The organism is Streptomyces sp. NPDC087787 (assembly GCF_044743035.1).
Lineage (GTDB): Bacteria > Actinomycetota > Actinomycetes > Streptomycetales > Streptomycetaceae > Streptomyces.
In genome coordinates this window covers 55989-112635 of the sequence record NZ_JBIUVQ010000021.1, presented here as the reverse complement: position 1 = coordinate 112635, position 56647 = coordinate 55989, and the positions used below count along the sequence as shown (strand labels likewise).

53 protein-coding genes (1 of these 53 running past the window's edge) are annotated in these 56647 nt (G+C 70.8%); 32 read left to right on the top strand and 21 right to left on the bottom strand.

Annotated elements, in window-relative coordinates:
* Window positions 1-3 precede the first annotated feature (3 nt).
* Complete coding sequence (locus ACIOWN_RS28770; RefSeq protein ID WP_401983712.1) at window positions 4-1506, bottom strand: DUF2079 domain-containing protein; 1503 nt, start codon at window positions 1504-1506, stop codon at window positions 4-6.
* Window positions 1507-1798: 292 nt separating this feature from the next.
* Here ACIOWN_RS28770 and ACIOWN_RS28765 point away from each other — a divergent pair, with 292 nt between their 5' ends.
* Window positions 1799-2644, top strand: a complete 846-nt coding sequence (locus tag ACIOWN_RS28765; protein WP_362346276.1) for a serine protease — start codon at window positions 1799-1801, stop codon at window positions 2642-2644.
* Window positions 2645-2690: 46 nt separating this feature from the next.
* Here ACIOWN_RS28765 and ACIOWN_RS28760 read toward each other — a convergent pair whose 3' ends face one another.
* A complete protein-coding gene (locus ACIOWN_RS28760; protein ID WP_401983710.1) occupies window positions 2691-4334 on the bottom strand; it encodes an amidohydrolase family protein in 1644 nt (547 codons plus the stop codon).
* 20 nt (window positions 4335-4354) lie between these two features.
* Window positions 4355-5620 carry an amino acid deaminase gene (locus ACIOWN_RS28755; RefSeq protein WP_401983708.1) on the bottom strand — a complete coding sequence of 422 codons (1266 nt, stop codon included), beginning with the start codon at window positions 5618-5620 and terminating at the stop codon, window positions 4355-4357.
* Window positions 5621-5811: 191 nt separating this feature from the next.
* Between ACIOWN_RS28755 and ACIOWN_RS28750 the strand changes: the two genes are divergently transcribed.
* The 3 genes from ACIOWN_RS28750 to ACIOWN_RS28740 all read left to right on the top strand — a co-directional run bounded on the left by ACIOWN_RS28750 (window position 5812) and on the right by ACIOWN_RS28740 (window position 7796).
* Window positions 5812-6573: an IclR family transcriptional regulator gene (locus tag ACIOWN_RS28750; protein ID WP_362346270.1), complete on the top strand. Its 762-nt coding sequence runs from the start codon at window positions 5812-5814 to the stop codon at window positions 6571-6573.
* A 33-nt stretch (window positions 6574-6606) separates the two neighbouring features.
* Window positions 6607-7026, top strand: coding sequence for a RidA family protein (locus ACIOWN_RS28745; RefSeq protein WP_362346268.1), 420 nt, complete (start codon window positions 6607-6609; stop codon window positions 7024-7026).
* A 77-nt stretch (window positions 7027-7103) separates the two neighbouring features.
* Window positions 7104-7796, top strand: a complete 693-nt coding sequence (locus ACIOWN_RS28740; protein WP_362346266.1) for a hypothetical protein — start codon at window positions 7104-7106, stop codon at window positions 7794-7796.
* Window positions 7797-7862: 66 nt separating this feature from the next.
* On the opposite strand, the gene ACIOWN_RS28735 is transcribed toward ACIOWN_RS28740, so the two are convergent.
* From ACIOWN_RS28735 to ACIOWN_RS28710, 6 genes are all read right to left on the bottom strand, one after another.
* Entirely contained in the window at window positions 7863-9131 is a 1269-nt protein-coding gene (locus ACIOWN_RS28735) for a hypothetical protein (protein WP_362346264.1), read from the bottom strand.
* 54 nt (window positions 9132-9185) lie between these two features.
* Window positions 9186-9710: a SigE family RNA polymerase sigma factor gene (locus ACIOWN_RS28730; protein ID WP_362346262.1), complete on the bottom strand. Its 525-nt coding sequence runs from the start codon at window positions 9708-9710 to the stop codon at window positions 9186-9188.
* A gap of 179 nt (window positions 9711-9889) precedes the next feature.
* Window positions 9890-11584 (bottom strand): glycosyl hydrolase family 18 protein, encoded by a 1695-nt coding sequence (locus ACIOWN_RS28725; RefSeq protein WP_362346260.1) that lies wholly within the window; start codon window positions 11582-11584, stop codon window positions 9890-9892.
* 169 nt (window positions 11585-11753) lie between these two features.
* Entirely contained in the window at window positions 11754-12143 is a 390-nt protein-coding gene (locus tag ACIOWN_RS28720; RefSeq protein ID WP_362346650.1) for a hypothetical protein, read from the bottom strand.
* Window positions 12144-12172: 29 nt separating this feature from the next.
* Complete coding sequence (locus ACIOWN_RS28715) at window positions 12173-12736, bottom strand: hypothetical protein (protein WP_401983705.1); 564 nt, start codon at window positions 12734-12736, stop codon at window positions 12173-12175.
* Between the two features lie 28 nt (window positions 12737-12764).
* Window positions 12765-14324, bottom strand: a complete 1560-nt coding sequence (locus tag ACIOWN_RS28710) for a hypothetical protein (RefSeq protein ID WP_401983703.1) — start codon at window positions 14322-14324, stop codon at window positions 12765-12767.
* Between the two features lie 360 nt (window positions 14325-14684).
* Between ACIOWN_RS28710 and ACIOWN_RS28705 the strand changes: the two genes are divergently transcribed.
* The 14 genes from ACIOWN_RS28705 (at window position 14685) to ACIOWN_RS28640 (ending at window position 26310) form a co-directional block, all read left to right on the top strand.
* Window positions 14685-15494, top strand: a complete 810-nt coding sequence (locus tag ACIOWN_RS28705) for a hypothetical protein (protein ID WP_401983719.1) — start codon at window positions 14685-14687, stop codon at window positions 15492-15494.
* Window positions 15495-15579: 85 nt separating this feature from the next.
* Window positions 15580-16287, top strand: a complete 708-nt coding sequence (gene cpaB, locus ACIOWN_RS28700; RefSeq protein ID WP_326803871.1) for a Flp pilus assembly protein CpaB — start codon at window positions 15580-15582, stop codon at window positions 16285-16287.
* A gap of 13 nt (window positions 16288-16300) precedes the next feature.
* The gene (locus ACIOWN_RS28695; RefSeq protein ID WP_326803872.1) at window positions 16301-17554 is read left to right on the top strand and encodes an AAA family ATPase; all 1254 of its coding nucleotides are present in this window, start codon (window positions 16301-16303) and stop codon (window positions 17552-17554) included.
* The gene (locus ACIOWN_RS28690; RefSeq protein ID WP_401983702.1) at window positions 17551-17967 is read left to right on the top strand and encodes a TadE/TadG family type IV pilus assembly protein; all 417 of its coding nucleotides are present in this window, start codon (window positions 17551-17553) and stop codon (window positions 17965-17967) included. Before ACIOWN_RS28695 ends, ACIOWN_RS28690 begins: the two co-directional genes overlap by 4 nt.
* 1 nt (window position 17968) lies before the next feature.
* Window positions 17969-18340 (top strand): TadE family protein, encoded by a 372-nt coding sequence (locus ACIOWN_RS28685; RefSeq protein WP_326803874.1) that lies wholly within the window; start codon window positions 17969-17971, stop codon window positions 18338-18340.
* A gap of 66 nt (window positions 18341-18406) precedes the next feature.
* Entirely contained in the window at window positions 18407-19744 is a 1338-nt protein-coding gene (locus ACIOWN_RS28680) for a CpaF family protein (protein ID WP_326803875.1), read from the top strand.
* A 19-nt stretch (window positions 19745-19763) separates the two neighbouring features.
* A complete protein-coding gene (locus ACIOWN_RS28675; protein ID WP_401790025.1) occupies window positions 19764-20705 on the top strand; it encodes a type II secretion system F family protein in 942 nt (313 codons plus the stop codon).
* A gap of 27 nt (window positions 20706-20732) precedes the next feature.
* On the top strand, window positions 20733-21626 hold the full coding sequence (locus ACIOWN_RS28670; protein WP_326803877.1) for a DUF5936 domain-containing protein: 894 nt from the start codon (window positions 20733-20735) through the stop codon (window positions 21624-21626).
* Window positions 21627-21641: 15 nt separating this feature from the next.
* On the top strand, window positions 21642-23201 hold the full coding sequence (locus tag ACIOWN_RS28665; RefSeq protein WP_401983700.1) for a histidine kinase: 1560 nt from the start codon (window positions 21642-21644) through the stop codon (window positions 23199-23201).
* Window positions 23202-23251: 50 nt separating this feature from the next.
* Entirely contained in the window at window positions 23252-24091 is an 840-nt protein-coding gene (locus ACIOWN_RS28660) for a response regulator transcription factor (RefSeq protein WP_362346240.1), read from the top strand.
* 148 nt (window positions 24092-24239) lie between these two features.
* Entirely contained in the window at window positions 24240-24476 is a 237-nt protein-coding gene (locus tag ACIOWN_RS28655; RefSeq protein WP_234375832.1) for a Flp family type IVb pilin, read from the top strand.
* Window positions 24473-25069 carry a pilus assembly protein TadG-related protein gene (locus ACIOWN_RS28650; protein ID WP_362346238.1) on the top strand — a complete coding sequence of 199 codons (597 nt, stop codon included), beginning with the start codon at window positions 24473-24475 and terminating at the stop codon, window positions 25067-25069. The genes ACIOWN_RS28655 and ACIOWN_RS28650 overlap by 4 nt, the downstream gene beginning before the upstream one ends.
* Window positions 25070-25103: 34 nt before the next feature.
* Window positions 25104-25676: a hypothetical protein gene (locus ACIOWN_RS28645; protein ID WP_362346236.1), complete on the top strand. Its 573-nt coding sequence runs from the start codon at window positions 25104-25106 to the stop codon at window positions 25674-25676.
* 7 nt (window positions 25677-25683) lie between these two features.
* Complete coding sequence (locus ACIOWN_RS28640; protein WP_362346234.1) at window positions 25684-26310, top strand: OmpA family protein; 627 nt, start codon at window positions 25684-25686, stop codon at window positions 26308-26310.
* Window positions 26311-26412: 102 nt separating this feature from the next.
* Here ACIOWN_RS28640 and ACIOWN_RS28635 read toward each other — a convergent pair whose 3' ends face one another.
* Together ACIOWN_RS28635 and ACIOWN_RS28630 are read right to left on the bottom strand one after the other, a co-directional pair.
* Window positions 26413-26604: a hypothetical protein gene (locus ACIOWN_RS28635; protein WP_362346232.1), complete on the bottom strand. Its 192-nt coding sequence runs from the start codon at window positions 26602-26604 to the stop codon at window positions 26413-26415.
* A gap of 12 nt (window positions 26605-26616) precedes the next feature.
* Window positions 26617-27468 carry a helix-turn-helix transcriptional regulator gene (locus ACIOWN_RS28630; protein ID WP_362346230.1) on the bottom strand — a complete coding sequence of 284 codons (852 nt, stop codon included), beginning with the start codon at window positions 27466-27468 and terminating at the stop codon, window positions 26617-26619.
* Window positions 27469-27709: 241 nt separating this feature from the next.
* On the opposite strand from ACIOWN_RS28630, the gene ACIOWN_RS28625 reads away from it, so the two are divergent.
* From ACIOWN_RS28625 to ACIOWN_RS28600, 6 genes are all read left to right on the top strand, one after another.
* Window positions 27710-28222: an ATP-binding protein gene (locus ACIOWN_RS28625; protein WP_362346228.1), complete on the top strand. Its 513-nt coding sequence runs from the start codon at window positions 27710-27712 to the stop codon at window positions 28220-28222.
* Window positions 28223-28274: 52 nt separating this feature from the next.
* Complete coding sequence (locus ACIOWN_RS28620; protein WP_362346226.1) at window positions 28275-28649, top strand: type II toxin-antitoxin system RelE/ParE family toxin; 375 nt, start codon at window positions 28275-28277, stop codon at window positions 28647-28649.
* Window positions 28646-28984 (top strand): helix-turn-helix domain-containing protein, encoded by a 339-nt coding sequence (locus ACIOWN_RS28615; RefSeq protein ID WP_362346224.1) that lies wholly within the window; start codon window positions 28646-28648, stop codon window positions 28982-28984. The genes ACIOWN_RS28620 and ACIOWN_RS28615 overlap by 4 nt, the downstream gene beginning before the upstream one ends.
* Before the next feature lie 91 nt (window positions 28985-29075).
* Window positions 29076-29357: a hypothetical protein gene (locus ACIOWN_RS28610; RefSeq protein WP_362346222.1), complete on the top strand. Its 282-nt coding sequence runs from the start codon at window positions 29076-29078 to the stop codon at window positions 29355-29357.
* Window positions 29358-29704: 347 nt separating this feature from the next.
* Window positions 29705-32230 carry a hypothetical protein gene (locus ACIOWN_RS28605; RefSeq protein ID WP_362346220.1) on the top strand — a complete coding sequence of 842 codons (2526 nt, stop codon included), beginning with the start codon at window positions 29705-29707 and terminating at the stop codon, window positions 32228-32230.
* On the top strand, window positions 32220-33521 hold the full coding sequence (locus ACIOWN_RS28600; RefSeq protein ID WP_362346218.1) for a hypothetical protein: 1302 nt from the start codon (window positions 32220-32222) through the stop codon (window positions 33519-33521). Before ACIOWN_RS28605 ends, ACIOWN_RS28600 begins: the two co-directional genes overlap by 11 nt.
* A 30-nt stretch (window positions 33522-33551) precedes the next feature.
* On the opposite strand, the gene ACIOWN_RS28595 is transcribed toward ACIOWN_RS28600, so the two are convergent.
* A complete protein-coding gene (locus tag ACIOWN_RS28595; protein WP_362346216.1) occupies window positions 33552-33935 on the bottom strand; it encodes a DUF192 domain-containing protein in 384 nt (127 codons plus the stop codon).
* Window positions 33936-34072: 137 nt separating this feature from the next.
* On the opposite strand from ACIOWN_RS28595, the gene ACIOWN_RS28590 reads away from it, so the two are divergent.
* The 6 genes from ACIOWN_RS28590 (at window position 34073) to ACIOWN_RS28565 (ending at window position 41464) form a co-directional block, all read left to right on the top strand.
* Window positions 34073-34819, top strand: a complete 747-nt coding sequence (locus ACIOWN_RS28590) for an A24 family peptidase (RefSeq protein ID WP_362346214.1) — start codon at window positions 34073-34075, stop codon at window positions 34817-34819.
* A gap of 93 nt (window positions 34820-34912) precedes the next feature.
* Window positions 34913-35707 carry a methyltransferase domain-containing protein gene (locus tag ACIOWN_RS28585; protein WP_362346212.1) on the top strand — a complete coding sequence of 265 codons (795 nt, stop codon included), beginning with the start codon at window positions 34913-34915 and terminating at the stop codon, window positions 35705-35707.
* Between the two features lie 689 nt (window positions 35708-36396).
* A complete protein-coding gene (locus ACIOWN_RS28580) occupies window positions 36397-37170 on the top strand; it encodes an isoprenyl transferase (RefSeq protein ID WP_362346210.1) in 774 nt (257 codons plus the stop codon).
* Window positions 37171-37510: 340 nt separating this feature from the next.
* Window positions 37511-38836, top strand: a complete 1326-nt coding sequence (locus ACIOWN_RS28575; protein WP_362346209.1) for a PhoH family protein — start codon at window positions 37511-37513, stop codon at window positions 38834-38836.
* A gap of 402 nt (window positions 38837-39238) precedes the next feature.
* Window positions 39239-39952: a transglycosylase SLT domain-containing protein gene (locus ACIOWN_RS28570; protein WP_362346207.1), complete on the top strand. Its 714-nt coding sequence runs from the start codon at window positions 39239-39241 to the stop codon at window positions 39950-39952.
* A gap of 132 nt (window positions 39953-40084) precedes the next feature.
* On the top strand, window positions 40085-41464 hold the full coding sequence (locus ACIOWN_RS28565) for an AI-2E family transporter (RefSeq protein WP_362346205.1): 1380 nt from the start codon (window positions 40085-40087) through the stop codon (window positions 41462-41464).
* A 57-nt stretch (window positions 41465-41521) separates the two neighbouring features.
* Here ACIOWN_RS28565 and ACIOWN_RS28560 read toward each other — a convergent pair whose 3' ends face one another.
* Both ACIOWN_RS28560 and ACIOWN_RS28555 read right to left on the bottom strand, forming a co-directional pair.
* The gene (locus tag ACIOWN_RS28560; RefSeq protein ID WP_100571946.1) at window positions 41522-42055 is read right to left on the bottom strand and encodes an alkyl hydroperoxide reductase; all 534 of its coding nucleotides are present in this window, start codon (window positions 42053-42055) and stop codon (window positions 41522-41524) included.
* Between the two features lie 4 nt (window positions 42056-42059).
* The gene (locus ACIOWN_RS28555; RefSeq protein ID WP_225075362.1) at window positions 42060-42614 is read right to left on the bottom strand and encodes a peroxiredoxin; all 555 of its coding nucleotides are present in this window, start codon (window positions 42612-42614) and stop codon (window positions 42060-42062) included.
* 133 nt (window positions 42615-42747) lie between these two features.
* Between ACIOWN_RS28555 and ACIOWN_RS28550 the strand changes: the two genes are divergently transcribed.
* Complete coding sequence (locus tag ACIOWN_RS28550) at window positions 42748-43707, top strand: LysR substrate-binding domain-containing protein (protein ID WP_362346203.1); 960 nt, start codon at window positions 42748-42750, stop codon at window positions 43705-43707.
* Window positions 43708-43762: 55 nt separating this feature from the next.
* Here ACIOWN_RS28550 and ACIOWN_RS28545 read toward each other — a convergent pair whose 3' ends face one another.
* The 3 genes from ACIOWN_RS28545 to ACIOWN_RS28535 all read right to left on the bottom strand — a co-directional run bounded on the left by ACIOWN_RS28545 (window position 43763) and on the right by ACIOWN_RS28535 (window position 47348).
* The gene (locus tag ACIOWN_RS28545; RefSeq protein ID WP_362346201.1) at window positions 43763-46069 is read right to left on the bottom strand and encodes an FtsX-like permease family protein; all 2307 of its coding nucleotides are present in this window, start codon (window positions 46067-46069) and stop codon (window positions 43763-43765) included.
* Between the two features lie 68 nt (window positions 46070-46137).
* Entirely contained in the window at window positions 46138-46827 is a 690-nt protein-coding gene (locus ACIOWN_RS28540; RefSeq protein ID WP_362346199.1) for an ABC transporter ATP-binding protein, read from the bottom strand.
* Window positions 46824-47348, bottom strand: a complete 525-nt coding sequence (locus ACIOWN_RS28535; RefSeq protein ID WP_362346197.1) for a PadR family transcriptional regulator — start codon at window positions 47346-47348, stop codon at window positions 46824-46826. Before ACIOWN_RS28535 ends, ACIOWN_RS28540 begins: the two co-directional genes overlap by 4 nt.
* Before the next feature lie 379 nt (window positions 47349-47727).
* Between ACIOWN_RS28535 and ACIOWN_RS28530 the strand changes: the two genes are divergently transcribed.
* Complete coding sequence (locus ACIOWN_RS28530) at window positions 47728-50070, top strand: transglycosylase domain-containing protein (protein ID WP_362346195.1); 2343 nt, start codon at window positions 47728-47730, stop codon at window positions 50068-50070.
* Window positions 50071-50281: 211 nt separating this feature from the next.
* On the opposite strand, the gene ACIOWN_RS28525 is transcribed toward ACIOWN_RS28530, so the two are convergent.
* The 4 genes from ACIOWN_RS28525 to ACIOWN_RS28510 form a co-directional block, all read right to left on the bottom strand.
* Window positions 50282-52447: a SpoIIE family protein phosphatase gene (locus tag ACIOWN_RS28525; RefSeq protein WP_401983694.1), complete on the bottom strand. Its 2166-nt coding sequence runs from the start codon at window positions 52445-52447 to the stop codon at window positions 50282-50284.
* Window positions 52448-52732: 285 nt separating this feature from the next.
* Window positions 52733-53425: a DUF402 domain-containing protein gene (locus ACIOWN_RS28520; RefSeq protein WP_362346191.1), complete on the bottom strand. Its 693-nt coding sequence runs from the start codon at window positions 53423-53425 to the stop codon at window positions 52733-52735.
* 72 nt (window positions 53426-53497) lie between these two features.
* On the bottom strand, window positions 53498-54883 hold the full coding sequence (locus tag ACIOWN_RS28515; protein ID WP_398142689.1) for a class II fumarate hydratase: 1386 nt from the start codon (window positions 54881-54883) through the stop codon (window positions 53498-53500).
* Window positions 54884-54985: 102 nt separating this feature from the next.
* Window positions 54986-56647 carry the 3' portion of a fumarate hydratase gene (locus tag ACIOWN_RS28510; protein WP_362346187.1) on the bottom strand. 15 nt of this gene lie beyond the right edge of the window, so only the last 1662 of its 1677 coding nucleotides appear in the window; the start codon falls outside the window, past its right edge; the stop codon is at window positions 54986-54988.

The following is a 56647-nucleotide window of genomic DNA, read 5'->3' as shown; positions in this document are numbered from 1 at the left end:
CGGTCACTTGTGGTGGCGCAGCAGTACGTAGCCGTCCTGGACCGCCACCAGGTCGTATCCGTTGCCGCGTTCCGCTGTCAGACGCTGCTGTTCGGCCTCGACGCTCAGCGGGGCGCCCACCCATCCTCGCGCACCGTCCGGAACCCAGGTGTCCACCATGATCCACTGGGGGTTGGGGCGGTTGCCCTCGGCGCCGTAGACGCCGACGCTCGTGCGGTCGGTCAGTTGGGGCACCAGATGGTCGGACGCCTGGACCGTGGCACCGTCGGGGATGGAGTCCATCAGGCGACGGGCGACGGCGACCCGCGGATCGGTCCGCCAGGTGTCCGGCCGGAACAGCTGGAACAGCGGGAAGGCGGGGAGGACGGCGACGGTGATCGCGGCGGAGCCCGCGAGGTAGCGGCGCAGGCTGGGCCCGCTCGTCCCGCGCCGCACCAGGGCGTCGACGAACGCCGCGAACACGACCGGCATCAGCACGAGCGAGTAGTGGTTTCCGGTCCCCCAGTGGAGGCCGTTGTTGGACGCGAAGCGCCACACCAGGGTCGGCACGGCGACCCACGCCAGGGGCGACCGCAACGCCAGGAACAGGGTGGGGGCGAGCACCAGGAGGAGTGTCGTCACCTTCGTCTGCGGGATGACGAGGCCGATCGTGCCCCGGTGGAGCAGGTCCAGCAGGCCGCCGCCGGCACCGCTTCCGGCCGTTCCGGGGGCGCCGGGGGAGTCCTGCACCAGGGACCAGTAGGCGAAGGACCCGCTCGGGCTGAACGCCGGCAGAATCACGAAGAGCGCGAGTGCCGCCCCGGCGAGACCGACCGCGGCAGCGAACAGTCCGAGCCTGCGGTTGCCGCGCCGGGCGATGACGAGACCGATGGCGAGAACCGTGAACCCGAGGTCCTCCTTCACCATCAGGAGCGGCAGGGCCCAGCACGCCGCGGCGACGAGCCGGTCGTTGCCCAGGGCGGTGAGCGAGAGGGTCAGGAGCGGTGCGGCGAAGGCGACTTCGTGGAAGTCGTAGCCGACCGCGCCGGCGACTCCCCAGGACAGTCCGTAGCAGGCACCGATCACCGCGGCGGCCTGAACGCCGAGGGTGCGACGCACCCAGAGGGCGAGCGGGACCACGCTCACGGCGATCAGAGCGGCCTGCACGACGAGGAGTGTTTCCGCTCCCTGCCACACCCAGTAGAAGGGCGCCACCAGCGCCAGGACGGGCGAGAAGTGGTCGCCCAGGGCGGGGAAGCCCGGCCCCTTCACCTCCGAGACCGGCAGGTGCCCTTCCGCGTAGGAGCGGACGACCTGCTCGAAGACTCCTAGGTCGTAGCTGCTGGTGATCATCCGATGGTGGAGGCGCAGTGACAGCGCCGCGTACATCACGAACAGCGTTCCCGCCATCGCCCAGATCCACCAGGTGCCGGCGAAGTGGCCTGAGTGCGGCGATTCGGCCGCCGCCCGCTTCCTGGACGGCGACTGCGTGGGGACCGCTGCGCTTTCGGTGGACTGCGCCTGCATCGAGAGCCCTTCGGAGAGCCGGGAATGGCAGCCATCAAGATGCCAGCCGTATGCGCAATTCGACTGTGACGCGGCGTCGGCCAAACTCCCGCGTGTTCAGAATCCGCCGAACGGCCGCACGGCAGGGCGGTGCGGCCCCTTCGCCGACCCCGCCGACGCTCGGCGCGCCCCGTCTTCCGCCGACCGCAACCGGCTTCTTGTGGCCGCGCCCTCGCAACCTCACAATGCACATGACAAGACAGGCGACCGGAAGATCTCCGGTCGCTCATGTCTGAAGAGGGGACCCCCACAAATGAACAAGCCTCTCCTTGCCGCGCTCGCGACCCTGGTGATCACCGGGGCGGGCATGGCACCCGCGGCCGCCACCACGCAGACCCCCGGCGCGGCGTCGGCCCCCGCGCTGGCGGCCGTCGACTTCGCCGGCACCGTCGCGCTGAGCAACTGCTCCGGTTCGGTCGTGCGCCTCCCCGCCTCCGCGGACAGCGACCCGGCGCTCGTGCTGAGCAACGGCCACTGCCTGGAGACCGGCTTCCCGGCGCCCGGCAAGGTCGTCGTGGGCCAGTCGTCCAGCCGCACCTTCGGCCTGCTGAACTCGGCCGGCACCCAGGTCGCGACGCTCCGGGCGAACAAGGTCGTCTACTCGACCATGACCGACACGGACGTCACGATCTACCAGCTCACCAGCACCTACGCGCAGATCAAGAACTCCTACGGCATCAACGCGCTGACCCTGAGCGACACCCACCCGGTCGCCGGCACCGCCATCAAGGTGGTCTCCGGCTACTGGAAGCGGATCTACAGCTGCAACATCGACGGCTTCGTCTACCGCCTGAAGGAGGGCGACTGGACCTGGAAGGACTCGGTCCGCTACACCTCCGCCTGCAACACGATCGGCGGCACGTCCGGTTCGCCCGTCGTCGACACCGCCACCGGCAAGGTCGTCGCCGTCAACAACACCGGCAACGAGAGCGGCGGCCGCTGCACCGTGAACAACCCGTGCGAGGTCGACGCGAACGGCACCGTCACCGTACGGCAGGGCATCAACTACGCCGAGCAGACCTACCAGATCCCCGCCTGCTTCGGCGCCGGCAACCAGCTCGACCTGAACAGGAGCGGCTGCGTCCTGCCCAAGCCCTGACCGGGAAAGCACCGGGAAGGCACAGCGCGGGGCGGGCGGTCGTGGCTCAGGTCCGGCGTACCGCCCGTCCCGCCAGCACGTCCGTGCGCCGTCCGTCCTCGATCACGAACCGGCCGTCGATCAGGACGTAAGGAATCCCCGCCGGCAGCGCGCGAGGCCGGTCGAAGGTGGCGCCCGGGGCGACCGTGGCCGGGTCGAACAGGACCAGGTCGGCCCGGTACCCCTCGCGGACCACGCCCCGGTCCGGCAGCCGCAGCCGGGCCGCAGGGCGCCCGGTGAGGTGCGCGACGCACTCCTCCAGCGACAGCACGCCCAACTCCCTCACGTACCGGCCGAGATACCGCGGGAAGGTGCCGTAGGCCCGCGGATGCGGCTTGGTGCCCCGCAGGATCCCGTCGGAGCCGCCGGTGTGCACGCGGTGGCGCATGATCGCCCGGACGTTCTCCTCGTGGCCGACGTGCTGCAGGACCGTCGTGCCCAGCCGGTCCTCCAGCAGCAGCCGCCGGGCGGTGGTCCAGGGCTCCTCGCCGCGCCGGGCCGCCGCATCCCGGACCGTCAGGCCGGTGTACTCGGTGAGCTCCGGGACGGTGACCCCGGAGATCTCGACCGTCTCCCACTCCACCGGGACCCCGTGGCAGCCGTCCGAGCCCGTCACCTCCAGGTCGTGGCGTATCCGCTCCGCGGTGCCCTCGTCGGACAGCCGGCCGAGGACCGCCTCCGGACCGCCCTCGCCCGCCCAGCTCGGCAGCAGGGCCACCAGGGTGGTGCAGCCGGGGGTGTAGGGGTAGGTGTCCAGGGTGATGTCGGCGCCGGCGTCGAGCGCCTCGTCCAGGAGGGCCAGCAGTGCGCCGGCGCGGCCCTCGTTCGGGCCGAAGTTCATCGTGGCGTGCGCCAGGTGCAGCGGGCAGTCCGCCTCGCGCGCGACCCGCACCGTCTCCGCGTACGCGTCGAGGGCTCCGGCGCCGTAACTGCGGTGGTGCGGGCAGTAGTAGCCGCCGTGCGCCGCCACCACCCGGCACAGCTGGGTCAGTTCGGCGTCGTCCGCGTACATCCCGGGGGTGTAGGTCAGCCCGGAGGACATGCCGACCGCGCCCTGCCGCAGGCCGTCGGCGACCAACCGCCGCATACGGTCCAGCTCCCCGGGCGTGGCCGCGCGGTCCTCCCAGCCGACGGCGAGCGCGCGGACCGTGCCCTGCGGAACCAGATAGGCGGCGTTGACGGCGATGCCCTCGCCGCCGAAGCCGTGGTCGAGCCGGTCCAGGTACTCGCCCACCGAACGCCAGGTGAAGTCGATGTCGTCGCCGTCGCCGTTCCAGCCGATGATCGCCCGGCGCACCTCGGCGAGGGTGCGGTCGTCGACCGGCGCGTAGGACAGCCCGTCCTGCCCGAGCACCTCCAGCGTGACGCCCTGCGCGGCCTTCGCGCTGTGGTCGGGGTCGCGCAGGAGGGCGAGGTCGCTGTGGGCGTGCATGTCGATGAAGCCCGGGGCGAGCACCAGGCCCTCCGCGTCCAGCTCCCGCCGCGCCCGCGGCCGCTGGCAGCCGGCCGCCGCGGCCTCCTTCACGACCGAGACGATCCTGCCGTCCTTGACGGCCACGTCGGCGCGGTAGGAAGGGGCCCCGGTGCCGTCGGCGACGTCCGCGTCCCGGATGGCCAGATCGGCGTAGTCGGCGAGCTCCACCGGATCCATGGCGGCGCCTTTCGCAGCTCCTAGAAGAACGTACGGACGTAGTCGACGACGGTACCGTCCGCCTCGGCCACCGGGATGAGCGGCCACTTGTCGAAGGACGTGCACGGGTGCGAGAGCCCCAGGCCGACCCAGTCGCCGACCTCCAGCTCCGCGCCGGGGGCGGTGCTCAGCCAGGCATGCTGGTCGGACAGGCGGGTGACCTCGATCCCCGTCGCCGGGCGTTCGACGCCGTCCCGGCGCACCACCTGGGCGGAGGGCAGGTCGAGGTCGTGGGCCGCGTCCCGCTTGCCCGCGTTGACGAAGGCCTGTTCCGGGGTGGGGCGGGAGACCACCTGCGCCCAGAGGCGGAAGGCGGGCTCCAGGGCGCCCTCCTCGGGAACGCGGTTGAAAGGCGTGACCTTGCGGTAGTGCCCGTCGTCGTGCGAGACGTACGCGCCGGAGCGCAGCAACTTCAGTACCGGCATGGAGAGTTCGGGGATGCCGGCGAACACCTCGGCCACCGAGTCGAACCAGGCGCTGCCGCCCGCGCTCACCACGATCTCCTCGGCCTGCCCGAACCGCCCCGCCTTGTCGAGGTCCACGGCCAGGGCGACGAGCCGGGTCAGCCACGCCCGCACCCGCTCCGGGTCCGCCTGCGGCACCTCGCCCTCGTAACCGGCGACCCCGACCAGACGCAGGGTGTCCGTGGCCGCCACCGCGTCGGCGACCGCCAGGCACTCGGCCTCCGTGCGCACGCCGGTCCGCGCGCCCTCACCGGCTCCCAGTTCGACGACCACGTCCACCGGGCGGGTGGCCCCCTCCAGGGCCGCGTCCATCAGCTCCACGCCGCGCACGGAGTCGGCGTAGCAGATGAAACGGAAGGACGGATCGGCGGCAAGCTCGGTGGCGACCCAGCGCAGGGCCGCCGGGTCCACCAGCTCGTTGGCGAGGAAGACCCGGCGGATGCCGAACGCCCGGGCCACGCGCACCTGGTGCGGCACGGCCAGCGTGATGCCCCAGGCACCGTGCTCCAGCTGGCGGTGGAAGAGCTGCGGCGCCATGGAGGTCTTGCCGTGCGGGGCGAAGGCGAGGCCGTGGCGGGTCGCGTAGGTCTCCATCAGCCTCAGGTTGTGCTCCAGGCGCTCGGCGGAGAGGGCGAGCACGGGCGTGGCGAAGCCGTCGGTGAAGAGGTTGCGGCGCTGGGCGGTCAGCTCGCCGACGGTCAGACCGTCCGCGTCCGGCGGGAGGCCCTTGAAACGGTGGTCGACCCGTTCCTCGGCCAGCCGGGCGAGGGCTTCCGTGCTCATCGAGCCTCCTTCGAGACCGTTGCAAAATGTGCAATGGTCATTGCGTACAGTGCTCACCGGTGTCTAGCATCCCGCCGGAGCCGGGTCAACGCCAGAGCCGCGGAACCGATGAGGGACCGGGAGCCGCCCCTTCCGGCCGGACGACGGGCACCGGGCAGGGCCCAGGAGGCCGAGGAGGAGGTACGCACGCCGTGAGCCAGACCGTCGACCGGGCACTGAGCATCCTGCCGCTGCTCGCCGAGGGCCCCGCCGACCTCGGGCGGGTCGCCGACCGCCTCGGCGTCCACAAGTCCACCGCGCTGCGGCTGCTGCGCACCCTCCATCAGCACGGGCTCGTCCACCGCCAGTCCGACCAGCGCTACCGCCTCGGCGCCCGGCTCTTCGCCCTCGCCCAGGAGGCGATGGAGAGCCTCGACGTGCGCGAGATCGCCCATCCCCACCTGCTGCGCCTGAACGAGCAGTGCGGGCACACCGTGCACCTCGCCGTCCTCGAGGACGGAGAGGTGCTCTACATCGACAAGGTGGACAGCCGCTACCCGGTGCGCATGTACTCCCGGATCGGCAGACCCGTCGCCATCACCGTCGCGGCCGTGGCCAAGCTGCTGCTCGCAGACCTGCCCGGGGCCGAGCGGCGCGCGGTCGCCCAGAGACTCGAATACCCGCTGTACACGGCCCGTTCGACACCGAACGCCGCCGCCTTCCTGACGGAGCTGGCGACGGTGCGCGAACAGGGCTGGGCCGCCGACCTCGGCGGCCACGAGGAGTCCATCAACTGCGTCGCGGCTCCCATCCGCGGCGCCGACGGCCGGGTGGCCGCCGCGATGTCGGTCTCCGCGCCGAACGTCGTCGTCACCGCCGACGAACTCCTCGCCCTGCTCCCGCTGGTGCGCCGTGCCGCGGACGCCGTCAGCGACGAGTTCTCCGGCAGGAACCCGGTGAAGGACCCCGTATGAAGGACCCCGTATGAAGGACATGAAGGACCTCGTATGAGCGACACGACGGCCAAGACCGCCCTCACCCCCGCGACCCACACCACCCCGCCCGCGAAGTTCTCCCACGGGGTGCGCAAGGGCAACATCCTCCAGGTCGCCGGCCAGGTCGGCTTCCTGCCCGCCGAGGAGGGCAAGGCGCCCGCACCGGCCGGCCCGACCCTGCGCGAGCAGACCCTGCAGACCCTCGCCAACGTCAAGGCGATCCTGGAGGAGGGCGGCGCGACCTGGGACGACGTGATGATGATCCGCGTCTACCTCACGGACGTGGACCACTTCGCCGAGATGAACGACCTGTACAACGCGTACTTCGAGGAGCAGGGCCTCACCCAGCCGCCCGCCGCCCGCACCACCGTCTACGTCGGCCTGCCCGCGGGCCTGCTCATCGAGATCGACGCGCTCGCCGTGCTCGGCTGACGCGTCTTGGCCATCTTCGTATAACGAAGTCGGGGCTGGCTGTGTCCGGCACAGGTTCGTCGACCATACTGCCCGCTGTGGAGCAGCGCATAGGTTCGAGCAGCCAGCCCCTGAAGGCCGAGCCCGTGAAGGGTGCCGGGTTCGACCCGGCCCACATCCCCGGGCTCACCGCACCCGTGACGGCGGAACCGGAGGACGCCCCGCCGCCGCAGGCCGGGCAGCCGCCGGCCGCGGAGACGGTCGCGGACGACGCCGGGACCGCCGGGGAGGCGGAACGGCCGGAGGAGAAGCATCCGGAGGAGAAGAGTCCGGAGGAGAAGCGTCCGAAGGAGAAGCGTCCGGAGGAGAAGCGGGAGGAGGTCGTCGACGGTCCCGTCTTCGAGGCCGCCGACCGCCGGGCCCGCATCGTCGCCGATCACAACGGCGTGCGCCTTCATCTGGACGACCAGGAGTGCGAGTTCCGCTGGGACGAGATCGGCGCCGTCGAGACGGAGACCTCCCGTTTCGGCAAGCTGTTCACCATCACCGTGCACACCCCCGAACGGCGCTGGTACCCCATCGAGATCGAGGCCCCGGCCAGGGCGAGCTTCACCGAGTGGGAGACGCGGCTGGACGCGGTCCTGGACACGTACTTCGACGACGGCGCGGCGGACGAGGACGCCGCCGCCGCGGACGCCGCCGAGGACGACGCCGACAAGGGCGCCGTCCCTGAGAAGGACACCGCCGTCGGGAAGGCCACGGCGGACGAGCCGCCCGCCGACGACGCCTGATCCCGTCCCCGGCGGTACCGGGCCCAGTGGTACCAAGCAGCACCGGGCCCGGTACCCAGCCGGTGATCAGTCCTGCGGATGCCACTTCGGGTCGGTGGCGATCGCCTCCAGTTGCTTCATGGTGAGCACGGGGGTCTTGCGGGTCGCCGGGGATTCCTGCGTCCCGGAGTTGAAGGCGCTGATCACCACGCGCCGTCCGTCGGGCCGGATGGTGTCCACGCTCCACCAGACGATCCCGGGAACGCCCTTCTCGCCGGGCTGCTGGTGTGTGGCGACCTTGGTGCCGTCCGGCAGGACCTTGGCGTCCGGACCGAACAGCTGCTTCTCCACGTCCCGCATGTCCGGCTGGACGTTGACCTGCACCAGGCTCGCGCCCCTGCCGTCGTCCAGGACGACGTAACCGAAGTCGTCGTCGTGCGGACCGCTCTTGCGGACGATCTTGATCCCGTGCGGTACAAGTCGGCTGAGAGTCGCCGAGACCGAGCCGCCGGGGGTGACCGGCCCAGTGTCCGGCTCGGCCGCCGAACGGGCGTCGACGGGCATAGCGTCGGCGGCCGCGCGCAACTCGGGTGCGGTGGCGAGTGCCTTCAACCGGTCGAGGTCGAGGGGCGGTTGTGCCCGGGTGGCGGGCGAGCTCGGTTCACCGGTGCTGTTCCACTCCTGCACGCCGACGTACCCGCCCGCCGGGGTCATGAGTTCGGCGCTCCACAGCTTCCTGTCGCTGTGGCTCTTCGGAGACTCGTACCGCTTCAGGAGCATGAGGACGGAGCCGTCGGAGAGCTTCGTGGAGGTGCAGGTGTCGTAGACGATGAACATCGTGTCGGGGCACTGGGCTGCCTGGCGGGCCTCCACGCTCCCGGGCTTCACACGGTTGAGGGTCACGGCGACGGCGGCCTTGCCTCCGCCGTCGTCGTACACGACCCGGGCCCGGGGCCTGTCATCCGTGCCGTCCTCCCTGTTGTCGCTGATCCGCCCCTCGGGCAGCAGCTTTTCGAGAGTGCGGAGGAGTTCTTCGCCGGACATGACGTGCGCGGCGGTCCCGGCGGGGGTGTGGGTGGGGCCGGGGGTGGCCCGCGCCACCGGGGCGGCGGCCGCGGACCGCTGTCGTACGGCGTCCTGCTGGCCGGCGGGAAGGAGCAGGGTCCCGCCCAGTCCGACGAGCGCCACCGCGGCGGCACCGCCCACGACGGCGGCCCGTCGTCGCGAGCGCAGCCGCCGCCCGTGTGTTTCGCCGCGGGCGGCCAGCATCTGCTGGTCCGTTCCGAACTCGGTGCCGGTGTCCCGCAGGACGTCGGCGAGCCGCTTTTCGAAGGGGTCGTGGTCTGCATCAGGCATGGCGAACCGCCGTTTCCGCAAGGGTGGTTGTTGGTCCGGTCGGGGTGGGGCAGGTCAGTGGCTCGCGTACTCGGCGAGCGAGTCGCCGAGCAGCACGCGCAGCCGGGCCAGCGCGCGGACGCAGCGGGTCCGGACGGCGGCCGAGCTGGCGTTCAACGCGGTCGCCGTCTCCTCGACGCTGCGGTCCTCCCAGTAGCGCAGTACGACCACCGCCCGGTCCTTGGGCGGCAGTTGTCCGAGCGCCTCCAGGAGGGTGAGCCGCAGCGGTGCGTCGCCGCCCGTCCGCGGCTCGGGCATCTCGGGGAGGACATCGGTGGCGCGTTCCCTGCGGCTGCTGTGGCGGCGCCGGTGGGCGAGGAACACGCGGGTGAGGACGGTCTGGGCGTACGCGGCCGGGTTGTCGGCGCGGGAGATCCGGCCCCAGCGGAGGTAGACCCGGCCGAGCGTCTCCTGGACGAGGTCCTCGGCGAGATGGGTGTCACCTCCGGCGAGGAGACAGGCCGACCGGTACAGATGCCCGGCGCGTGTCACCGCGAACTCCTGGTACTCCTCAGTCCAGTTGCTCCGGCCCTGCCTCATGTGCCCTCCTTGTGTCCCCGTGCGCTCCGTGGTCCCCCGGTCGCGCCCCCACCTCATTGATGCGGTGGACCCACCGGAATGTTTCACGGGACTTCCGCCGCAGGGCGAAAACGCCGAACGGCTGCCGCCGCGCCCCCGGTGAGGGCGTGGCGACAGCCGTGGACGGGGTCCGCCGGGTGTCAGGGCAGGGCGTGGACGTGCGGGCCCACGGTGTTCGACCAGGCGTTGCCCGCCGTCGCGTCCCAGTTGGTGGACCAGGTCATGGCGCCGCGCAGGGCCGGGTAGGTCTTCGAGGGCTTGAAGGAACCGCAGTTGGTGCCCTTGGCCAGGCAGTCCAGGGCGTTGTTCACCACCGTCGGCGAGACATAGCCGCTGCCGGCGCCCCTCGTGGAGGCCGGGACGCCCAGGCCGACCTGGGACGGGGCGAGGCCGCTCTCCAGCTGGATGCAGGCGAGGGCGGTGAGGAAGTCCACCGAGCCCTGGCTGTAGACCTTGCCGTCGCAGCCCAGCATCGAACCGCTGTTGTAGTACTGGGTGTTGACGACCGTGAGGATGTCCTTGACGTTCAGCGCGGTCTGGAAGTAACCGGCCGACGTGGACTGCATGTCGATGGTCTGCGGGGCCATCGTGAGGATCAGCGACGAGCCCGCCTTGCCGGACAGGGCGCGCAGGGCCTGGGTCATGTAGGTGGCGTTCAGGCCGTTCTCCAGGTCGATGTCGACGCCGTCGAAGCCGTACGTCTGCATCAGGGAGTACACCGAGTTGGCGAAGTTCGTCGCGGAGGCCGAGTCGCTCACCGAGACCGTGCCCGTCTCACCGCCGACCGAGATGACGACCTTCTTGCCGGCGGCCTGCTTGGCCTTGATGTCCGCCTTGAACTGGTCGACGGTGTAGCCGTTCAGTCCGGCCGAGTCGAGGGTGAAGCTCACCGCGCCCCGGGTGGCCGTGGCGTCGGCGAAGGCGACCGCGATGATGTCGTACTGCGACGGCACGTCCGAGATCCTCTGGACCGTGGCGCCGTTGTTGAAGTTCTGCCAGTAGCCGGTCACCGCGTGCTTCGCGAGGGTGCCGCCCCCGCCTCCGCCGGTGGACGCCGTCTTGCCCGTCACGGTGGCCGACCTCGCGGACTCGCCCGCCGTGTTCGTCGCCGTCACCTGGAAGGAGTAGGAGGTGGCGGCCGCAAGGCCGGTCACCGTCGCCGAGGTGCCGCTCACCGCGGTCACCTTCGAGCCGTCGCGGTAGACGTTGTAGCCCGTCGCGCCCGAGACCGCGTTCCAGGACAGCGACACCGACGACGACGTCGTGCCCGTCACCGCCAGGCCGCCCGGCGCGGACGGCACCTTCGGGGCCGGGTCACCGCCGCCGCCACCGTCGGGGCCGAAGACCGAGACGTCGTCGGCGTAGTACGCCGCCTGCCCGTACCAGCCGTGCAGGTACACCGACACGGAGGTCGTCGAGGAGCCGGTGGTGAAGGTGGTCGAGAGCTGCTTCCAGCCCGCCGAGTCCGGCGTCCAGGTGGAGACGTCGGTGGTGCCCGTGCCGGTCGCGCCCAGGTAGGTGTACCCGCCCTGCACCCAGGCGCTCAGCGTGTACGTCGAGTTGGGCTTGACCGCGACCGTCTGGGTGCACTGGGCGTTGTCCAGCCCGGCCGGGGTGCCCTTCAGCGCGGCGGAGCCGCCGTGCACGGGGGAGGAGACGGTCGTACCGCTGCCTGCCGAGCAGGTCCAGTTGCTCAGACCCGACTCGAAGCCGGCGTTCATGGCGTTGTTGACGTCCGCCGCCGATGCCTGGCCGGCGCCGGCGAAGGAGAGGGCGAGAGCGGCGGTGACGGCTCCCGACCACAGGCGCAGCCGTCGTCCTGCGGGTCTGGGCATGCCTGGTACGCGGTCCACTGGGGCCTCCGGTGGGGGAGAGGGGGAGACGGGAGGGCAGGACAAGCGGTGGCCACCGCCCTGGTCGTACAAGTTGGTCCAGACCATTTGGCTTGTCAAGAGGTCCAGACCAAAGTCGTCCCCGGCTCAACACCCCTGTACGGCACTCCCGTTACGCCTGCATCTCCTCCCGCCACCGCTCGAGGAGCAGGCCCAGCGCGCACCCCGCCAGCAGCACGCCCGTCGACATCCACAGTGCCGGAGACGACAGCCCGGCCCGCTCCCAGCGCAGCGACAGCGTCAGCAGCTGCGCCGCCGCCGGCACCGCGCACGCCGCCACCACGTGCCGCGCCGGGATCTCCCGCCCGGGGGCCGGATGGGCCCGCGCGGCCGCCCAGGTCGCCAGCACGACGCACACCAGGTTCGGCAGATGGACCAGGGCCAGCGCCGCGCCGAAGGAGCCCACGCCCCGCGGGCCGACCAGATTCCCGTACAGCAGCGTCATCTGCACGTACTCGGTGGCGACGAGCACCACCACGCCCACCGCCCAGGCCCGGACCATCGGCAGCACGGGAGCCGTACCCCCCACCGCTAGCGCACCCGCACCGAGTCGATGATCCCGCGTAGGTCCGCGGCCGACAGCACGCCCCGCGCCGCGTCGATCCGGACCGCGAAGGTCCGGCCGGCCGAGTCCAGGCCCGTCAGGATCACGCCACGGACCGGCGTGCCCTTGGGCGGGTCGCCGTCCTCGCCGGTCGAGTCGAAGGAGAAGTCGATCCGCCTGGCCCGGTCCGTGCCCGCCAGCTTCACGTCCTTCTCGCCCTCCACCTTCGCGCCCATCCGGATCCCGGCCTCCGCGGCGATGGCGGCCTGCTCTGCGGAGTCGGCACGGGTGAAGTCCAGTTGCACGGTGATGACCGAGACCGTCCGCCCGGACTCCTCGCGCACGGCCGCCGCCGCGTTGTACTTGCCGCGCTCGGCGGCGCTCTGCTCGACGTACCCGTCGGGGCCCGCGGGATACGACACCGAGACACCCTTCGTGTTCAGCGTCTTCCAGCCGTCCGGCACGGAGGCGGAGTCCGCGTCGCCCCTGCCGCAGCCCGTGAGGGCGGCCGCGGCGGCGAGCAGGCCCGCGATCAGCAGTCGTGTCCTCATCGGCGAACCAGCCCTCCAGTCGGCGAGATCACTTGGCACAGTAGCTGTAGGGGACGTAGGAGCGGCGGTCTCCGTCCGGAGCACCGAGGAACCGGGCGTCCGTGAGCGTCTCCGACTTCTGCTCGGTGCCGACCGACAGGCCGAGGCTGAGTCCGAGGTTCAGCTCGAAGCCGTACTCGGCGGCGTCCACCTGGCCCGTGTACGTCATCCTGCTGGAGCGGCCCTTGTCGAAGACCAGTCGGCCGAAGGGGTCGTCGGCGCCCGGCCGCCGGGTCGGCGCGTGGTCGTCGAACATGTACTGGAACGGCGTCACCAGCTGCTCGTTGGTGCTGCTGAGCCACTGCTCGGCGACGGCCCGGTCCTGGTCCCCGGCGGGACCGGGGTCGAAACTCAGGGCGGTCGTGACGATCTCGATGCCGGTGGAGCTGTCGGTGCCCTTCCCGCTCACCCCGCCACTGCGCTCGTCCTTGCCCGACTTGCCGTTGCCCGTGCCGAGCCTCGCGCCGTCCTTCCGGCCGCCCCGCTCGACGGTGCGGGTCATGTTGACGCCGATCAGCTTGCCGGTGGACTTGTCGTAGGTGACGGTGATGGTGCCGGTCCGGGTGGTGGAGGCCGAGGCGTCCCCCTTGAGCGGGCCCGCCTCGTAGCCCGCCCTGGCGCCGTACTCGATCGACGAGGAGTACGTGTACGACTTGGTGTTCTTGTAGGCGTTGTCGGTCCAGGTGACCTCGGGGGCGTACCGGAAGCTGCCGCCGAGCGCCGCGCTGAGCTTCTTCTCGTCGCCCGCCGAGATCTTCAGGCCCGCCGCCGCGGAGGCCTCGAGGCCCACCTTCCCGTAGGTGATCCTCCGGTTGTCGCCCAGCGCCTTCCTCACCCGGTTCTCCGTGTCCTCCTCGTCCTTGAGGGGGCCGGTGCCGAACAGGTAGAGGACGCTGTCGCCGAGGCTCGCGTCCGCGCCGCCCGGCGACTGGCGCCGCATCCGGTACATCTGGAGCTTCTCGACGTCGTCGCGGAACCGGCGCGCCTCCTCGGGGCTCTCGAACAGCCAGGTGTCGCCGTTGGTCACCTTGATCCCGGCGCCGAGCTCCACCTTGTCGGTGCCGGCCTTCCCCACCTCCAGCCCGGGCTTGAAGTCCTTCTTGGCGCTGACGGAGGCCGCGTCCGTGAAGGTCAGGTGGACCAGCTCGTCCTGCTCGTCGACCTTGCCGTCGTGGTTGACGTCCGTGTGCGCCTTGAGGTGCTGCTCCTGGAAGCCGTACTCCTTGCCGATCTCCCAGAACAGGATCTTCGCCTTGGAGCCCGCCTTGTCGCTGACCGTCGAGACCTGGCACAGCGCCGGCTCGAAGTCCGCGTCGGTCAGGGCCCGGTCGCCTTCCGGCGTGCTCGCGCCGCAGTCCGAGCCGCCGGTGACCTTGCAGATCTCGGCGGCGATCCGGTCGTGGACGGTCCGGCCGACGCCGGTGGCACCGATGCCGAGCACGACGGCGACGACGACCACGACCATGCCGAGGTACTCGGTGGCGGTCGCGCCCGAGTCGTCGTACCCGTACGTCCTGCGGCACGTCCGTCTGCCACCCCCGCGAGCCATGCGGCACCCCTCCTCGCACACCGGCAAGCGCCGTTCCGGGCGGCGAGCGTAGGTGCGGGCGATGCCGGGCGGCGTGGGTCCGCGGACCCAAACCAGGGCCCACAGTCAACGAGTTGTGTCCGGCCCATGCTTTCGGGTCGGTTCAGGATGCTCACCCTGCCCCGGTTTGAAATGACTTGTGCGAGGAGAGTTGCCGGCCAGGTACGAAATCGCTGTTCTCCGGCCACAGAGGCGTGGATACAGTGCTGAGGTAGTCACGCAGTGAGGTCAACTCGGCGTGCCGGACGACCACCGGCGGGCCGACAGGCGTCTAACGGGGAGCTGCGCGTGTCAACTGCCATTGCTGTGACAAGCGCCGACATGGCGCTGCCCGCGCAGGACGAGCGGACCGTGCCCGCCGTCGTCCTGAAGGACCTGGACCGGCAGCCGCTGGAGCAGACGCTCGACGCGATGAAGGCCTTGGTCGACCACCACGGGCACGTCGTCGTGGTGTGCTCGCACGCCGTGCCGAGCGGTGTGGAACGGCGGCTGCACACCGTCCGGTCGCTGCTGGAGAGCGACCGCATCGCCCTGTTCCGGCCCGACCTGCCGCCGCTCGGACTCCCCGTCCTCGCACGCCAGTTGCGTCAGCTCGCCTCCTGCGACCTCAGCCCCGGCGTGCTCGCCTCGGCCGGCCGGCTGCTGACCCACTACATCCACGCGGGCGCCGTCCTGTCCTCCGTCGCCCGACTCGACCGCGTACCCGTCGGTCTCAGGGCGCACGCCAAGTCCTGGGTCCCTGGCAGCCAGTTCGGCGTGATCGCCCACCCCGAACCCCAGCTCGTCCGGATCGGGCCCGAAGCCACCCTGGACGGGCCGGACTTCGGCAGCTGGATGCTGCTCGCCAAGGGCCAGCTCCAGTCCGACTGGGTCGGCTCCACCCTCGCCCCCGCGTGGAACGCGCTCGGGCTGCGCGAGGCCGGCCTGCCGGCCGAGTCCGCCACCTGGTGGGGCACCGGCAAGCTGATCGAGTTCTGCACCTACCTGCCCGACCTGTCGGTGCTCTACCAGCTGGTCACCTCGGTCCGCCAGGGTGTGTGCCACTGGTGCGGCATCGACGTCATCGGAGACCGCTGCGTCTTCTGCTCGGCCACCCCGCCCGTCCCCGAGAACCGGACACCGACCGGATGAGTCCCTGAACCTGAACCACCGGCACCACCGTCATTCGATTCCGCTCGACTTCGCCGACCGATATCCCAATGAGGTTGCACGGTTCATGAACTCCCGTCAGCGCCGCGGCGTGATACTCCTGATCCTGTCCGTCATCTGCGCCCTCGCCGCGTTCGCGGGCGTGCTCTCCGTCATCAGCGACGTCAAGTCCAAGGTCGGCCCCGAGGTCGCCGCCTACCAGCTGCGCACGGACGTCGCGCCGTACACGACGCTGAGCACGGGTCAGTTCGAGAAGGTCAAGATGCCCAAACGGTGGCTGTCGCCGAACGCCGTCACCGACCTCGCGCAGATCCAGGGCAAGATCGCGGTCACCACCCTGCGCAAGGGTTCCCTGCTGCAGAGCGACATGATCGTGAACCAGCCCGCCCTGCAACCGGGCCAGCAGGAGGTCGCCATCATGATCGACGCGGCGACCGGCGTGGCCGGCAAGATCACACCGGGCTCCACGGTCAACGTCTACGCCACCTTCGGCGGACAGCGGCAGGGCGACCCCGCCCAGTCGAAGATCATCGTGACCAACGCCAAGGTCCTCGACGTCGGGCGGATCACCGCGCTCCAGCCGAACGCCGACAACCGGGCCCAGCAGCCCACCGACGCCGTCCCGATCACCTTCGCGCTCTCCACCATCGACGCCCAGCGCATCACCTACGCCGAGTCGTTCGCCCAGCGGGTCAGGCTCGCGCTGGTCGCCCCCGGCAGCGACACCAGCGTCCCGGCCAAGGACCGGACCTACGAACTCGCGAACGACAAGTGAGAGGCCGGCAGGCATGACCACCAGGATCCTTCCGGCCGTCGGCGACGCCGACGCGGCCCGGTCCATCACCACCCTGCTCAGCCAGCTCCCCGACGCCGAGCCGGTGGCCCCGGTCGCCGACTCCACCCAGCTCATCGACACCCTGGCACGCCTGGCCGCCGAGTCCGTCGACGAACTGCCCGAGATCGTGGTGGTGCACGAGCGGATCGGCCCGGTACCGGCCCTGGAATTGATCCGTGAAGTGGCCCTGCGCTTCCCGGCGGTCGGTGTCATCCTCGTCACCTCCGACGCCAGTCCCGGCCTGTTCTCGGCCGCGATGGACTCGGGCGCGCGGGGACTGGTGGCCCTCCCGCTGAGCTACGAGGAACTGGTCAGCCGGGTACAGGCGGTGGCCCAGTGGTCGGTGGGCGTACGGCGCCATCTGGGCCACGGCGGCGAGGTGTTCACCGGGGCCGGCGGCCGGGTGGTGACGGTGAGCGGGGCCAAGGGCGGGGTGGGCGCCACCCTCACGGCGATACAACTCGCCCTCGCCGCACAGGCGTCCGGGCGCGCCACGGCCCTGGTCGACATGGACCTCCAGTCCGGTGACGTCGCCTCCTTCCTGGACGTCCAGTTCCGCCGCTCCGTCGTCGACCTCGCGGCCATCACCGACATCTCCCCGCGCGTCCTGGCCGACGCGATCTTCCGCCACGACAGCGGGCTCGCGCTGCTGCTCGCCCCAGGCGAGGGCGAGCGCGGCGAGGAGGTCACCGACCGGGCCGCCCGCCAGATCGTCAGCGCGCTGCGCTCCCGCTACGAGATCGTCGTCCTGGACTGCGGCGCCCAGATGAGCGGGGCGAGCGCGGCGGCCGTCGAGATGGCGGACACCGCGCTGCTCCTGACCACTCCGGACGTGGTCGCGGTGCGCGCGGCCAAGCGGACCGTACGGATGTGGGACCGGTTGCAGATCCGCAAGGCCGAGGAGACGACGGTCGTCGTCAACCGCCACACCCGGGCGACCGAGATCCAGCCGCCGCTCATCCAGAAGATCACCGGCACGCCGGTGGCGGGCACGGCGGTCCCCGCCGGCTTCAAGGAGCTCCAGGGCTCGGTGGACGCCGGCCGCATCCACGAACTGGACAGCAAGAGCACGGTCAAGCAGGCGCTGTGGGGACTCGCCGGCGAACTCGGGATCGTCAAGGCGCCCGAGGCCGACCGCAAGGGCGGACGGCTGCGGGGCGACCGGGGGTCGGTGAGTTTCCGGCGGCGCAGGGAGGCAGGTGGATGAACATGCGGGCAGGCACAGGGAAGAGGCTGTCGGCCGGCCGGCTGCACTCGGACAGCGGGCAGGTCGCCGTCGAGTTGCTGGGCATGACGCCCACGATCCTCATCACGCTGGTGCTGCTGTGGCAGTGCGTGCTGCTGGGGTACACGTACACGCTTGCGGGGAATGCTGCCGACGAGGCGGTACGGGCGGGCACGGCGGCCGATCGCGGTGCCAGGAACGCCGCCTGCAGCCAGGCCGGGCTCGACAAGCTGTCGGCGGCGTGGCGAAGGGGGGCCCAGGTGGGCTGCGAGACGAGCAACGGCTATGTACGGGCGCAGGTGGACCTCAAGGTGCCCGTCCTCTTCCCCGGCGCGATCGGCTTCCCCTTCACGGTCACGGGCCAGGCCGGCGCCGTAGAGGAGGCGACGAACTGACATGCCGTACCAGCGCGTACGCCGCGACCGCCGCCGCCGCGACCGGGGCCAGGCCGCCATCGAGTACCTGGGATTCATCCCGATCCTCATGCTGCTCGCCATGGCCGTCATCCAGATCGGCCTCATCGCCTACACCGCCCAGCAGGCCGGCACGGCGGCCCGCGCCGGGGCGCGCGCGGCCTCGCTCCGGCAGGGAGCCGGGCAGGCCTGTGCGAACGCGGTCAGCGACTGGCTGACGGGCCGCACCAGTTGCCTGCCCTCGTACGGCGGCAAGGAGGTCACCGTCACCGCGGCCGTCGACATCCCCTCGATCGTGCCCGGCTGGCACTTCGGCAAGGCCCACAAGACCGCGACGATGCCGCTCGACCACTGAGACCGCTCGACCACTGACCAGGACCGTCCACGACACCGCCGACCAGGAGCGAGGAGCACCGGACCGATGAGCCTCCGCGCACGCATCAACTCCCCCGAGGAGAAGGGCAACCGGGGCGAGGACGGCCACCTCGTCGCCTCGTACCGGGCCAAGCTCCTGGAGGAGATCGACCTCGCGGAGATGAGCTCGCTGGCCGCCGCCGAGCGCCGGGTACGCCTTGAGCGGGTGCTCGGGCACATCATCAGCCGGGAGGGCCCGGTCCTTTCGACCGTGGAGCGCTCGCAGCTGATCCGCCGGGTCGTCGACGAGGCCCTGGGCCTCGGCATCCTCGAACCCCTCCTGGAGGACGCCTCCATCACCGAGATCATGGTGAACGGACCCGACGCGATCTTCGTCGAGCGCGGCGGCCGGGTCGAGCAACTGCCCCTCCGCTTCGCCTCCGACGACCAGCTGATGCAGACGATCGAGCGGATCGTCTCCACGGTCAACCGCCGCGTGGACGAGTCCAACCCGATGGTCGACGCCCGTCTGCCCTCCGGCGAGCGCGTCAACGTCATCATCCCGCCGCTGTCGCTGACCGGTCCCACCCTCACCATCCGCCGCTTCCCCCGCTCCTTCACCCTCCAGGAGCTGATCGGCTTCGGCTCGCTCGACGAGCACATGCTGTACCTGCTGGCCGGACTGGTGCAGGCGAAGTTCAACGTCATCGTCTCCGGAGCCACCGGCACCGGGAAGACGACCCTCCTCAACGCCCTGTCCGGGCTGATCCCCCAGGACGAGCGCATCATCACCATCGAGGACTCCGCCGAACTCCAGCTCCAGCAGGCGCATGTGATCCGGCTGGAGTCCAGGCCGCCGAACGTGGAGGGCCGCGGCCACGTCACCATCCGCGACCTGGTGCGCAACTCCCTGCGTATGCGCCCCGACCGCATCGTCGTCGGTGAGGTCCGCGGCGGTGAGTCGCTCGACATGCTCCAGGCGATGTCGACCGGCCACGACGGCTCGCTCGCCACCGTGCACGCCAACAGCGCCGAGGACGCGCTGACACGCCTGCAGACCCTCGCCTCCATGTCCGACGTGGAGATCCCCTTCGTCGCCCTGCACGACCAGATCAACAGCGCCGTCGACGTGATCGTCCAGCTCACCCGGTTCGCCGACGGCGCCCGCCGCATCACCGAGATCGCCGTGCTCGACAGCCACGGCGGCGAGCCGTACCGGCTGGCCACCGTGGCCCGCTTCGCCGCCCGGCCCATGGCGGCCGACGGCCGGATCTACGGCGCCTTCGAGTACCACCCGCTGCCACGCCGCACCGCCGACCGCCTCTACATGGCGAGCCAGCCCATCCCCCAGGCCTTCGGCGTCGCCCAGTCCGCAGACCAACTGGCCACCCGAGAAGCCAGGTAGGCAGGTAGGAACCGTCCCCATGGATCTGAGCACCCTCGTCACCCTCACCACCGGAGTCACCCTGCTGACCTGCGTGCTGGCCGTCGCGGGCCTGCACGCCTACAGCTCCGGCAAGGCCCAGCGGGCGGCCCTCGTCGACCGGCTCTCCCAGACAGGCCAGACCCCCGTCGGCCGCCGGCGCCGCTTCCCCACCCTCGACCGCCGCCTGCGCCGCACGAAACTCGGCCGCGGGCTGGAGCTGAGGCTCGCCGCGACCGGCCTGGACGTCACCCCGGGCGAGTTCCTCGTCTACATGCTCGCCACCGTGGCCGCCCTCTGGCTGATCGGCCAGGCCGCCCTGGCCCCCTTCTTCGGACCGCTGGCCGGCCTGCTCGGCATCTGGGCGGCGATGCAGTTCCTCAACTGGCAGCGCCAGAAGCGGATCGAGAAGTTCATCAACCAACTCCCCGAACTGGCCCGCATCCTGGCCAACGCCACCCAGGCGGGCCTCGCCCTGCGCACCGCGATCGGCATGGCGGCTGAGGAGCTGGAGGCCCCGGCGGGCGAGGAACTGGCCAAGGTCGCCCATCAGCTGGCGCTCGGCGCGTCGATGGACGACGCGCTGGCGGAGCTCGCGGAGCGGCTGCCCTCACGGGAACTGGTCGTCCTCGTCACCACGCTGGTCCTGTCCAACCGGGCCGGCGGCCAGGTGGTGAGCGCCCTGCGCAACCTCACCGAGACCCTGGAGGAGCGCAAGGAGACCCGCCGCGAGATCCGCACCCAGCTCTCCCAGGTCAACATGACCTCCTACGCGGTCCCGGTACTGGGTATCGGCGCGCTGTTCCTCATGAACGGCGTCAAGGCCGGCGCCCTGGACCGCATGACCGCCTCCCCGATCGGCCAGGGCGCGGTGATCATCGCCTTCGCGCTCTACGCCGTCGGCTTCGTCCTCATCCGCCGCATGTCCCGCATCGACGTCTAGCCGGGTTCCCGGAAGGAGGGAAGAGGGATGGCACTGCTGCTCGCACTCGTGATGGGCCTCGGCGTATGGGGCGTCTTCGCCGGCATCCGCATGTACCGCGCAGAGGCCCGGCTGCCCGGCGACCTGGCGCTGGCCCTGGAGGTGGGCTCCACCCGCACAGGCGCGGTCGACTCCCTCGTCGACCGCCTCGGCATGCGCTACGCCCCCGCCGTGCTGCGTCTGATGGGCCCCAAGAGGGTGGCGAAGTACCGACGCAGGATCGACCTGGCGGGTAACCCCGGCGGCCTCACGATCGACCGCTACGCGGCCCGGCGCGCGGTCTACGGGTTCCTGGGGGGCCTCGGCGGACTCGTGTTCCTCCTGCGGGGCCAGCTCTTCATGGCCCTGCTCCTGTTCGCCTTCGGCGCCTTCTGGACCGAGGTCGGCATCTGGTCGGCGATCCGCATCCGCAAGGACGTGATCGAGCGGACGCTGCCGGACTTCCTCGACGTGCTCGCGGTCGTGGTGAGCGCGGGCCTCGGCTTCCGCCAGGCCCTGGACCGCGTCGCCGACAAGTACGCGGGCCCCTGGGCGGACGAACTGCGCATCACCCTGCGCCAGATGGACCTCGGCATGAGCCGCCGCCAGGCCTTCGCGGAGCTGCGGCGCAGGAACGACTCCGAACAGGTCGCCATGTTCGTCACCGCCCTCCAGCAGGGCGAGGAACTGGGCGCGCCCATCGTCGACACGCTGGTGGCCCTGGCCAAGGACATGCGCCGCACCGACGCGCAGAACGCCCGCCGCAAGGCCGCCCGCGCGGTGCCCAAGGCCACCATGATGATCACCACGTTCATGGTCCCGGCCACGATGATCCTCCTCGGCGCGGGTCTGATCCTCGGCTCGGGCGTGGACTTCGGCTCCCTCACGGGTACGGGCAAGTAGGGGGCGGGCGAGGACATGGCGACGACGGAGGAACGCACCGGGCTGCTGCGCCGCCGCCCGAGAATCCCCGAGATCACCACCCCTCCGGCGGGCACGGTCCTGCCGGCCCACGTCCGCACGGGCGCGCCGGACATCCCGGTGACGTCGGTGACGCCGGAGCTGCCGCCGGGGTGGGAGCCGGTGGAGCCGTCGCAGGGACCTTCTGCCGCCGACGGCGAACGGTCCCCGCAGGGGCCACCCGCAACCGGCGACGACGGCCGCACGAGTGGCGTGGGCGGGAACCCGGACCCGCCCGAGGACCGGGTGCCCACCACGCAACCCGCACCCGCGGAGCCATCGGCACCCGAGGCAGAAAAACTGCAGATCAGCGCGTTGCAGGCGATGTGCCGCCACGTCTTCGCCTTCCGCCTCGCGATGATCGCGCTCGCCGCCCCCGTCGCCCTGGTGAACGCGGCCCCCGGACTGGCCACCCGCCTGGTCAGCGCCGCGGTGGTCGTCACCTTCATGGGCTCCTACGTTCTGTTCAGGGACTGGGAACGCTTCGGCCCCCTGCTCCTGCGGCACCCCACGCTCCTCGCCCTGGACACCCTCTTCGGCGCCCTCCTCCTGATCGCGGCGGGCCCGGACAGCACGCTGGCCTACGTCAGTGTCTGCACCCCGCTGCTCGCCGGACTCGTGTACGGCTGGCGCGGCGCGGCCCTGTTCGCCTCGCTCCAGTCGCTGATCCTGCTCGTCGTCTCCACCAGCTCCAAGGAACTGTCCCCGGACCTGGCCCAGGCCGCCCTCCTCCCCGGCCTGTGCGTCATCGCGGGCGCGGCCGGAGTCACCGTGCGCAACCTGCTCCTCCGCTTCGGCGAGGCCACCCGGGCGCTGACCACGGTCCAGGCCCGTCTCGCCGTCACCGAGGCGGTCGGTGCCGAACGGGCCCGCCTGGCCCGCGAGATGCACGACTCGGTGGCGAAGACCCTGCACGGCGTGGCCATGGCCGCCGACGGTCTTGCGGGCTCGGCGGGCGCCGACCGCATGGACGCGGCTCTGGTGAAGCAGCAGGCGGAACTGGTGGCCCGCTCGGCCCGCCGGGCGGCCGCCGAGGCGCGCGAGCTGCTGACCGACCTGCGCCGCGAGAACGACCCGGACCACGGCACCGACGTACTCGCCGAACTCGTCGCCCGCACCCGCGACTTCGCCTCCCGAACCGGACTGAGCGCCGCGTACCGCCCGATCGGCGAGCCGGGTGTGCCGCCGGTGCCGCCGGCCGTGGCCCGTCAGCTCCTGACCATCGCGTCGGAGGCGATGGAGAACGCCCACCGGCACGCGGCGCCCACGCACGTGGAGGTGAGCGCGGGAGTCCACGGCGACCTGCTGCGGATCAGCGTGTACGACGACGGCCGCGGCCTGCCGCCCGGCACCAGCCTCGAACAGCTCCGCCGGGCGGGCCACTTCGGCCTGGTCGGCATGGTCGAGCGGGCGGCCTCGGTCGGCGCCCGCATCCGTATCGGCCGCGGCGCCCACCCCAAGGGAACGGAGGTCCGCCTCGAACTGCCCCTGGGAGCCCTGACGACACCGACCGTATGACCGCCCGACGAACCATCCCTGCTCCACGACCCAGAGAGGAGGCCGCCGCCGTGCCGGACCGGACGACTCCCAACCCCTTCGAGGGCTTTCCACAACCCGCGCAGGCCGTGCCCCTGCGCGTCGTCGTGGCCGACGACAACCCCGTGGTCCGCGCCGGCCTGACGGCGCTGCTCTCCGGCCGCGCGGACATCACGGTGGTCGCGGAGGCCGCCGACGGCCGCGCCGCCTGGGAGGCCGCCCAGCAGCACCGTCCCGACGTCGTCCTGCTCGACGTCCGCATGCCCGGCGTGGACGGCCTCTCCGCCCTGCCGTACCTGGTCCGGATCGCCCCGGTGATGATGCTGACCTACAGCAGCGAGTCGGAAATCGTCCAGGAGGCCCTGCGCCTGGGTGCGGGCGGCTACCTGGTCCACGGCGAGTTCACGGCCGGCCAACTCGTCACCGCCGTACGTGACGTCAAGGAGGGCAGGGCCCACTTCACCCCTACGGCGGCGGGCGCGCTGGTGGCCCGACTACGCCGCGACCAGCCGCCGGCAGATGCGATTGCACACGATCACACCTTCCCAACGTCGCAAGAAACAGGACCTACCGCCAAAACCCTTTCGCATCTGCAACCATCTGTGGGACAGTCTTCGTCTGGATGGACAGGTGGCCGTCCGGCTGCCGTCGACAGGTCGAGGTTCCAACTCAGCGCGAGGGAGGCGGAGATCATGGACCTCATCGCGTCCGGCATGACCAACCAGCAGATCGCCGCCACCTGCTTCATCAGCGAGAAGACCGTCAAGAACCACATCAACCGCATCTTCGCCAAGCTCCACAGCACCAGCCGCTCCGAGGCCGCCGCCAAGTGGCTCGGCACGGCACCGGGTTCGTCACGAGGGCTGGGGTGAGGCGTGATGGCGACGGTGCGGGGGAGGCGGGCCCGGGTCTTGCTTTGGGCCCGGGATTGGGTCCGGGGACCCTCTGGCGAGCGGGGTGTTCCGGCATACGTTTCCGGTGTCGCAAGCGGCACCGAGACCGAACCCGGAGGGGAACACCATGACCGACCTGATGCTGAAGACCGCGGTCGCGACCAAGGTCCGCGTGAACGGCTGGAAGAACACCACGGCCGAGTCGCTGCGCCGCCGCGCCGACGACCGGGGGCAGACCGCGGTCGAGTACCTGGGCATCATCGCGGTGGTGGTGGCGATCGTGCTGGCGATCACGGGGACGGACATCGGGAAGTCCATCTTCGACGCGATTACGACCAAGATCTCCGAGGTCACCGGCGGGTGACGCGCCCGCGCAGGTACGGCGACGCAGGGCAGGCCTTTCCCATCTACATCACGGTGGTGGGGGGCCTGCTCTTTCTCGCGTTCGCATACCTGGCGGTCGGCCAGGCGGCGGCCAACCGAAACGGCGCGCAGACGGCAGCGGATGCGGCTGCCCTGGCGGCGGCGCAGGACACCCGGGACCAGCTCGCGGGCAAGTGGGTCGCCACCGTGCTCGATCCGACCAAGTGGCAGGACCTCCTGGACGGCAGGGCGGCTGAGATGAACGGCTGCTGGCGCGCGTACCAACTCGCGCAGCGGAACGAAGCCCACGTCGACGGCTGCCAGCCGTCCTTCTTGAGGTACACGGTGTACGTCCAGACCGACAAGCCGGTCGGGAAGTCCATCGTTCCCGGCACCGAGGACAAGCACTCCAAGGCGCATGCCAGCGCTGTCATCAAGCCGCTGTGCGCATTCGACCCTCCCCTCGAGGATTCCGAGCCCAAGGATGTACTCCCTCGACTCATCTGCAAGAACAGGTACTGGGACCTCGATCCGCACCATCTCACGGGTCTGCCACGCCCCGAGGACCTCTTCGACGTCCACCTGGCCGACTGACAAGCGAACGACGAGTGACGAAGGAAGCAGCGTGATGAGCATTCGGTTCACTGCGAAGGCCCGTAGGGGGTTGGTCGCTTTGACCGTGGCGGCCGGCTTGGCCCTCGGTGCGGCCGGTTGCGGCGGCGACGACAAGAAGCCGGATGCGTCGGCATCCGCCACCAAAGGTGGTGGATCCAAGCCGAGTACTCAGGAAGGACAGGACGACGGGCCCCTTGCCGAACTCAGGGGACCGAGCGGCCTGATCCTGAAAATCACAGCTGCCAAACGTGACTCTGGGGGGTTCGTCACGATCAACGCCGATCTCAAGAACGACGGGAGCAAGACGGCGGTGCTCTCATCCCAGCTCACGGGCAATGAGACCGAGATTATGAAGAACGGTAGGTCCTTCGGCGGTGCCACTCTCGTGGACTCCAAGGAGAAGAAGCGCTACTACGTGCTGCGGGACACCGATGGGCGACCGCTCACCACGACCGGTGTACAGACGATCAAGTCTGGCGACACCATCCCCATCTTCCTGCAGTTCCCGGCGCCACCAGCCAGCACGGACGAGGTCAGCTTCCAGCTCCCGACGTTCGCCGAAGCCACCATCAAGATCTCCGGGTGAGGCCCCGATGACCCCCACCCGTCTCACCCTGGCCCTCACCGCCGCCGGTGTCATGGTTGCCGCGAACCTCTACGGTGCCGTGGTCGCCCGTGCCGACAGTGGTCCCAGCGTGCCCCCGGGCACCGAGCCGTCCGCCTCCGCCCCCGTGAAGGTCGACCCGAGCGATCCCGACCTCAAGCTGCCCGAGGGGGCCACCCTCGCCGAGCCCAAGGTGCTGGACATCAAGTCGGTGGTCGAGGAGCAGGGCGGTGAGGAACGCCGTGAGGACACCAACACGGACGTGACGTTCGCCCTCCAGGCCGAGGTGCTGTTCGCCAAGGACAGCGCGAAACTGAGCAGTCAGGCGAAGGCCCGGATCGACACGATCGCGCAGGAGATCAAGAAGCAGAAGCCGAGCCAGGTCCGCGTCTTCGGCTTCACTGACAACCTCGGCACACACGCGCACGGCGTGGTCCTGTCCAAGCAGCGCGCCAACGCCGTCCAGGACATCCTCTCCCAGGAGCTGAACGACTCGAACATCACCTTCGACGTGCGCGGCTACGCCGAGCAGTACCCCATCGCGGACAACTCCACGGAGGACGGCCGCAAGAAGAACCGCCGAGTGGAGGTCACGTTCCCCCGCATCCAGAGCTGACTTGCGACCGGGCACGGGGCCCGTTCCGTGCCACGGCCGGCAAGGCCGGATCGGAGCCCGGAAAGTCACACGGCCACGGCGCAGACCTTCTCACCGCCTGCTCTACAGCAGGTGATCGGCCCTTCCCGCCTTGATCTCCCGGATGAGGGCGCGGAGGGCTTCGCGGCTGTCGGTCAGGGGGCGGTCCTCCTGCCCGGTAACGGCGATGTAGGCGTTGCCTTCGGTGTCGGTTCCTATGCGGAAGCAGTTGTTTCCTTCGGCGCAGAAGGGCTCTTCCCAGACGATCTCTGCCACGGTTGCTGCTCCTCAGAGTTGGCGGGCGATGGTGAGCATGAAGTCGCGCGAAGCCTGTGAGTCCAGGGATTTGGCGTGCCACCAGTCCATGTGCGCACGGTACTTGGCGAGCTGGGCCTCCGCGTGAGTGAACTCTCCGCCGTGGGCGGAGTCCAACTGGACGGTGTCCAGTTGGGGAACGGCGCCGTGGGCATACAGCACTGCGTGCCCCGCGCCGGGAACGGCGCCAACCTCGACGGGAAGAATCCTCACGTCCACGTTGTCCCGCTCGGACATCTCGCACAGGTGCTGCAGCTGCTCCCGGGTTGTGCGTCTGCCGCCGAACTGCATGCGCAGGGCGAACTCGTGAACGTAGGCGACGTACTCGACGGGGTTCTGCCGCTCAAGGGCCTGTTGCCGCTGTACGCGCTGGGCCACCCGTAGTTCGACTTCTGCTTTGGGAAGCGGCGGCAGTGCCGAGTTGAAGACGGCCCGGGCGTAACCGCTCAGCTGGAGGAGTCCGGGCACGTGCACGGTTTGCAGGGTCCGCAGGCCCTGGGCGAACCACTCCAACTCGGCAACATCCAAAAGCCCTTGAGGAAGGTTGCCGCGGTACTGCTCCCACCAGCCACGCTTGCCGGATTCGGCCATGGCGACCAGTGCTTCGGTGTACGCCTGATCGGCACAGTCGTAGTTGCTGGCGAGTATCCGGATCCGTTCGGGAGAAGTGGCCCGGACGCCTGACTCCATGTTGGACACCTTGGTGCGGTCCAGTCCGAGCAGGCCCGCTGCGTACTCGGTGGTCCTGCCCGCCGCGAGCCGCATCCTGCGCAACTCGGAACCCAGGCGTCGCTGGCGCTCAGTCGGTGTCGTCCGTGTCGGCATGTGCACCTTCCTCCCAGTCGTGCACAGTCTGCCGCTCCTCGCTTCACGGATCCAACTCAATGGGAGGCAATGTATTCAACATGGTGGCACACGTGCCAAAAATTCCCCTACAGTCCGTGACAGGTCGATTACGACCCTCCGCCCCCACGGAAGTGCATCACCCATGCCACGCCAGGTCCGGGTGACAGGCCACCGTCGTGCGTGCGGGGGACAACCACCCCATGCGTTCAAGGGAGTTGCTATGTCCGTCAGCATGACCTCCGCCTGCCTGCCCTACATCGCCACGGACCTGCCGCCCGCACCCCCCACCCCGGAATCCCTCACGTACAGCCTCACGCTCCCGGCCGCGCCGCAGACTCCGGCGGTCGTCAGGGCGACGATCCGCACGGTCCTCGACGCGCACGGCCTCGCCGACATGGCTGACGCGGCTGTGCAGGTGGCGAGCGAACTCGTCGCCTGTGCCTGCCGTTTCACCATCTCGCCGGAGGTGTACGTATGCCTCCGCTACCGCGAGCAAGCCCTCCGTGTGGTCCTCTACGACGCGCACCCCCGCCACCAGCACCCTCGCCTTGCCGCCGCCTGCGACGCCCGCCGCCGCTCGGCGCTGCGCCTGTCGGCCTGTGTGGTCCGGGCGTGTGGCGGTGATTGGGGCTTCGGTGACGCCCGCGAGCCCGGCGGCGGCACGCGGACGTGGGCGGTCCTGCCGAGGAAGGGTGCCCGCGCATACCTGGTGGGTGGCCACACGAATGAGTGACGACGGCTCGAAAGCCAGTCGAGCGGGGTGCCGCACCACTTACGGTCCCGGCGTGATCGAGTCCTACGTGATCGAACTGGAGCCGGAGGTGAGGGCCTGGCTCACGTCGCTTCCTCCGCATCGCTACCGCCAGGTCGAGGAGAAAGCCGAGCTTCTCGCCGAGTTTCCGACGACCTTGGGCGAGCCTCATTCTCGTAGCCTGGGAGAAGGGGTGCGTGAGCTTCGGTTCGTTCTGGATGGCAACACGATGCGGCTCACATACTGGCTGGCACCCGGTCGACGAATCGTCCTGCTCACGGTCTTCAGAAAGACCAGAATGCGGGAGGAAGCGGAGGTCAAGCGTGCCAAGCTGGCGAAAGAGCTGTGTGAGGCCGAGCATGGACCCGCGTACAACGAGTTCACTCGCGAGTTTTGGGAGGAGCTGTGAACCACACCCGCTGGAAGCTGGCGCGGGCGCGGAAGGCTGCCGAGGGGTATGAGGAACCCCCTGAGGTGGTTGCGGAGCGTGAGCAGATCCGACTGGCGCACGAACTTGGACAGCTGGTGTACGACCGGCGTACGGCGCTGGGCTTGGCACAGGCGGCACTGGGTGAGCGCCTGGGGATGACTGCCGACGAGGTCGAGGTCATCGAACTGGGCGGGATGCTTCCCCTCACAGCGGACCTGTTGGTCAGGTTGGCAGGGGCGCTCGATGTCACAGTGGCACTGCGTGTTGTCTCTGGCGGTCACAACACTGTGGGGTTCGGCGATCACGCTGCCTGATCCGGCCGTTCCAGACCCGCATGAGGGCGCACCGCGCCTCCCTCAGGACTGGGGCGCTCTGTCGGACGTATACGCGACGCATTCTTTCGGTATGTCCGATGTCATGATTCGCGTGCCCGCCGAAGTTCGTGACCGGCTCGCTGCCGTGGCTGAGGCGCGGGGGATCAGCCTGCGTCGCCTTATGCAGGAAATAGCTGCTCAAACCCTGACTCCGGAGCAGATCAAGGACCGGGCCGAGCGCACTCGCGCCGTGCTTGCCGAACGGTTCGGGCATTACGTGACGGACGAGGAATCAGCCGAAATGCGGCGCAAGATGCGTGAAGCCGCCGCAGCTCACCGGGCTGCTCCTGCCGGGACGGAGTCATCCGGTTGAGCCAGGTGATCGAACACTACGTACTCGACGCACCTACGCTACTGGCGATGGGCGGCAACAAGCAGGTTTCCGGCCTCATCCACGCCGCGGCGTCGAGCGATGACGCGAACCTGTGTGTGGTCCGGCGTGCGGCGGTGACTGGGGCTTCGGTGGCGCCCGCGAGCCCGGCGGTGGCACGCGGATGTGGGCGGTCCTGCCGAGGGAGGGCGCCCGTGCGTATCCAGCGTGAGCGGGCCGCGACGCCCCCGCGCTGATTGGGTGTCCGTTTTGGGTCTCCGGGCCCATGCCGGGCAGGCGGGCGTTTCCTAGCCTCGGTTGGAGTCGTGCGCCAACCGGGGGGAGGGCACATGCCACGGTCGCTGTCGGCGGCATTGGTGCTCGTGCACACACTGTTCGTCGCCACCGTGCTCGGTGGGATCGGTCTGCTGCTGACGGCCGGGTCGTACGGCGCCCTCGACGGCGGTGTCGTCGCCCTCGTCGCCTACGCCGCCGCCCCCGGAGTGCTCGGCTGGTGGCTCGCCCGGCGTAGCTGGGAGGGCGGGGGCCGGATCCGGTGGGCGCTGATCGGCGTGCAGGTGTGGCTGATCCTCGGGGGACTCGCCAACCTCACCGCGGGTTCGGCCCGCGGCGGCATCCAGCTCTTCCTGCCGCTCCTCATCCTCTACTTCCTGCTCCAGTCCGAGACCCGGCAGTGGTACGAACTCCCCGTTCCGGCGCGGGCCGAGCGCCGTCCCCTCTCGCTCGCCCGGATGATCCGGTGGCGGGGGAGGGACGAGGGGCAGACCGCGGTCGAGTACGCCGGCCTGGTCGCGATCGTCGTCGCCATCGTGCTCGCGCTGGTGGTCAGCGGTCTCGGCACGCAGATCCTCACGAGCATCGAGGCCCAGGTCTGCAAGGTCGCGGGGATGGGCTGCGCGGCGCCGGCGGGCAGCGCCACCGACACCCATGCCTCCGGCGACACCCACGCCTCCCGCGACACCAGCGGCGCCACGACCGGCGGCGGTACCGACAGCAGCGGCGGCACCAGCGGTGGCGGTGACAGCACTGGTGGTGGCACATCCGGTGGCGGCGCGGACAGCACGGGTGGTGGCTCCGCGACCGGCGGCAGTACGACCGGTGGTACCGCGGCCGGCGGCACCACCACCGACAGCGGCGACCAGACCACCGACGACACCCCCACCACCGAATCCGACGACACCGACACCGACAACACCCCCGCCCCCGACGAGAAGAAGGACGACGGCTGTTTCTCCGGGTTCGGTGCCTTCTTCGGGTGTGCCGGTGATCAGCTCAAGCAGGTCGGTGAGGGCGTCTTCGTCGACGGGATCTGGGGGGACGTCACCGGGATCTGGGACATGGTCACGAACCCGGGAGACACCCTCAGCGGGATCGCCGACTACGGCAAGCAACTCGGGCACGACTGGATGGAGGACTCCAAGGACGCCGGGAAGAAGTGGTCGGACGGCGACTACTTCGGGGCCCTCCGGGACTGGGGAGGGGCCTCTCTCAACACCGGCGGGACGGTCCTGTGGGACATGTTCATCGGCGACGACGTGGCCGAGGACTGGAACAACGGCCAGAAGACCCGCGCCGTCTCCCATGTCGTCTGGAACATCGGCTCCCTCTTCATCCCCGGCTACGACGCCGGCAAGGTCGTCGAGAAGGTGGGCGACCTCGGCAAGCTCGGCAAGCTGGGCAAGCTCACGGAGAAGGCCACCGAGGCGGCCGAGGACGCCAGGAAGGCGGCCAAGGCGGGTGACGTCGAGGGCGCCGAGCGGGCCGCGAAGAAGGCGGACGAGGCGGCCGAAGAGGCCGAGAAGAAGGCCCGTGAGTCCGGCTGCTCCATCGCCGCGCCCGCCCGCCGTATCCCGTACGGGGGCGGCGGACCCGGGGGCGGCGCCGGCACCGGAACCACCGTCCTCGCCGCGGGCGGCCCCCGCTACGTGATCCTGGCCCAGGAGGGCTGTGACGAGGAGGCGAAGAAGGAGGCCGCCGAGGCCCGTAAGCAGGCGGACGAGGCGGAACACGCGGCGAGTGCGGCCGAGTTGGCGCACAGCAAGGAAGCCGCGAAGAAGGCGCTCGACGACGAGGGCGTGCCGCACTCGAAGAAGAACGCCGACGACTTCGCCGACCGCGCCAAGGACAACCCCGATCCGGACAAGAAGGAGATCGGCACCAAGGACGCGACCCGGGCGCTGGACGAGATCGAGAAGCTGTCGAAGACACCGAACGTCTCCAAGGAGGCGAGGTCGACGCTCACCAGCAAGATCCTCAACGCGAAGAACACGGACGAACTCGCCCAGGCCCGGGCCGAGCTCAACGCCGTCCAGCACGCCGCCGACGCCGAGGCCGCGGCCGGTACCACGGTCCACACCGCGGTCGGCAAGGACTTCGGCAAGACCAAGGTCGACCTCGGCAACGGCGAGAGCGTCGACATCTCCGACATCCATGACGCCGACACGCTCTACAAGGGGAAGGACGGCAAGGTCCACGTCGTGGAGGTCAAGAACACCGGCAACGCCACCATCAAGGCCGACTTCGAGCGGCAGGTCGAGGACATGGCCAGGTGGCAGGGCAAGGACGGCGCGGGCCGCGCGGTCCGGGTCGACATCGCGACCAACGACAAGTGGAGCAACATCTTCAGCGGTTACAAGACCGGCAAGCGCGACGGTGTGAAATACAGGCCGCCGGGCACTCCGGCGAGCACACTGGCCAAGAACAACGTGCCGGTCCGGATCGCCGGACAGGACATCTCCCCGAGCCAGCTTGCCAGGATGCAGGCCGAGATCGACGCGCGCAGGGCGGCGGGCACGATGGACTGGCAGAGGATGACGACCCCGAAGGAAGCGATGGAGTACCTGGGTGTCTCGTGACGATCACCTGCTGCCCGCCGCGATGCGGGAGCTGCCGCCGCCCTGGAACGACCTGACCCACCGCCGGGCCCTCGCGCTGGCGGAACTACCGGCCGCCGGCGCGGAGCAGGCACTGGACGTCCTGCGGGCGGCCCTGCCCCCGCACCGGCACAGCGTGCACGACTGGGACGAGGCGCTGCGGGACGCCTACGACGACCGGGGCGACCACACCCTGGACGAGGCGGACGCCTGGCTGACCCGGCTGATGCCGGCCACCGCCGACGTCACCTGGGAAGGCGTGGTCCGGGTCCTGGCGGAGTGGTCCCGGCTGGGCATCCCCACGGTGTCCGCGCCGCCGACGCCGGAACAGATCCGCACCACGGCCGCGGAATGGGCGACCACGGTACGGCAGGACCTGGCCTCCGACGCCTTCGCCTTCCTCCTCGAACGCGGCGCCCCCGCCGGGCACGAGGACGACGCGGTCCGGCTCGCCCAGGCCTACGTCCGCGTCGGCCTGGCGGTGGAACCGGCGGTCCGGCTGCTCCTGGCCCTCGGCCGGCCGCGCGGGGAGGCGGCACTGCTGGAACTCGTGACCGACGACGCGGTCCGGGACTTCCGTCCCTACGTCCGCTCCCGGCTCCTGGTGCTGCGCCGCCCCGGCTACGAAGCCCGGGGAAGGCAGCCGGCGCGCGGAGAGGAACTCTTGCTGCCCTCTGCCGTGCGGGAGCTGCCGTACAGCTGGGGCGCGGGCTTCCAGTGGCCGGCCGGCCTTCCGGGGGACGCGGAGAACACCACCCGCGCGCGGGCGGTTCTCCTGGCCTGCGCGCCGACCGGACCGGTGTCCGAGCCCGTCCCAGGCCCCGCCTGGACCGGCGACGCGGACGAGGGGCCGCCCGCCTGGCTGGACGTCCGGCAGGTCATGGCGGACCTGATGCCCTACGCGCGTCTGGTCACCAGGGAACGGATGACCGAGGCGATGCGCGAGTGCGCGCTGCTCGGCATCCCCGGCGTACCGCGGGAACCGGGTGGCGAGGAGGCGGCACGGTTCCTTACGCGGTGGGTGACCTGGATCAGCGGCTGGATCGCCGGCGCGGTCTTCACCTGGCTGGGCACGTACGTCGACGACGACGCCCTCCTCACCCCGTGGGCGTTCGAGCTCGCCGAGCGGTACGCCCGGTGCGGTGTCGCCGGGGACCAGGCCGTGGCGTTGCTGCACCGGCACGGCGCCGTGGCGTACGGCCGCGAGGCCCTCGACCGCATGGCGGCCGACGAGACGCTGCCGCGGAGGCTGCGGCGCCAGGCCGCACGGTGACCACTCGCGCCACGCCCCGGGATGCCGCCGCTACTCGGCCTCCACCGGCCTCTGTCCGGCCTCCACCGTCACCAGCACCCCCGCCCGCAGCCCCCACCCCGCCATCTCCCCGGCCTCCGCCTCCAGTACGTGGCGGGAGCGCGGGCGGAGCAGGCCGAGCCGGTTCGGACTCATGGTGACGACGGTGAGGACGCGCAGGTCGCGGTCGAGGTAGGCGACGTCGATCGGGATGCGCATGCGGAAGGTGTGCACGTTGTTGGCGGGGGAGAGCAGGATCGCGCCGTCAACCGCGTCACGGCCCAGCAGCCCCTTGGTGCGGGCTCGGTAGGAGGTCGCCAGCTCCAGCGGGACCGTCACCGGCGCCGCACCGTGCACGATCAGCCTGCCCCGCCCGTCGCGCCAGCGTCGTCCCATGCCGAGCCGCCCTCCTCTGATTCCTTCACGTCCCGTGCGTCCTGTGCGCTGCCGACCGACCGTATCGGCGGGGCGGTGGGCCCCGCATGGGTCCACGGGCCCATGCCCCGCGCGCCCGCCGCGGTTAGGGTCCCGGGGTGCGCGTACTTGTGACCGCCGTGGCCGCGCTGTGGGGCGCGGGGACCGGGTTGCTGCTGCCCCGGGCCGCTCACCGATTGTCGGTCGGCGCCGGGGAGTCGTGGAGCGCCCGGTGCCCGGGCGGGCATCCGATCACCGGCGCGTTCGGCGGCTGGGTGGGCCGGGCCCGCTGCGCGGGCGCGGAGGCCGGATGCGGAGCGTACGGGCCGAGCGCCAGGGTGACCGCCGTCGTGACCGCGCTCGTCTGCGCCGCGCTCGCCGCCGCCACCGGGCCCCGCCCCGAGGCGGCGGTCTGGCTGCTCGCCGCGCCGGTCGGCGTGCTGCTGGCACTCGTCGACCTCCGTGTGCACCGGCTCCCGGACGTGCTGACGCTGCCGCTGGCCGCCGCGACCGCCGCCCTGCTCGGAGCCGCCGCCGCACTGCCCGCCGCCGCGGGCTCCTGGCCCACCGCCCTGCTCGGCGGACTCGCCCTCGGCGCCGCGTACTTCGCGCTGTTCCTGGTCAATCCGGCCGGCATGGGCTTCGGCGACGTCAAACTCGCCTTGGCGCTCGGCGCGGCCCTCGGCTGGTACGGCTGGCCGGTCCTCGTCGTCGGCGCCTTCGCCGGTCTGCTCTACGGCGCCGGCTACGGCCTGGGTCTGGTGGTACTGCGCCGGGCCGGCCGCAAGTCGGCCATCGCACTGGGGCCGTTCATGCTCGGCGGGGCCCTGACGGGGGTACTGCTGGGGGCGTTCGCGGCGACGTGAGGGCAGGGAAGGGCTGTCCTTCGGCCAGGTGCGGACGGGCCCGGCCCGTAATGGGGAGGCGGCGGACGACCGTGTTCCGGCAGGATCACCCGCATGGCAGACCATCCGCACCGTTCCGGCCGTTCCTTCGAGGACCTCGTCGCCGAGGGTGCCGCCGTTCCCACCGAGGGCTGGGACTTCTCCTGGTTCGCGGGCCGGGCCACGGAACAGCGGCCCTCCTGGGGGTACGCCGTCTCGATGGCCGCCCGGCTGGCCGGGGCCCGCGCCGTGCTCGACGTGCAGACCGGCGGTGGGGAGGTCCTCGACTTCGCGCTCGGGCGGGCCGCGGCCACGCCCGCGCTGCTCGCCGCCACCGAGGGCTGGCCGCCGAACGTGGCCGGGGCGACCGCACTGCTCCGCCCGCGTGGCGTCGTGGTCGTCGACTCGCCGGAGGACGCGCCGCTGCCGTTCGCCGACGCGGCCTTCGACCTCGTCGTCAGCCGGCACCCCGTACGCCCCCACTGGGGCGAGATCGCACGCGTCCTCGAGCCCGGCGGGACCTACTTCGCGCAGCACGTCGGACCCGGCAGCGTCTTCGAACTCGTCGAGTACTTCCTCGGCCCCCGACCGGAGGAGTCGCGCGAGGGCCGCCACCCCGACCACGAGCGCGCCGACGCGCGGGCGGCCGGTCTTGAGGTCGTCGACCTGCGCGCCGAACGGCTCCGCGTGGAGTTCCACGACATCGGCGCCGTCGTGCACTTCCTGCGCAAAGTCGTCTGGATGGTCCCCGGGTTCACGGTCGAGGCGTACGAGCCCCGGTTGCGGGCTCTGCACGAACGGATCGAGTCGCGCGGACCGTTCGTGGCGCACAGCACACGTCACCTCTTCGAGGCCCGCAGGGCGGGGTGAACGCGTGACCGGGGTGCCTGTTTTCACATCGTTACCGCCTGCCCCTCGCGTCACCCTTTCAGCGCACGTAAAGTTCAGACCAAGGGAATTCGCGTGAGCAAAGTCGCGCGGTCGGTGCCGCGTGGTGGAGGGGACTGCGTGGCGTGCGACCCCTGATGGCGGTATCCGCCCGGCCCGGGGGGTCGGTGCGGGGCGGTGCCGCCGGCGTCAAGCGGGCGTTCGCGGGCGGGTCGCCCCTGGGAGGGATTCGGGGCAACACGCCGTGCGACCCCCAAAGGGCGGAGCTTCTTCGCTTCTCATCGGAGCCTGCCCTTTTGTCGTCGATTCCGTCGAGATCCGGTCATGATCAGGGGCGGAATGACGGATTCCAAGGTTCCCGCACGCTCTCCATGCGTCGCCGCGTGACTTCGGAGAGTAGTTTTGTCGCGTCTGGGCACACAGCAGCCCTTACGAAGGGTTATGGTGGAAACCCCCCCTCGGGCCGGTCCGTCTCCCCCCCACGGACCGGCCCGTTTTCTTTGCCCACCGCATCCGACCCACCAGGGCGCGCACAGCGCCCTGTTGAGGGACGCTGGGATCGCCGGGGGTAGGCTTCGCCCCCGGGGACCGCCATACGGACCAGGCCGCCGCACGGACAGGGAACGCCCCCGGCCGCGCCTGTCCGTCCATACGGAGGGGCTGACGAACACGTGAACCTGCGCGACAAGCTGCGTGGCCTGCTGGTCAGGCTGTACGCACGCCGGGTGGAGGGCCGCCTGGACCCCGCTCAGGTGCCCAAGCACATCGGCGTCATCATGGACGGCAACCGGCGCTGGGCGAAGGCCGCCGGTTCGACCACCGCCCAGGGCCACCGGGCCGGCGCGGACAAGATCGAGGAGTTCCTCGGCTGGTGCAGCGAGACGGACGTCGGGGTCGTCACGCTCTGGCTGCTCTCCACGGACAACTTCGACCGGCCCCAGGAAGAGCTCGTCCCGCTCCTCGGCATCATCGAGGACGTCGTGCGCACCCTGGCCTCCGACGGCCGCTGGCGCGTCCACCACGTCGGCACCATGGACCTGCTGCCTCCGGTCATGCAGGCCACCCTCAAGGAGGCCGAGGAGGCCACCGCCCACGTCGACGGGATAGTCGTCAACGTCGCCATCGGCTACGGCGGCCGGCAGGAGATCGCCGACGCCGTGCGCTCCATGCTCCTCGACGCCCAGGACCGGGGCACCTCCATGGAGGACCTCGCCGAGTCCGTCGACGTCGAGATGATCGGCCGCCACCTGTACACCAAGGCCCAGCCCGACCCGGACCTGGTCATCCGCACCAGCGGGGAGCAGCGGCTGTCCGGATTCATGCTCTGGCAGACGGCCCACTCCGAGTACTACTTCTGCGAGGTCTTCTGGCCGGCCTTCCGCAAGGTCGACTTCCTGCGCGCGCTGCGCGACTACGCGGCCCGCCACCGCCGCTACGGCGGCTGAGGACACACCTCTCCGGTCACCCGGGTGCCCCCTCTTCACGAGGAGTTCATTCGTGCGTCGTTCCGCTTATTTGCATGGCGGCGCATCTTCGAGGGCATAAGGCAAACAGGTCGACACCCGAACCACGGGTGTCGGATCTCAGCGGGCGGCTCGGGGCCGTCCGCCCGGGAGGCCCTTTGTACGAGCCCGACCGTCTGGTCACAGCACGGACGAAGACCTGGAGGGCCGGTTCACGGCCCGTCGTGTGCGGGGGCCGTCGGCCGGCCGGCTTGTTCCCGCCCGCCCAGCCGGGCCTCCACCTCGTCGCTCCCCGACCTCATCCGAGGGGGTACGTCCTTCCGTGGTGACCAGCACAAAGCGCCACAAGCCAGACCGGCGCACCTACGTCCTCGACACCAGCGTCCTGCTGGCGGACCCGAACGCCCTGACCCGTTTCGACGAGCACGAGGTCGTGCTCCCCATCGTCGTGGTCACGGAACTGGAGGCCAAGCGGCACCATCCCGAACTCGGCTACTTCGCCCGGCAGGCCCTGCGCCTGCTGGACGACTACCGGGTCCGGCACGGCCGCCTCGACGCCCCCATCCCGATCGGGGACCTCGGCGGAACGATCCGGGTCGAGCTCAACCACTCGGACCCCAGCGTGCTGCCCACCGGCTACCGCCTGGGGGACAACGACTCCCGCATCCTCGCGGTCGCCCGCAATCTCCAGGCGGAGGGCTACGACGTCACCGTCGTCTCTAAGGACCTGCCGCTGCGGATCAAGGCGTCCTCCGTGGGCCTGCTGGCCGAGGAGTACCGCGCGGAACTCGCCATCACCGACTCCTCCGGCTGGACCGGGATGTCCGAACTCACCCTGCCGGGTGAACAGGTGGACGTTCTCTTCGAGGAGGGGCACCTCCACGTACCGGAGGCGGCCGGACTGCCCGTGCACACCGGACTGACGATCCAGTCCGAGCGGGGCAGGGCCCTGGGCCGCGTCACGCCCGAGGGCGGGGTGCGCCTGGTGCGCGGCGACCGGGAGGCGTTCGGCATCAAGGGGCGCAGCGCGGAGCAGCGGATCGCCCTGGACCTGCTGCTCGACCCGGACGTCGGGATCGTGTCGATGGGCGGCCGGGCCGGTACCGGCAAGTCGGCGCTGGCGCTGTGCGCGGGTCTGGAGGCGGTCCTGGAGCGCCGTCAGCACCAGAAGGTGATGGTCTTCCGTCCGCTGTACGCCGTCGGCGGCCAGGAGCTCGGCTATCTGCCGGGCACCGAGGCGGAGAAGATGAACCCCTGGGCGCAGGCGGTCTTCGACACGCTGTCGGCGGTCACGTCCCGGGACGTCATCGAGGAGGTCACCGCGCGCGGGATGCTGGAGGTGCTGCCGCTCACCCACATCCGCGGCCGCTCGCTGCACGACGCGTTCGTGATCGTGGACGAGGCGCAGTCGCTGGAGCGGAACGTGCTGCTGACCGTTCTGTCCCGGATCGGGGCCAATTCGCGGGTGGTTCTGACCCATGACGTGGCGCAGCGGGACAATCTGCGGGTCGGCCGCTACGACGGTGTCGTCGCCGTCGTGGAGAAGCTGAAGGGTCATCCGCTCTTCGCGCACGTGACGCTGACCCGGTCCGAGAGGTCCCAGATCGCGGCCCTTGTGACCGAAATGCTGGAGGACGGGCACATCTGATCCGATTCGCCCACTCCGAAGGGGTGGTGCGGGAGTTGGCGCCGTCCGGCAAAGGCCTGAGCCTAGCCGGGCGGCGTCCGCGTTCGCGGGAGTTCGGGGAAATCCCCTGAGCCGAACGAGGTGTGAGCTTTCACACGCAACTCGGAATTGCCCTGCGGCGTTGGATTACGGCAGAGTCTCACTCCTGTCAGGCCCCGCATACGACACATCTGTACCCCCAGCGGTATGGGACACCTGAAACAACACGCTTTCAACTCCATAGCGTCGTCGTATGCCGCCCGAGCACCACGCGGCGCTCCCCTCGCGGGAGTTGCCCACCGGGCCCGCGCCTCCCGTGACCCCGCAGTTGGGAGGCCAGTGCCAGGGGCACGATTGCGTCCGCCAGGGTCACCGAAGCGGGCGATGCTGGAAGGAAACCGTGTGAGCCGGATCTCGGTCCGGGGATTCGCAGTGGCCTCCGCCACCGCGGTCACCGCTGTCGGAAGCGTCGTCGGCGTTGCCACGGGCAGCACCGCGCAGAACAACGACGCCGAGGCGATGGCAGCCGACGCGACGCTTCTCGCGGACATACCCGTAGGCCAGCAGGCCCAGGTGCAGACCGCCTCGCTGGCGCAGCAGGCCGACGCCCAGGCCATCGCCGCGGACGCGAGCGCCAAGAAGGAGGCCGAGCAGGCCGCCCGCAAGGCCGCCGCCCAGACGGCGATCGCCAAGAAGGCGGAGGCGGAGAAGGCCGAGAAGGAAGCCAAGGAGCGTGAGGAGCTCAAGGCGGCGGCCAGCCGTGCCGCGAGCCGCGACGCCTCCAGCTTCCCGGTGCAGAGCTCGTACACGGTCGCGCAGATCCAGGCGATGGCGAGTTCCATGGTGCCCGCCGGCCAGTTCCAGTGCTTCAGCAACATCGTGAACCACGAGTCGAGCTGGAACTACCGGGCGGTCAACCCCTCCTCCGGCGCGTACGGCCTGTTCCAGGCACTGCCCGGCTCCAAGATGTCCTCCGTGGGCGCCGACTGGCAGACCAACCCGGCCACCCAGATCAAGTGGGGCCTCAGCTACATGAACGGCCGCTACGGCAGCCCCTGCGACGCGTGGAACTTCTGGCAGGCCAACCACTGGTACTGAGCCGGATCTCCGCCGCACTCAACCTCCGCGCAGCCCCTCCCCGTCCTAGGGGGAGGGGCTGTTGCCCTGTACGGTCGGACCGGACGACTCCAGGGGGGAGTGGTGGGGGCAGACGGGGGAAGAGGACGGATCATGTCGCGAGTGCCAGGGTGGCTCGGCAGGCTGGGCGCCGGACTCACCGAGATGGGTGAGCGGTTGGACGAACGCCGGGCCGAGGTGGAGAAGGTCCACGCCGGCCACCCCGACCCCGTGGACGCCACCGACCACGCCCGGCCGGAGCCGGACGTGGGCGTGGATGTGGGCATGGACGTGGACGTCCGGCCCGTGCCGGACACGACGACCGCCGGCGCCGCCCGGCCCGATCCCGCGCAGGCGGTGCCGTGGGGCGTGCGGGTGGCCGCGGAGGCCGGCTGGCGGGTGCTGGTGCTCGCGGGCACCGTGTGGGTGCTGATGCGCGCCATCAGCGCCATCCAGTTGGTGGTGCTGGCGTTCGTGACCGCGCTGCTCATCACGGCGCTGCTCCAGCCGGCGGTGGCCTGGCTGAGGCGGCACGGACTGCCGCGCGGGCCGGCCACCGCGCTCACCGCGATCCTCGGCTTCGTCATCATGGGGCTGATCGGGTGGTTCGTGACCTGGCAGGTCATGGAGAACATCGACACGCTCTCCAACCAGATCCAGGACGGCATCGACCAGCTCCGCAAGTGGCTGCTGGACAGCCCCTTCCATGTCACCGACAAGCAGATCAACCAGATAGCGAAGAACCTGCGGGACGCCGTCGGTGCCAACACCGACCAGATCACCTCGGCCGGCCTCCAGGGCGTGACGGTGATCGTGGAGGCGCTGACCGGGATCCTGCTGACGGTCTTCTCCACACTGTTCCTGCTGTACGACGGCAGGCGCATCTGGGAGTGGACGCTGAAGCTGGTGCCGGCGGCGGCGCGTCCGGGCGTGGCCGGTGCCGGCCCGCGGGCCTGGCGCACACTGACCGCGTACGTGCGCGGCACGGTGATCGTGGCGCTGATCGACGCGATCTTCATCGGCCTCGGGGTCTACTTCCTCAATGTGCCGATGGCGGTGCCGCTGGCCGTCTTCATCTTCCTGTTCGCCTTCATCCCGCTGGTGGGCGCCGTGATGTCGGGCGCGCTGGCGGTGGTCGTGGCCCTGGTCACCCAGGGGGTCTTCACCGCGGTGATGGTCCTGGTGGTGGTGCTGCTGGTGCAGCAGCTCGAGGGCCATGTGCTGCAGCCGTTCATCCTCGGCCGCGCCGTGCGGGTCCACCCGCTGGCGGTGGTCCTCTCGGTCGCCGCGGGCGGGCTGATCGCGGGGATCGGCGGCGCGGTGGTGGCGGTGCCGCTGGTCGCGGTGACGAACACGGTGGTCGGGTATCTGCGGGCCTACGCGCGGGAACAGGAGCGGCGTCAGTCACGGGTGCCCGCGGCGGCTCCCGCGCAGCCGGCCACCGCGGCGTCCGGCTCGGGGAGCCACGATCCGGGCAGTTCCGAACCGAGCTGAAACCGGCGAACCCCGTCCACCCTCAGGGGTGGACGGGGTTCGGCCGTGCGGTGCGCGTTACTGCGCGAGGGCCGCTTCCGCGTCGAGGGTCGTCGCGACGGCCTGGACCACCGCGGCGATCTTGAACGCCTCCTGGACGACCTCGCGCTCCACGCCGGCCTTGCGCAGGACCTGCTCGTGGGAGTCGAGGCACATGCCGCAGCCGTTGATGGCGGAGACGGCGAAGGACCACAGCTCGAAGTCGACCTTGTCGACACCGGGGTTGCCGATGACGTTCATCCGCAGACCGGCCCGCAGGGTGCCGTACTCCTGGTCGGACAGGAGGTGGCGGGTGCGGTAGAAGACGTTGTTCATCGCCATGACGGCCGCCGCGGCCTTCGCCGCGGTGTACGCCTCCGGCGACAGGTTCGCCTTCGCCTCCGGCTCCAGCTCACGCAGGACGATCGGCGAGCGCGAGGCGATCGCCGTCGCCAGCACCGTGCCCCACAGCTGCTGCGCGGGCAGGTCGCTGTTGCCGATGACCGAGCCCAGGTTGAGCTTCAGGTCCTTGGCGTAGTCCGGGACGGCGGACTTCAGGGAGTCCAGGGACATGGGGTCACTCACCCGCCAGCAGCGCGACCGGGTCGAGGGTCTCGTCGCCCTTGGTCCAGTTGCAGGGGCACAGCTCGTCCGTCTGGAGGGCGTCCAGGACCCGCAGGACCTCCTTGGGGTTACGGCCGACCGAGCCCGCCGTCACCATGGAGAACTGGATCTCGTTGTTCTGGTCGACGATGAAGACCGCGCGCTTGGCGAAGCCGTCCTCGCCCTCGATGCCGAGGTCGCGCATCAGCTCGTGCTTGGAGTCCGCCATCATCGGGAACGGCAGGTCACGCAGGTCGTCGTGGTCCTTGCGCCAGGCGTGGTGGACGAACTCGGAGTCGCCGGAGAAGCCGAGGACCTGGGCGTCGCGGTCGGCGAACTCGTCGTTCAGCTTCCCGAAGGCGGCGATCTCGGTGGGGCACACGAAGGTGAAGTCCTTGGGCCAGGCGAAGACGACCTTCCACTTGCCCTCGTAGGTCTTGTGGTCGATCGTCTCGAACTCCTTGCCCTTCTCCAGCGAGACGCAGGCGGTCAGTTCGAACTCGGGGAACTTGTCACCGACAGTGAGCACGCGCTCTCCTTGCAGCGAGGAAACGCCGGTCGTGCTGGCGTTTCCCATGGGTTGGACGATGCTGATGTTGGCACACGGTGCATTGATTACAGAAATAGCTACACTCGGTCGGGTTGATCGGAGGTAGTTATCAGTGACCGTGGGTAATCCCGGAAAGCGCAGGCAGCCTACCCTCTCCCAGTTGCGCGCCTTCGCCGCCGTCGCGGAGCATCTGCACTTCCGGGACGCCGCCGCGGCGATCGGCATGAGCCAGCCGGCCCTCTCCGGGGCCGTCTCCTCACTGGAGGAGGCACTCGGTGTCACGCTGCTGGAGCGTACGACGCGCAAGGTGCTGCTCTCACCGGCCGGAGAGCGGCTCGCCGTCCGGACCAGGGTCGTGCTCGACGAGGTCGGCGCCCTGCTGGAGGAGGCCGAGGCCGTCCGGGCGCCCTTCACCGGCGTCCTGCGGCTCGGTGTCATCCCCACCGTCGCGCCCTATCTGCTGCCCACCGTGCTGCGGCTCGTCCACGACCGCTACCCCGACCTCGACCTCCAGGTTCACGAGGAGCAGACCGCCAGCCTGCTGGACGGACTCGCCGCCGGGCGGCTCGACCTGCTGCTCCTCGCCGTACCTCTCGCCGTGCCCGGCGTCGTCGAACTCCCCCTGTTCGACGAGGACTTCGTCCTGGTGACCCCGCCCGGCCACCGGCTCGGCGGCCGGGCGGGCATACCGCGCGAGGCCCTGAAGGAGCTCAATCTGCTGCTGCTCGACGAGGGGCACTGCCTGCGCGACCAGGCGCTCGACATCTGCCGCGAGGCCGGGCGCGAGAACGCCCCGGTGTCGACGACCGCCGCGGGCCTTTCCACCCTCGTCCAGCTCGTCGCCGGCGGCCTCGGCTGCACCCTGCTGCCCCGCACCGCCCTCACGGTCGAGACCTCCCGCAACAGCCGGCTCCTCACCGGCCGCTTCGCCGACCCCGCCCCCTCCCGCCGCATCGCCCTGGCCATGCGCGGCGGCGCGGCCCGCGCCGCCGAGTACCGGGAACTGGCCGCCGCCCTGCGCGCGGACCTGCGGCTCCTGCCGGTGCGGGTGCTGGACGGCGACCGGGACTGAACCCCCGGGTGCGGGGCTCAGTCCCGGATCACTGCCCCGGATCACTCCCGGGTGATCACTCCGTGCGCAGGCCCTCCGGGCGCATCAGGCGCAGCAGCGGCGGAAGGCTGAGCAGGGTGACCGTGAGGACGACTCCCGCGCCGATGCCGGTCATCGCCAGCACACTCGGCCAGTGCACGGCCACCGTGGTGTTCGTCATCCTCAGCAGCACCGCTCCCAGCGTCATTCCGACCGCCGCGGCCAGCAGCAGGCCGAGCATGACCGGGATCGCCGTCTGCCACAGCACCGACAGGCTCAGCGTGCGCCGCCGGGTGCCGAAGGCGACCAGCGCCGACAGCAGCTTCTTGCGCTCCCGCAACTGCTCCAGCTGCGACACCAGCAGGCTCGCCCCGATCAGCAGCAGCACACAGGTCGCGCCGACGAACAGGCCGGTGCGGATGGAGGCGAACTTCTTCGATTCCTCACTGGCCACCCACACGTACGCGTTCGTCATCGGGTCGATCGCCGCCGCCGTGTTGCGCACGTACTCGCCCATGTCCCGCACCGACTGGTCGACCGTCAGGTAGACCGATCCCCCGGCCACCGCGGCCACCGGCGGGGGCACGGCGGACGGGGTCATCAGCAGGCCGCTGCGCCTTTCTCCCCGCGGGTCCTCGATCGAGCGGGCGGCCTTCAGGGTGTCAGGGACGGTCCACGGGACGTCCGTGTTGTGCCTCACACCCGTGGAGGTGTCGAAGTACAGCTCCCGGCCGGGCTTGGCCAGCTTCGCGGTGTCGGCGTCGAACTCGCTGCCGCTGAGGGCGAAGACGTCCCCGTCACGGCAGGAGGACATGCGCGCCACCTCGCGCAGGGAGGCGCAGTCGCCGATCGTCACCGTGGCCGAGACAAGATCCTCGTCCTCGCTCTTCCAGGGCTTGTCACCGACCGATCCCTGGGACAGCACCGTGGCCTTCCGCACGCCCTTCGTGGCCGAGAACTTCTCGGTGGCCCCGGTGAGCGCGGCGCCCCGCGGCGCGTTCACCTCCATCTGGGCCCGGAAGAGGTCCTTTCCGGTGTCCTTGGTGTAGTCGCCCTGGATCCCGGCGAAGAGCATCTGGAGCGCGATCGCCCCGGCCACCGCGACCGCGATGCCGCTGACCAGCCGTGCCGCCGTACCGCTGCTCAACTGGAGCCGCCTCACCGCCAGTTGCCAGGCCACTCCACCGCCGCCGAGCCGGGCGACGACCGTCTCAACGACCCACGGCAGCAGCGCGGTCACCCCGATCAGCAGCAGGGTCACGCCGCCGATCACCAGGTACTGGTTGAAGTCCCCGTTGCCGCGGCCCTGGCCGAACATCGGGTAGAGCATCCCCAGCCCCACGACCGGGAGCAGCAGCCGCCACCACAGCCTGCGCCGCGGGGGCTTCGCCGTGCGCACCACGCCCAGCGGCTCGATGACCACTCCGCGCAGCGCCAGCAGGGTGACCAGCACCGCCGCGGCCGGCACCGCGACCGCGACCAGCGCGGCCAGCCAGGGGGAGGGGTTGAGGTAGCTGGGGAAGACGCTGATGCCGACGACCTCGACGGACCCGGCGACCTGACGTCCGATCAGGAAGAAGACCGTGCCGAAGACCAGCCCGAGCAACGCGCCCGCCATCGCCTCGCCGGCCGCGATGCGTCGGGTCATCCGGCCGTCGGAGCCGACCAGCCGGAGCGCGGCGAGCCTGCGGTCGCGCTGCTCGCCTCCGAACCGCACCGCCGCGGCGATGAACACGGCGACCGGCATCAGCAGCGCCACGAAGACGACCATCACGAGCAGCAGCAGCACCGGATCCGAGCGCTCCGTCCGCTGCGGACTGCCGAACTCGGTGATCCGGGCCACCTGCCAGCCGTTGATGCGCGGCGCCAGGTTCTCCACGCCCGCGTAGTAGGCCAGTTCGCGGGAGCCGATGAGTCCGCTCTCGGCGATCGTGCCGGTCACGCGGTACGGCAGCCGCTCGCGCAGCAGCCGTCCGGAGCCGGAGTCGAGCAGTTCCCTGAGCGCGGGGGAGACCACCATCTCGCCCGTCTTCGGGTACGCGGCCACTCCCGGGGGGAGCGGCGCCCGCGGCCCCTCGGGCTCCACCAGCCGTCCGCGCACCTCCTTGTCGTGGTACGTCGTGTCGACGTCCGCGATCACCAGGGTGTCGTCGGCCTTCGGCGGGGGGTTCTGGCTGTAGGTGTAGTCCTCGCGGGCCTCGCTCCGCTCGTGCCGTACCGACAGCGCGCTCGGTATCGCGGTCGTGAGCAGCAGCAGTGCCACGCCGAGTCCGACGCCGACCGCCGTGAGCGCGACCCGGAGCCATCCCTCGCGTCCCCCCGTGAACGCGAACCGGGCCCCCATGCTCAGGTCGCGGGCCCTCCCCCAAGCTCTCGACTGCGCTCGAGCAGGGAGGTGCCCCCATCGCGCGCTCATACGACGCGCTCCATGTCCCGGGACTTGCCGTCCCGTACGACGATCTCGCGGTCGGAGTACGCGGCGACCCGTGCTTCGTGGGTGACGAGGACGACCGCCGCGTTGGACGACCGGGCGGCCTCCGTGAGCAGTTCCATGACGCGCTCGCCGTTGAGCGAGTCCAGCGCGCCGGTCGGCTCGTCGGCGAACAGGACGCGCGGGTCGGTGACCAGGGCCCGGGCCACCGCGACGCGCTGGCCCTGGCCGCCGGAGACCTCGCCGGGGCGCTTCTTGCGCAGGTCGTCGACCTCCAGGCGCTCCATCCAGGCGAGCGCCGTCCGCTCGGCCGCCTTGCGGGAGATGCCGTTCAGCCGGAGCGGCAGGGCCACGTTCTCCACGCAGGTCAGCTCGGGCACCAGCTGGCCGAACTGGAAGACGAAGCCGAACTCCGAGCGCCTGAGCGCACTGCGCTGGGCGTCGTTCATGGCCGACAGCTCACGGCCGTCGTAGGTGATCGAACCGGAGTCGGGGGTGACGATCCCGGCGAGGCAGTGCAGCAGCGTGGACTTGCCGGAGCCGGAAGGGCCCATCACGGCGACGACCTCGCCGGCGTGGATGGAGAACCCGGCGCCGTCCAGGGCGGTGGTCGGGCCGTAGGCCTTGTGCAGATTCTCGGCGGTCAGCAGGGAGCCGGGGGGAGGGGTCATCGGGCCACCGCCTCACGGAGCTTGTCGAGACGGGCCGCGGTCAGCTCCAGCCAGCGCAGGTCGGCCTCGAGGTGGAACAGGGCGTGGTCGCAGATGAGCTGGTCGGCGAGATCCCCGTCGCGCTTGCGCTCGGTCAGGATCCGCATGCTGCGCAGGTGCTCGGCGCGCTGGGTGTCGAGGACGTCGGCGGCGTCGCGGTGGGTGAGCAGCGCCAGCACGACCTTGGTGTAGAGCGTCGACTGCAGGTACGGCTCCGGCTTCTCCGGAGTGGCGAGCCACTGCTCGACGTCGGTGACGCCGGCCTCGGTGATCGCGTACCGCTTGCGCTCGGGGCCGTCGCCCGCCTCGATCCCGTCGACCTCGACGAGTCCGTTCTTCAGCAGGCGGGACATCGTCGAGTAGACCTGGCCGTAGTGCAGCGGCCGGTCGTGACCGAACTTCTCGTCGAAGGCCCGCTTCAGGTCGTAACCGTGACGCGGGCCGGACTCAAGGAGCCCCAGGAGGGTGTGACCGATGGACATGCCGAGGACTGTACACAGTGTGTATACGCGGCATGTATACACCGCGTGTCCACGGCGTGACGGAAGGGACGATCGCGCAGGTGGGAGGCGTTTGTCACGGTTCTGCTACGAGGCACTCGGCCGCGGCGGCGCAAGCGGGCGCTGCCGCGGCTGGACCGCCGGCCACGGCCACCGTCCGTGCGGGTGGCAACACTTCATCGTTCGATGGCAACCCTCGGCGCTCCTTGAACGTCGGTTCCAGTGGGACAGGTGCTGATTGTCACGTCCGTAATGGGGCGGATCAGCGGGCCTTTGTCATAGGCGGCGGTGTTAGTTTTCTGAGCTGACCTGGACCACGCACCTGAGTGACAGCCGAGACGGAAGCGGAGCGTACGGACCCATGGGACGAGCGGAAGAGAGACGAGAGCGACAGCGCGGTGGCCGCCGCGCGGCGCCCCAGCGCTCGTCCGGGACACCGGCGACCGGCACAGGACCCGAGGGCGGCGGCAGGGCCGCGGCACGCAGGGCCGCCAGGCCGGCCAAGGGCAAGGGCGGCATACGCCGCCTGTTCACCTGGAAGAAGATCCTCGGCGCCTTCCTCGGCGTCTGCCTGCTGGGCATAGGTTCCTTCATCGTGCTGTACCTGGTGGTGGACGTACCGGAGGGCAACCCCGACGCGCAGCTCCAGAGCAATGTCTACAAGTACAGCGACGGCTCGGTCCTGGCCCGTACCGGCGAGGTCAACCGCGAGATGGTGGACCTGTCCAAGGTGCCCATGGCCGTCCAGCACTGCTTCGTCGCGGCCGAGAACAAGACCTTCTACAGCGACAACGGCGTCGACCTGAGGGGCACCGCCCGCGGTCTGCTCAACACGCTGAGCGGCAAGGGCGCGCAGGGCGGGTCGACGATCACCCAGCAGTACGTCAAGAACTTCTACCTCAACCAGGACCAGACCGTCACGCGCAAGCTGAAGGAACTGGTCATCTCGCTGAAGGTGGACCAGCGGATGTCGAAGGAGGACATCCTCGCCGGGTACATCAACACCAGCTACTACGGCCGGGGCGCCTACGGCATCCAGGCCGCCGCACAGGCCTACTACCGCGTCGACGCCAAGAACCTCAGCGTCCAGCAGGGGGCCTACCTCGCCGCCCTGATGCAGGCACCGAGCCAGTACGACTGGGCCGTCGCGAGCGACACCGGCAAGCGGCTCGCGCAGCAGCGCTGGAACTACGTGCTGGACAACATGGTCAAGCAGGACTGGCTGAACGCCGGCAAGCGGCAGGCCATGAAGTTCCCCGTCCCCAAGGAGCCCCGGCCCGCTCCCGGACGGGACGGCCAGAAGGGCTACCTGATCGCGCTGGCCAACCAGCAGCTCGAACAGCAGCTGATGAAGGACCAGGACCTGACCCAGGCCCAGGCGGAACGATTGGTCGAAGGCCAGGGCTGGAACATCACCCTGAACATCGACAAGAAGAAGCAGGCCGCGCTGGAGGCGGCGGTCAAGGACCAGCTCACCAGCAAGCTCGACCCGAAGAAGCGGCCGGTGGACAAGCACGTCCAGGCCGGCGCCGTCTCCGTCGACCCGAAGACCGGCCACGTCGTCGCCCTGTACGGCGGCGAGGACTACTTGAAGCACTACTTCAGCAACGCGACCCGGCGGGACTACCAGCCGGCCTCCACCTTCAAGCCGGTCATCCTGGCCGCGGCGCTGGACGAGGACTCCAGGACCCAGGACGGCCGGCCGATCACGGCGAACACCGTCTACGACGGCACCAGCGGCCGCCAGGTCGTGGACCACGGCACCAAGGTCGGGTTCGGCCCGCCCAACGAGGACGACCAGAACTACGGGAACATCACGGTCCAGAGGGCCATGAACCAGTCCGTCAACTCCGTCTTCGCGCAGATGGGCGTCGACGTGGGCATGGACAACGTGATGGACGTCGCCCGCAAGCTCGGCATGGACACCAAGGGCATGCAGTCGGTACCGGCCCAGACGCTGGGCTCCATGGGCGCCAGCCCGCTGGAGATGGCCGGGATCTACGCCACCCTCGACAACCACGGCAGGAAGGTCACCCCGATCATCGTCAAGTCGGCCGAGCAGAAGGACCGTACGGTCAAGATGGCCGACCCGATCGGCGAGCAGGTCATCAGCCGCGAGGCCGCCGACACGGTCACCTCCGTGCTGACCGGCGTGGTCGACGACGGTACGGCCAAGACGTCGGTGCGGGACAATCCGCGGCGCAACGGCCAGCAGGTCGCGGGCAAGACGGGTACGTCCGACAAGAACAAGTCGGCCTGGTTCACCGGCTACACCCCCGGTCTGGTCACCTCGGTCGGCCTGTTCGGCGAGGACGTGTCCAAGAACGGCCAGCACGTTCCGCTGTACGAGGCACTCGGCGAGCCGCGCGTCAACGGCGGTGGGCCCCCCGCGAGGATCTGGGCCGCGTACACCTTCGACGTGATGGGCGATGTCACCAAGTTCGACCTGGAGACCAAGCAGGGTGCCGCCGTGGAGCCGTCCACGTCCCCGTCGGTCACCGAGTCGCCGAGCGAGACCCCGTCCGAGACGCCCACCACCACCGCGCCGACGGTGTCCGAGTCGCCCAGCGACACACCCAGCGAGACGCCGTCGCAGACGCCGAGCCAGACACCGTCGCAGTCGCCGAGCGACACGTCCGCGAGCAGAGAGCCGACGGACGGCCTCAGCGACAACCCGCTCCTTCCCAACGCCAACGATCAGTGAGCGGCATGCGGTGATCACCGCGAGGTGAGCGGTACGAAGGGGCGCCCGGTCCAGGCCGGGCGCCCCTTGCCGTTCGTTGCTCCCCGGCGAGCGGGGCAGGCTTCGTCATGCGCAGGAACTTGGCTCGATCCGATGCACGGGGCCGCATTTCCCTTCCGGAAAGCGGCCCCGGATCATCGCGGTGTTCGCCGCTGGTTCCGGACCTGGTCGTTCACGGCCGAGTGGCGACCTCGAACCAGACCACCTTGCCCGTGCTCAGCCGGGTCGCGCCCCAGCGCCGGGCCAGTTTGTTCACCAGGTACAGGCCGCGTCCGCCCTCGTCCGTGGCGCGGGCCTGGCGCAGACGCGGCAGTTGCGGCACGTCGTCGCCGACCTCGCAGCGCAGCACATCCGTGCGCAGCAGGCGCAGGGTGACCGGGCGGGAGGCGTAGCGCACCGCGTTGGTGACGACCTCGCTGATCAGCAACTCAACGGAGTCGGTGAGCTCCTCCAGGTCCCAGCGGGACAGCGCCCGGCGGGCCAGGCGGCGGGCCTGGCCGGGGGCGGCGACCTCCGGGTCCAGGGTCCAGTACGCCACGTCGCTCGGTGCGATGCCGTCGAAACGGGCGGCGAGGAGCGCGATGTCGTCGTCCCGGTCGCCCGGGCCGAGCATGTCGAGCACCTCGTCGCACAGCGCCTCCAGCGGCGGCGGGTGATCGGGGCCGGTGAGCTGCGCGGTGGCCTGCAGCTTCTCGCGCAGCTGCTCTATGCCCGTCCACACGTCCCGCAGCCGCGACTCGACCAGGCCGTCGGTGTAGAGCAGCAGGGTCGCGCCCGCCGGGGCGTCCAGCTCCACCGCCTCGAAGTCGACGCCGCCGACGCCGATCGGCGCGCCCGGCGGCACCCGCAGCACCTCGGAACGGCCGCCCAGGTGCAGCAGGACCGGCGGCGGGTGGCCGGCGTTGGCGATGGTGATGCGGTGCGCGACCGGGTCGTAGACCGCGTACAGGCAGGTCGCCATGCGGTCGGAGCCCAGGCGCTGTGCCTGCTCGTCGAGGTGGTGCAGCACCTCCTGCGGCGGCAGGTCGAGCCCGGCCAGGGTCTGCGCGGTGGTGCGCAGCTGGCCCATGATCGCGGCCGAGGTCATGGAGTGGCCCATGACGTCGCCGACGACGAGGGCGACCCGGCTGCCGGGCAGCGGGATCGCGTCGTACCAGTCCCCGCCGACCCGCGCGGTCTCCGCCGCGGGCAGATAGCGGGAGGCCAGCCGTACGCCGGTGGGGCGGGGCAGCGTCTCCGGCAGCATGGTGCGCTGCAACTCGTCGGCGATGTACGCCTCGCGGCCGTACAGCACGGCCTTGTCGATGCCGAGGGCGCTGTGCGTGGCGAGCTGCGCGGCGACGAGCAGGTCGTCGGGCTGGAACGCGTGGCGCTCCGGACGGCGCAGGAACAGCGCGGCGCCGATCACCCGGCGCCGGCCGCGCAGCGGGGCGAGAATGGTGCGCTGCCCGTCGGGCACGACCAACTCGGAGTCCTCGCCGAGGAGTTCCATCAGTGCCAGGTGGGCGGCCGCGGTGTCCGTGAACACCGGACGCACGCCGCGCAGCACCTCGCCCAGCGCGGATCCGGGCCGTACCTCGCACAGCTCGTTGGTCACCGCGGACAGCTCGGCCGGCTGCTCCGGAACCGGCGCCGGCATGAACCCCAGCTCGTTGTCCCGCTCCGCCGGTATCCGGTCGGTGCGGCGCAGCCGCAGGACGAGCGGGCCGGCGGGCCGCTCGTCGCCCACCGGCAGCGGCTCGCGCAGATACACGAGGATGGCGTCGGAGAAGGTGGGCACGGTGGCCCGGCACAGCCCGAGGACGATCTCGTCGAGGTCCAGGCCGCGCGCGATGCGCCGGGTGGCCGCGCCCACGAACCGCAGCCGGTCCCCGTCCCGCCGCATCGGCAGCGTCCGCCCGGGCGGCAGCCCTTTCCCGGTACGGCGCTCCTGACCGCCGGGAGGCGTACCGCGCCCGGCCCGGCGCTCCTGGCCGCCGGGCCCGCCCGCCGGGTGGGACGCATCGGCGTCAGCCGGACCGGAGCCGTCGGGGGCCCCGCCGTCACCGGACCTGCTCCCGGCGACCCTGGCCGCCGCGTCCGGCTGGGCGGGGATGCCCTCCGGCGCGGGGCGCGGACGGTGCGCGTCGGGCTCGGCGGACGCCGGCTGGGAATGCTCGGACCCGGCCGCGGCGGCCGGACGCGGCACGTCGCCGGCCGGGCCGGACTGAAGCGGTAAGGCCGCGGCCCCCGGGGCGGCGGGGGTACGCAGAAGCGCCCCACGGGCGTCCGCGGGGTCGGCGCCCGGCTGGGGGCGTTCGAAGGAGGTCGGCTGCTCCGTCACGCGTGTCGAATCCATCCGTCCGGGGCTGCGCGCCGGGCGCGCAGTTCGTCCCGCCGAAGACCCGATACCCGGAATGCGTGCCCCAGGAACGGATTTCCGGCGTGGTCAGAGGCTGTTGCTGTGCCACCGGCGGACCGGCCGCGGCCCGCACGGGTGTTGCCCTCGTACCCCTCGCTCACGTCCTGCCGCCCCTCGGTGACGTTCGATCAGTCCCGGTTGTCGTTCCGGGAGTTGGTACCGGTCCTGCGCCTGTTGCGGAGGACGATCCTACGGTTACCGCCCGGGGGCGCACCAAGGGTCTCATGAGGCCACGCGTGTGGGGGTGCGGTCCCAGTCGTCCGGCAGTGACGGTACCTCCCAGGCGGGATCCGGGCGCCACTGCTGCCAGGACTCGCTGAACGGCGGCCGCCAGGCGCGGATCGTCTCCACCGCCCGGCGGCCCGCGGCCCGGACCCGCTCGGCGAGTTCGGCGTCCACCAGCCCGTCCTGCTGCGCCTGCGCGAACTCGTCCTCGTCCCGCCAGTGCCAACTGCGGTCGGGGTGGACGGAGATGTCAAGGAAGTGGTCCTCGGAGTCGACCCCGCCCACCCAGCGGGCCAGCGGCTCCTCCAGGTTGACGTACCAGTTCTTGAACCGCCAGCCGGGCTCCCAGAACAGCCACACCGACCAGGGCTCGCCGGGCCGGGCCAGCTTCAGCACGCCCGTGCCGGACCAGCGGTCGCGCCGCACGGTGCGCGGCTTGGTGTAGCGCGAGGCGAGCGGCTCCAGGTGCACGGGTGTGCCGTCGGCGAGCACGGGTCTGACACATTCGGTGCCGGGCGCCATCCACACGGCGAGCAGCCCCGGGTCGTCCCGCACGACGGTCACGGGCCGCACGATGTGGAAGCGCGCGCCGCCGTTCTCCCGGTACCGCCAAAGGATCCGGCTGCCGGGGGTCCAGGGGGCCGTCGCACCGCCCGTCGTCGCGGGTGCGGTCGCTCCGTCGTGTGCCATGGCCAAATATTAGGTGCCCGGGGCATCCTCCGCCGTGCGGGACGGCGTCGTTCACGCTTGGGTGGCACGTGGTTACGGGTGGGTCATCCGCAGGACGTCCAGCGCCTGGTCGAGTTGTTCCGCCGTGAGCAGACCGCGCTCGACGTAGCCGCCCTCGACCACTACCTGACGGATCGTCTTCTGCTCGGCCAGCGCCTTCTTGGCGACCTTCGCCGCCTCCTCGTACCCCAGGTACTTGTTGAGCGGGGTGACCACGGACGGCGAGGACTCGGCGTACTCGCGGGCCCGTTCGCGGTGGGCGACGATCCCGTCGACGGTCCGGTCGGCGAGCAGCCGGGACACGTTGGCCAGCAGCCGGATCGACTCCAGCACGTTCTTGGCGATGACCGGGAGCATGACGTTGAGCTCGAAGTTGCCGGCGGCGCCCGCGGTGGCGACGGTGGCGTCGTTGCCGACGACCTGGGCGCAGACCATGAGGACGGCCTCGGGGACGACCGGGTTGACCTTGCCGGGCATGATCGAGGAACCGGGCTGGAGGTCGGGCAGGGAGATCTCGGCGAGCCCGGTCCTGGGCCCGGAGGCCATCCACCGCAGATCGTTGGCGATCTTCGTCAGCCCCACGGCGATGGTCCGCAGCTGGCCGCTGGTCTCGACGATGCCGTCCCTGGCGCCCTGCGCCTCGAAGTGGTCGCGGGCCTCGGTGAGCGGCAGCCCGGTCGCGCGGGCGACCTCCTCGATCACGGCGGCGGAGAAACCGGGCGGGGTGTTGATGCCGGTGCCGACGGCGGTGCCGCCGAGCGGCAGCTCGGCCAGCCGGGGCAGGGAGGCGTTCAGACGCTCGACGCCGTACCGGACCTGGGCGGCGTACCCGGCGAACTCCTGGCCGAGGGTCACGGGCGTGGCGTCCATCAGGTGCGTCCGCCCGGACTTCACCACGTCGGCGAACTCCTCGGCCTTGCGGGTGAGGGCGCTCGCGAGGTGGTCGAGGGCGGGCACCAGGTCGCGGGTGACGGCGGCGGTGGCGGCGATGTGGATCGACGACGGGAAGACGTCGTTGGAGGACTGCGAGGCGTTGACGTGGTCGTTGGGGTGCACGTCCCGGCCCAGCCGCTCGCCGGCGAGGGTGGCGATGACCTCGTTGGTGTTCATGTTGGACGAGGTCCCGGAACCGGTCTGGAACACGTCGACCGGGAAGTGCTCGTCCCACGTGCCCTCGGCGACCTCGGCCGCCGCCTCCCGGATCGCCTCGGCGACGTCCTCGTCCAGCACCCCGAGCCGCGCGTTCACCGTGGCCGCGGCGCCCTTGATCCGGGCCAGCGCCTCGATGTGCGCGCGTTCGAGCCGCTGCCCGGAGACGGGGAAGTTCTCCACCGCCCGCTGCGTCTGGGCACGCCACTTGGCGTGGACGGGGACCTGGACTTCGCCCATGGAGTCGTGCTCGGTGCGGTATTCGCTCATACCGCGTACAGCGCGGGCGGCGGTGGGGATGTTCCGGCGGTGGGCCGGACGGGGGAGCCCCCGGCGGCTGCCGAGGGCTCCAGGCGCTGTGCGGGGACCGGCTCAGGCCAGACCGGGGCCCCGGACCGGGATCGACGTGAACGTCGGCTGGGGGGCCGGGTTCTGGAAGAAGTCGTTGCCCTTGTCGTCCACGACGATGAACGCCGGGAAGTCCTCGACCTCGATCCTCCAGACGGCCTCCATGCCGAGCTCCTCGTACTCCACGACCTCGACCTTCTTGATGCAGTCCTGGGCCAGCCGGGCCGCCGGACCGCCGATCGAGCCGAGGTAGAAGCCGCCGTGCGTGCCGCACGCGTCCGTGACCTGCTTGCTGCGGTTGCCCTTGGCCAGCATCACCTTGGAGCCGCCCGCCGCCTGGAACTGCTCCACGTAGGAGTCCATGCGGCCGGCCGTGGTCGGGCCGAAGGAACCGGAGGCGTAGCCCTCGGGGGTCTTGGCCGGGCCCGCGTAGTACACCGGGTGGTCCTTGAGGTACTGCGGCATCTCCTCGCCCGCGTCGAGCCGCTCCTTGATCTTCGCGTGGGCGATGTCCCGGGCCACGACCAGCGGGCCGGTCAGCGACAGCCGGGTCTTCACCGGGTACTTCGCCAGCTCCGCGAGGATCTCGTCCATCGGCCGGTTGAGGTCGATCTTGACCACGCCCTCGTCCGACAGGTGCTCGTCCGTCGTCTCCGGCAGAAACCGCGCCGGGTCCTTCTCCAGCTGCTCCAGGAACACGCCCTCGGGGGTGATCTTCGCCAGGGCCTGCCGGTCCGCCGAGCAGGACACCGCGATCGCGACCGGGCAGGACGCGCCGTGCCGCGGCAGCCGGACCACGCGCACGTCGTGGCAGAAGTACTTGCCGCCGAACTGCGCGCCGATCCCGATCCTCTGCGTCAGCTCGAAGACCTTCTGCTCCAGCTCCTCGTCCCGGAAGCCGTTACCGAGCGGCGAGCCCTCGGTGGGCAGGTTGTCCAGGTAGTGCGCGGAGGCGTACTTCGCCGTCTTCAGGGCGTACTCGGCGCTGGTGCCGCCGACCACGATCGCCAGGTGGTACGGCGGGCAGGCGGCGGTGCCCAGCGAACGGATCTTCTCCTCCAGGAACTTCATCATGGAGGCCTCGTTCAGGACGGCCTTCGTCTCCTGGTACAGGAAGGACTTGTTGGCCGAGCCGCCGCCCTTGGCCATGAACAGGAACTTGTACGCGCCGCCGTCCGTCGCGTACAGCTCGATCTGCGCGGGGAGGTTGGAGCCGGTGTTCTTCTCCTCCCACATGGTGAGCGGGGCCATCTGCGAGTAGCGCAGGTTCAGCTTCGTGTAGGCGTCGTAGATGCCCCGGGACAGGGCCTTCTCGTCCTCGCCCGCCGTCAGCACGTTCTGGCCGCGCTTGCCCATGACGATCGCCGTGCCCGTGTCCTGGCACATGGGCAGCACGCCGGCCGCCGCGATGTTCGCGTTCTTCAGCAGGTCCAGGGCGACGAACTTGTCGTTCGCCGAGGCCTCCGGGTCGTCGATGATGCGGCGCAGCTGGGCGAGGTGGGCCGGGCGCAGGTAGTGCTGGATGTCGTGGACGGCCTCCTCGGCCAGCTTGCGCAGCGCCTCCGGCTCGACCTTGAGGAACGTACGCCCGTCGGGTCCCTCGACGGTGGAGACGCCCTCGGACGTCACCAGCCGGTACGGGGTGGTGTCCTCACCCTGGGGGAGCAGATCGGTGTAGGTGAACTC

Excerpts from the sequence above, each read along its gene's own strand:
- ACIOWN_RS28770 (WP_401983712.1), bottom strand. The coding sequence starts at position 1,506 with ATGCAGGCGCAGTCCACCGAAAGCGCAGCGGTCCCCACGCAGTCGCCG.
- ACIOWN_RS28765 (WP_362346276.1), top strand. The coding sequence starts at position 1,799 with ATGAACAAGCCTCTCCTTGCCGCGCTCGCGACCCTGGTGATCACCGGG.
- ACIOWN_RS28760 (WP_401983710.1), bottom strand. The coding sequence starts at position 4,334 with ATGGATCCGGTGGAGCTCGCCGACTACGCCGATCTGGCCATCCGGGAC.
- ACIOWN_RS28755 (WP_401983708.1), bottom strand. The coding sequence starts at position 5,620 with ATGAGCACGGAAGCCCTCGCCCGGCTGGCCGAGGAACGGGTCGACCAC.
- ACIOWN_RS28745 (WP_362346268.1), top strand. The coding sequence starts at position 6,607 with ATGAGCGACACGACGGCCAAGACCGCCCTCACCCCCGCGACCCACACC.
- ACIOWN_RS28735 (WP_362346264.1), bottom strand. The coding sequence starts at position 9,131 with ATGCCTGATGCAGACCACGACCCCTTCGAAAAGCGGCTCGCCGACGTC.
- ACIOWN_RS28730 (WP_362346262.1), bottom strand. The coding sequence starts at position 9,710 with ATGAGGCAGGGCCGGAGCAACTGGACTGAGGAGTACCAGGAGTTCGCG.
- ACIOWN_RS28725 (WP_362346260.1), bottom strand. The coding sequence starts at position 11,584 with ATGCCCAGACCCGCAGGACGACGGCTGCGCCTGTGGTCGGGAGCCGTC.
- ACIOWN_RS28720 (WP_362346650.1), bottom strand. The coding sequence starts at position 12,143 with ATGGTCCGGGCCTGGGCGGTGGGCGTGGTGGTGCTCGTCGCCACCGAG.
- ACIOWN_RS28715 (WP_401983705.1), bottom strand. The coding sequence starts at position 12,736 with ATGAGGACACGACTGCTGATCGCGGGCCTGCTCGCCGCCGCGGCCGCC.
- ACIOWN_RS28710 (WP_401983703.1), bottom strand. The coding sequence starts at position 14,324 with ATGGCTCGCGGGGGTGGCAGACGGACGTGCCGCAGGACGTACGGGTAC.
- ACIOWN_RS28705 (WP_401983719.1), top strand. The coding sequence starts at position 14,685 with ATGGCGCTGCCCGCGCAGGACGAGCGGACCGTGCCCGCCGTCGTCCTG.
- cpaB (WP_326803871.1), top strand. The coding sequence starts at position 15,580 with ATGAACTCCCGTCAGCGCCGCGGCGTGATACTCCTGATCCTGTCCGTC.
- ACIOWN_RS28695 (WP_326803872.1), top strand. The coding sequence starts at position 16,301 with ATGACCACCAGGATCCTTCCGGCCGTCGGCGACGCCGACGCGGCCCGG.
- ACIOWN_RS28690 (WP_401983702.1), top strand. The coding sequence starts at position 17,551 with ATGAACATGCGGGCAGGCACAGGGAAGAGGCTGTCGGCCGGCCGGCTG.
- ACIOWN_RS28685 (WP_326803874.1), top strand. The coding sequence starts at position 17,969 with ATGCCGTACCAGCGCGTACGCCGCGACCGCCGCCGCCGCGACCGGGGC.
- ACIOWN_RS28680 (WP_326803875.1), top strand. The coding sequence starts at position 18,407 with ATGAGCCTCCGCGCACGCATCAACTCCCCCGAGGAGAAGGGCAACCGG.
- ACIOWN_RS28675 (WP_401790025.1), top strand. The coding sequence starts at position 19,764 with ATGGATCTGAGCACCCTCGTCACCCTCACCACCGGAGTCACCCTGCTG.
- ACIOWN_RS28670 (WP_326803877.1), top strand. The coding sequence starts at position 20,733 with ATGGCACTGCTGCTCGCACTCGTGATGGGCCTCGGCGTATGGGGCGTC.
- ACIOWN_RS28665 (WP_401983700.1), top strand. The coding sequence starts at position 21,642 with ATGGCGACGACGGAGGAACGCACCGGGCTGCTGCGCCGCCGCCCGAGA.
- ACIOWN_RS28655 (WP_234375832.1), top strand. The coding sequence starts at position 24,240 with ATGACCGACCTGATGCTGAAGACCGCGGTCGCGACCAAGGTCCGCGTG.
- ACIOWN_RS28645 (WP_362346236.1), top strand. The coding sequence starts at position 25,104 with ATGAGCATTCGGTTCACTGCGAAGGCCCGTAGGGGGTTGGTCGCTTTG.
- ACIOWN_RS28640 (WP_362346234.1), top strand. The coding sequence starts at position 25,684 with ATGACCCCCACCCGTCTCACCCTGGCCCTCACCGCCGCCGGTGTCATG.
- ACIOWN_RS28630 (WP_362346230.1), bottom strand. The coding sequence starts at position 27,468 with ATGCCGACACGGACGACACCGACTGAGCGCCAGCGACGCCTGGGTTCC.
- ACIOWN_RS28625 (WP_362346228.1), top strand. The coding sequence starts at position 27,710 with ATGTCCGTCAGCATGACCTCCGCCTGCCTGCCCTACATCGCCACGGAC.
- ACIOWN_RS28610 (WP_362346222.1), top strand. The coding sequence starts at position 29,076 with ATGTCCGATGTCATGATTCGCGTGCCCGCCGAAGTTCGTGACCGGCTC.
- ACIOWN_RS28605 (WP_362346220.1), top strand. The coding sequence starts at position 29,705 with ATGCCACGGTCGCTGTCGGCGGCATTGGTGCTCGTGCACACACTGTTC.
- ACIOWN_RS28595 (WP_362346216.1), bottom strand. The coding sequence starts at position 33,935 with ATGGGACGACGCTGGCGCGACGGGCGGGGCAGGCTGATCGTGCACGGT.
- ACIOWN_RS28585 (WP_362346212.1), top strand. The coding sequence starts at position 34,913 with ATGGCAGACCATCCGCACCGTTCCGGCCGTTCCTTCGAGGACCTCGTC.
- ACIOWN_RS28570 (WP_362346207.1), top strand. The coding sequence starts at position 39,239 with ATGCTGGAAGGAAACCGTGTGAGCCGGATCTCGGTCCGGGGATTCGCA.
- ACIOWN_RS28565 (WP_362346205.1), top strand. The coding sequence starts at position 40,085 with ATGTCGCGAGTGCCAGGGTGGCTCGGCAGGCTGGGCGCCGGACTCACC.
- ACIOWN_RS28560 (WP_100571946.1), bottom strand. The coding sequence starts at position 42,055 with ATGTCCCTGGACTCCCTGAAGTCCGCCGTCCCGGACTACGCCAAGGAC.
- ACIOWN_RS28545 (WP_362346201.1), bottom strand. The coding sequence starts at position 46,069 with ATGGGGGCCCGGTTCGCGTTCACGGGGGGACGCGAGGGATGGCTCCGG.
- ACIOWN_RS28540 (WP_362346199.1), bottom strand. The coding sequence starts at position 46,827 with ATGACCCCTCCCCCCGGCTCCCTGCTGACCGCCGAGAATCTGCACAAG.
- ACIOWN_RS28535 (WP_362346197.1), bottom strand. The coding sequence starts at position 47,348 with ATGTCCATCGGTCACACCCTCCTGGGGCTCCTTGAGTCCGGCCCGCGT.
- ACIOWN_RS28530 (WP_362346195.1), top strand. The coding sequence starts at position 47,728 with ATGGGACGAGCGGAAGAGAGACGAGAGCGACAGCGCGGTGGCCGCCGC.
- ACIOWN_RS28525 (WP_401983694.1), bottom strand. The coding sequence starts at position 52,447 with ATGGATTCGACACGCGTGACGGAGCAGCCGACCTCCTTCGAACGCCCC.
- ACIOWN_RS28520 (WP_362346191.1), bottom strand. The coding sequence starts at position 53,425 with ATGGCACACGACGGAGCGACCGCACCCGCGACGACGGGCGGTGCGACG.
- ACIOWN_RS28515 (WP_398142689.1), bottom strand. The coding sequence starts at position 54,883 with ATGAGCGAATACCGCACCGAGCACGACTCCATGGGCGAAGTCCAGGTC.